55 protein-coding genes (1 of these 55 cut by a window edge) are annotated in these 55,207 nt (G+C 69.3%); 27 read left to right on the top strand and 28 right to left on the bottom strand.

The genetic code is table 11. The features are described from left to right. Together ACODT0_RS00275 and ACODT0_RS00270 are read left to right on the top strand one after the other, a co-directional pair. A protein-coding gene (locus ACODT0_RS00275; RefSeq protein ID WP_489040178.1) for a DUF6886 family protein crosses the window boundary here: on the top strand, positions 1 to 254 show its 3' portion. Its footprint begins 295 nt before the window's first position; only the last 254 of its 549 coding nucleotides appear in the window; its start codon lies off the left edge, out of view; the stop codon is at positions 252 to 254. A 75-nt stretch (positions 255 to 329) separates the two neighbouring features. After that, complete coding sequence (locus tag ACODT0_RS00270) at positions 330 to 941, top strand: CHAP domain-containing protein (RefSeq protein WP_489040177.1); 612 nt, start codon at positions 330 to 332, stop codon at positions 939 to 941. Between the two features lie 23 nt (positions 942 to 964). Here ACODT0_RS00270 and ACODT0_RS00265 read toward each other — a convergent pair whose 3' ends face one another. Then, entirely contained in the window at positions 965 to 2,536 is a 1,572-nt protein-coding gene (locus tag ACODT0_RS00265) for a PGAP1-like alpha/beta domain-containing protein (protein WP_489040176.1), read from the bottom strand. Between the two features lie 216 nt (positions 2,537 to 2,752). Between ACODT0_RS00265 and ACODT0_RS00260 the strand changes: the two genes are divergently transcribed. Continuing rightward, entirely contained in the window at positions 2,753 to 3,511 is a 759-nt protein-coding gene (locus tag ACODT0_RS00260) for a hypothetical protein (protein ID WP_489040175.1), read from the top strand. 178 nt (positions 3,512 to 3,689) lie between these two features. Here ACODT0_RS00260 and ACODT0_RS00255 read toward each other — a convergent pair whose 3' ends face one another. From ACODT0_RS00255 to ACODT0_RS00240, 4 genes are all read right to left on the bottom strand, one after another. After that, positions 3,690 to 4,067, bottom strand: a complete 378-nt coding sequence (locus ACODT0_RS00255) for a hypothetical protein (protein ID WP_422098629.1) — start codon at positions 4,065 to 4,067, stop codon at positions 3,690 to 3,692. Continuing rightward, positions 4,064 to 4,657 carry a hypothetical protein gene (locus ACODT0_RS00250; RefSeq protein WP_489040174.1) on the bottom strand — a complete coding sequence of 198 codons (594 nt, stop codon included), beginning with the start codon at positions 4,655 to 4,657 and terminating at the stop codon, positions 4,064 to 4,066. The genes ACODT0_RS00255 and ACODT0_RS00250 overlap by 4 nt, the downstream gene beginning before the upstream one ends. A gap of 120 nt (positions 4,658 to 4,777) precedes the next feature. Continuing rightward, a complete protein-coding gene (locus ACODT0_RS00245) occupies positions 4,778 to 5,803 on the bottom strand; it encodes a hypothetical protein (protein ID WP_093354888.1) in 1,026 nt (341 codons plus the stop codon). A gap of 281 nt (positions 5,804 to 6,084) precedes the next feature. Further along, positions 6,085 to 7,017: an AraC family transcriptional regulator gene (locus ACODT0_RS00240; RefSeq protein ID WP_489040173.1), complete on the bottom strand. Its 933-nt coding sequence runs from the start codon at positions 7,015 to 7,017 to the stop codon at positions 6,085 to 6,087. Between the two features lie 19 nt (positions 7,018 to 7,036). Between ACODT0_RS00240 and ACODT0_RS00235 the strand changes: the two genes are divergently transcribed. Further along, the gene (locus ACODT0_RS00235) at positions 7,037 to 7,189 is read left to right on the top strand and encodes a hypothetical protein (RefSeq protein ID WP_172705394.1); all 153 of its coding nucleotides are present in this window, start codon (positions 7,037 to 7,039) and stop codon (positions 7,187 to 7,189) included. A 119-nt stretch (positions 7,190 to 7,308) separates the two neighbouring features. Here the strand turns inward: ACODT0_RS00235 and ACODT0_RS00230 are convergent, their stop codons facing one another. From ACODT0_RS00230 to ACODT0_RS00195, 8 genes are all read right to left on the bottom strand, one after another. Next, entirely contained in the window at positions 7,309 to 10,668 is a 3,360-nt protein-coding gene (locus ACODT0_RS00230) for a glycosyltransferase (RefSeq protein WP_489040172.1), read from the bottom strand. Between the two features lie 132 nt (positions 10,669 to 10,800). Further along, on the bottom strand, positions 10,801 to 11,103 hold the full coding sequence (locus tag ACODT0_RS00225) for an I78 family peptidase inhibitor (RefSeq protein ID WP_489040171.1): 303 nt from the start codon (positions 11,101 to 11,103) through the stop codon (positions 10,801 to 10,803). A gap of 67 nt (positions 11,104 to 11,170) precedes the next feature. Further along, a complete protein-coding gene (locus ACODT0_RS00220) occupies positions 11,171 to 11,581 on the bottom strand; it encodes a hypothetical protein (RefSeq protein ID WP_489040170.1) in 411 nt (136 codons plus the stop codon). Position 11,582: 1 nt separating this feature from the next. After that, positions 11,583 to 12,338, bottom strand: coding sequence for a hypothetical protein (locus ACODT0_RS00215; RefSeq protein ID WP_296724580.1), 756 nt, complete (start codon positions 12,336 to 12,338; stop codon positions 11,583 to 11,585). A gap of 301 nt (positions 12,339 to 12,639) precedes the next feature. Then, a complete protein-coding gene (locus ACODT0_RS00210) occupies positions 12,640 to 13,626 on the bottom strand; it encodes a hypothetical protein (protein ID WP_489040169.1) in 987 nt (328 codons plus the stop codon). A 44-nt stretch (positions 13,627 to 13,670) separates the two neighbouring features. Continuing rightward, complete coding sequence (locus tag ACODT0_RS00205; protein ID WP_489040168.1) at positions 13,671 to 14,780, bottom strand: hypothetical protein; 1,110 nt, start codon at positions 14,778 to 14,780, stop codon at positions 13,671 to 13,673. A 165-nt stretch (positions 14,781 to 14,945) separates the two neighbouring features. After that, positions 14,946 to 15,086, bottom strand: coding sequence for a hypothetical protein (locus ACODT0_RS00200; RefSeq protein ID WP_261206432.1), 141 nt, complete (start codon positions 15,084 to 15,086; stop codon positions 14,946 to 14,948). A gap of 2 nt (positions 15,087 to 15,088) precedes the next feature. Then, positions 15,089 to 15,610, bottom strand: coding sequence for a helix-turn-helix domain-containing protein (locus ACODT0_RS00195; protein ID WP_261206434.1), 522 nt, complete (start codon positions 15,608 to 15,610; stop codon positions 15,089 to 15,091). Positions 15,611 to 15,708: 98 nt separating this feature from the next. On the opposite strand from ACODT0_RS00195, the gene ACODT0_RS00190 reads away from it, so the two are divergent. The 6 genes from ACODT0_RS00190 (at position 15,709) to ACODT0_RS00165 (ending at position 21,316) form a co-directional block, all read left to right on the top strand. After that, a complete protein-coding gene (locus tag ACODT0_RS00190; RefSeq protein ID WP_489040167.1) occupies positions 15,709 to 16,692 on the top strand; it encodes a Bug family tripartite tricarboxylate transporter substrate binding protein in 984 nt (327 codons plus the stop codon). After that, positions 16,692 to 17,348, top strand: a complete 657-nt coding sequence (locus ACODT0_RS00185) for a glutathione S-transferase family protein (protein WP_489040166.1) — start codon at positions 16,692 to 16,694, stop codon at positions 17,346 to 17,348. The genes ACODT0_RS00190 and ACODT0_RS00185 overlap by 1 nt, the downstream gene beginning before the upstream one ends. A 17-nt stretch (positions 17,349 to 17,365) precedes the next feature. Further along, positions 17,366 to 18,160, top strand: a complete 795-nt coding sequence (locus ACODT0_RS00180) for an aldolase (RefSeq protein ID WP_057591087.1) — start codon at positions 17,366 to 17,368, stop codon at positions 18,158 to 18,160. Between the two features lie 15 nt (positions 18,161 to 18,175). Continuing rightward, positions 18,176 to 18,868, top strand: coding sequence for a glutamine amidotransferase (locus ACODT0_RS00175; RefSeq protein ID WP_489040165.1), 693 nt, complete (start codon positions 18,176 to 18,178; stop codon positions 18,866 to 18,868). Beyond that, entirely contained in the window at positions 18,865 to 19,575 is a 711-nt protein-coding gene (locus tag ACODT0_RS00170) for an MOSC domain-containing protein (protein ID WP_489040164.1), read from the top strand. Before ACODT0_RS00175 ends, ACODT0_RS00170 begins: the two co-directional genes overlap by 4 nt. A 100-nt stretch (positions 19,576 to 19,675) precedes the next feature. Beyond that, complete coding sequence (locus tag ACODT0_RS00165) at positions 19,676 to 21,316, top strand: hypothetical protein (RefSeq protein ID WP_489040163.1); 1,641 nt, start codon at positions 19,676 to 19,678, stop codon at positions 21,314 to 21,316. 9 nt (positions 21,317 to 21,325) lie between these two features. Here ACODT0_RS00165 and ACODT0_RS00160 read toward each other — a convergent pair whose 3' ends face one another. Continuing rightward, the gene (locus ACODT0_RS00160) at positions 21,326 to 22,999 is read right to left on the bottom strand and encodes a tannase/feruloyl esterase family alpha/beta hydrolase (RefSeq protein ID WP_489040162.1); all 1,674 of its coding nucleotides are present in this window, start codon (positions 22,997 to 22,999) and stop codon (positions 21,326 to 21,328) included. Positions 23,000 to 23,258: 259 nt separating this feature from the next. After that, positions 23,259 to 23,906, bottom strand: a complete 648-nt coding sequence (locus ACODT0_RS00155; protein WP_489040161.1) for a TetR/AcrR family transcriptional regulator — start codon at positions 23,904 to 23,906, stop codon at positions 23,259 to 23,261. Between the two features lie 206 nt (positions 23,907 to 24,112). On the opposite strand from ACODT0_RS00155, the gene ACODT0_RS00150 reads away from it, so the two are divergent. Genes ACODT0_RS00150 through ACODT0_RS00125 form a run of 6 tightly spaced genes read left to right on the top strand, consistent with a single transcriptional unit; the run spans position 24,113 to position 30,680 of the window. After that, on the top strand, positions 24,113 to 25,579 hold the full coding sequence (locus tag ACODT0_RS00150) for an ABC transporter substrate-binding protein (RefSeq protein WP_489040160.1): 1,467 nt from the start codon (positions 24,113 to 24,115) through the stop codon (positions 25,577 to 25,579). Between the two features lie 5 nt (positions 25,580 to 25,584). After that, positions 25,585 to 26,550, top strand: a complete 966-nt coding sequence (locus ACODT0_RS00145; protein ID WP_489040159.1) for an ABC transporter permease — start codon at positions 25,585 to 25,587, stop codon at positions 26,548 to 26,550. A 29-nt stretch (positions 26,551 to 26,579) separates the two neighbouring features. Then, a complete protein-coding gene (locus tag ACODT0_RS00140; protein ID WP_489040158.1) occupies positions 26,580 to 27,758 on the top strand; it encodes a M20 aminoacylase family protein in 1,179 nt (392 codons plus the stop codon). Beyond that, a complete protein-coding gene (locus ACODT0_RS00135) occupies positions 27,755 to 28,666 on the top strand; it encodes an ABC transporter permease (RefSeq protein ID WP_057591078.1) in 912 nt (303 codons plus the stop codon). The genes ACODT0_RS00140 and ACODT0_RS00135 overlap by 4 nt, the downstream gene beginning before the upstream one ends. A 20-nt stretch (positions 28,667 to 28,686) precedes the next feature. Continuing rightward, complete coding sequence (locus tag ACODT0_RS00130) at positions 28,687 to 29,691, top strand: ABC transporter ATP-binding protein (protein WP_489040157.1); 1,005 nt, start codon at positions 28,687 to 28,689, stop codon at positions 29,689 to 29,691. Then, on the top strand, positions 29,688 to 30,680 hold the full coding sequence (locus ACODT0_RS00125; RefSeq protein ID WP_395347067.1) for an ABC transporter ATP-binding protein: 993 nt from the start codon (positions 29,688 to 29,690) through the stop codon (positions 30,678 to 30,680). The genes ACODT0_RS00130 and ACODT0_RS00125 overlap by 4 nt, the downstream gene beginning before the upstream one ends. Before the next feature lie 13 nt (positions 30,681 to 30,693). Here ACODT0_RS00125 and ACODT0_RS00120 read toward each other — a convergent pair whose 3' ends face one another. From ACODT0_RS00120 to ACODT0_RS00110, 3 genes are read right to left on the bottom strand one after another with little or no spacing between them, the layout of a single operon-like run. Continuing rightward, the gene (locus ACODT0_RS00120; RefSeq protein ID WP_489040156.1) at positions 30,694 to 32,643 is read right to left on the bottom strand and encodes an AMP-binding protein; all 1,950 of its coding nucleotides are present in this window, start codon (positions 32,641 to 32,643) and stop codon (positions 30,694 to 30,696) included. Between the two features lie 24 nt (positions 32,644 to 32,667). Continuing rightward, entirely contained in the window at positions 32,668 to 33,486 is an 819-nt protein-coding gene (locus tag ACODT0_RS00115) for an enoyl-CoA hydratase-related protein (protein ID WP_489040155.1), read from the bottom strand. After that, positions 33,483 to 34,829 (bottom strand): aminotransferase class III-fold pyridoxal phosphate-dependent enzyme, encoded by a 1,347-nt coding sequence (locus ACODT0_RS00110; RefSeq protein WP_489040154.1) that lies wholly within the window; start codon positions 34,827 to 34,829, stop codon positions 33,483 to 33,485. Before ACODT0_RS00110 ends, ACODT0_RS00115 begins: the two co-directional genes overlap by 4 nt. A gap of 176 nt (positions 34,830 to 35,005) precedes the next feature. Between ACODT0_RS00110 and gcvA the strand changes: the two genes are divergently transcribed. Both gcvA and ACODT0_RS00100 read left to right on the top strand, forming a co-directional pair. Continuing rightward, entirely contained in the window at positions 35,006 to 35,923 is a 918-nt protein-coding gene (gene gcvA, locus ACODT0_RS00105) for a transcriptional regulator GcvA (RefSeq protein WP_489040153.1), read from the top strand. A gap of 34 nt (positions 35,924 to 35,957) precedes the next feature. Continuing rightward, a complete protein-coding gene (locus tag ACODT0_RS00100) occupies positions 35,958 to 36,446 on the top strand; it encodes a YbaK/EbsC family protein (RefSeq protein ID WP_489040152.1) in 489 nt (162 codons plus the stop codon). A 25-nt stretch (positions 36,447 to 36,471) separates the two neighbouring features. Here ACODT0_RS00100 and ACODT0_RS00095 read toward each other — a convergent pair whose 3' ends face one another. Genes ACODT0_RS00095 through ACODT0_RS00070 form a run of 6 tightly spaced genes read right to left on the bottom strand, consistent with a single transcriptional unit; the run spans position 36,472 to position 42,452 of the window. Next, positions 36,472 to 37,749 carry a TRAP transporter large permease subunit gene (locus ACODT0_RS00095; protein WP_057597086.1) on the bottom strand — a complete coding sequence of 426 codons (1,278 nt, stop codon included), beginning with the start codon at positions 37,747 to 37,749 and terminating at the stop codon, positions 36,472 to 36,474. Between the two features lie 28 nt (positions 37,750 to 37,777). After that, positions 37,778 to 38,281, bottom strand: a complete 504-nt coding sequence (locus tag ACODT0_RS00090) for a TRAP transporter small permease (RefSeq protein ID WP_057597085.1) — start codon at positions 38,279 to 38,281, stop codon at positions 37,778 to 37,780. A gap of 41 nt (positions 38,282 to 38,322) precedes the next feature. Further along, the gene (locus ACODT0_RS00085; protein WP_489040151.1) at positions 38,323 to 39,255 is read right to left on the bottom strand and encodes an amidohydrolase family protein; all 933 of its coding nucleotides are present in this window, start codon (positions 39,253 to 39,255) and stop codon (positions 38,323 to 38,325) included. After that, positions 39,252 to 40,244 carry a TRAP transporter substrate-binding protein gene (locus ACODT0_RS00080; protein WP_093352731.1) on the bottom strand — a complete coding sequence of 331 codons (993 nt, stop codon included), beginning with the start codon at positions 40,242 to 40,244 and terminating at the stop codon, positions 39,252 to 39,254. Before ACODT0_RS00080 ends, ACODT0_RS00085 begins: the two co-directional genes overlap by 4 nt. 60 nt (positions 40,245 to 40,304) lie before the next feature. Then, on the bottom strand, positions 40,305 to 41,282 hold the full coding sequence (locus tag ACODT0_RS00075) for a Bug family tripartite tricarboxylate transporter substrate binding protein (protein ID WP_057597082.1): 978 nt from the start codon (positions 41,280 to 41,282) through the stop codon (positions 40,305 to 40,307). 30 nt (positions 41,283 to 41,312) lie between these two features. Beyond that, positions 41,313 to 42,452 (bottom strand): iron-containing alcohol dehydrogenase, encoded by a 1,140-nt coding sequence (locus tag ACODT0_RS00070; RefSeq protein ID WP_489040150.1) that lies wholly within the window; start codon positions 42,450 to 42,452, stop codon positions 41,313 to 41,315. Between the two features lie 275 nt (positions 42,453 to 42,727). Here ACODT0_RS00070 and ACODT0_RS00065 point away from each other — a divergent pair, with 275 nt between their 5' ends. Genes ACODT0_RS00065 through ACODT0_RS00050 form a run of 4 tightly spaced genes read left to right on the top strand, consistent with a single transcriptional unit; the run spans position 42,728 to position 46,742 of the window. Next, positions 42,728 to 43,507, top strand: a complete 780-nt coding sequence (locus tag ACODT0_RS00065; protein ID WP_479668634.1) for an enoyl-CoA hydratase/isomerase family protein — start codon at positions 42,728 to 42,730, stop codon at positions 43,505 to 43,507. Positions 43,508 to 43,543: 36 nt separating this feature from the next. Next, complete coding sequence (locus ACODT0_RS00060) at positions 43,544 to 44,770, top strand: CaiB/BaiF CoA transferase family protein (protein WP_489040149.1); 1,227 nt, start codon at positions 43,544 to 43,546, stop codon at positions 44,768 to 44,770. A gap of 36 nt (positions 44,771 to 44,806) precedes the next feature. After that, positions 44,807 to 45,805 (top strand): Bug family tripartite tricarboxylate transporter substrate binding protein, encoded by a 999-nt coding sequence (locus ACODT0_RS00055; RefSeq protein WP_296731216.1) that lies wholly within the window; start codon positions 44,807 to 44,809, stop codon positions 45,803 to 45,805. 28 nt (positions 45,806 to 45,833) lie between these two features. After that, positions 45,834 to 46,742, top strand: a complete 909-nt coding sequence (locus tag ACODT0_RS00050) for an amidohydrolase family protein (protein WP_489040148.1) — start codon at positions 45,834 to 45,836, stop codon at positions 46,740 to 46,742. Here the strand turns inward: ACODT0_RS00050 and ACODT0_RS00045 are convergent. Beyond that, the gene (locus ACODT0_RS00045; protein WP_203206473.1) at positions 46,730 to 47,656 is read right to left on the bottom strand and encodes a transcriptional regulator GcvA; all 927 of its coding nucleotides are present in this window, start codon (positions 47,654 to 47,656) and stop codon (positions 46,730 to 46,732) included. The genes ACODT0_RS00050 and ACODT0_RS00045 overlap by 13 nt on opposite strands. 183 nt (positions 47,657 to 47,839) lie before the next feature. On the opposite strand from ACODT0_RS00045, the gene ACODT0_RS00040 reads away from it, so the two are divergent. The 4 genes from ACODT0_RS00040 (at position 47,840) to ACODT0_RS00025 (ending at position 51,995) form a co-directional block, all read left to right on the top strand. Then, positions 47,840 to 48,250, top strand: coding sequence for a thioesterase family protein (locus ACODT0_RS00040; protein ID WP_489040147.1), 411 nt, complete (start codon positions 47,840 to 47,842; stop codon positions 48,248 to 48,250). Positions 48,251 to 48,405: 155 nt separating this feature from the next. Beyond that, a complete protein-coding gene (locus ACODT0_RS00035; protein ID WP_296728988.1) occupies positions 48,406 to 48,933 on the top strand; it encodes a PPC domain-containing DNA-binding protein in 528 nt (175 codons plus the stop codon). A 120-nt stretch (positions 48,934 to 49,053) separates the two neighbouring features. Then, positions 49,054 to 50,628, top strand: coding sequence for a metallophosphoesterase family protein (locus ACODT0_RS00030; RefSeq protein WP_489040146.1), 1,575 nt, complete (start codon positions 49,054 to 49,056; stop codon positions 50,626 to 50,628). Next, positions 50,625 to 51,995 (top strand): cytochrome-c peroxidase, encoded by a 1,371-nt coding sequence (locus ACODT0_RS00025; RefSeq protein WP_489040145.1) that lies wholly within the window; start codon positions 50,625 to 50,627, stop codon positions 51,993 to 51,995. Before ACODT0_RS00030 ends, ACODT0_RS00025 begins: the two co-directional genes overlap by 4 nt. 181 nt (positions 51,996 to 52,176) lie before the next feature. On the opposite strand, the gene ACODT0_RS00020 is transcribed toward ACODT0_RS00025, so the two are convergent. Then, the gene (locus tag ACODT0_RS00020; RefSeq protein ID WP_489040144.1) at positions 52,177 to 53,154 is read right to left on the bottom strand and encodes a DMT family transporter; all 978 of its coding nucleotides are present in this window, start codon (positions 53,152 to 53,154) and stop codon (positions 52,177 to 52,179) included. A gap of 72 nt (positions 53,155 to 53,226) precedes the next feature. Between ACODT0_RS00020 and ACODT0_RS00015 the strand changes: the two genes are divergently transcribed. Then, positions 53,227 to 53,715 carry an Lrp/AsnC family transcriptional regulator gene (locus ACODT0_RS00015; RefSeq protein ID WP_057597190.1) on the top strand — a complete coding sequence of 163 codons (489 nt, stop codon included), beginning with the start codon at positions 53,227 to 53,229 and terminating at the stop codon, positions 53,713 to 53,715. A gap of 80 nt (positions 53,716 to 53,795) precedes the next feature. Here ACODT0_RS00015 and ACODT0_RS00010 read toward each other — a convergent pair whose 3' ends face one another. After that, positions 53,796 to 54,170: a hypothetical protein gene (locus ACODT0_RS00010; protein WP_261206483.1), complete on the bottom strand. Its 375-nt coding sequence runs from the start codon at positions 54,168 to 54,170 to the stop codon at positions 53,796 to 53,798. Positions 54,171 to 54,559: 389 nt separating this feature from the next. Continuing rightward, the gene (locus tag ACODT0_RS00005; protein WP_261206484.1) at positions 54,560 to 54,928 is read right to left on the bottom strand and encodes a DUF2958 domain-containing protein; all 369 of its coding nucleotides are present in this window, start codon (positions 54,926 to 54,928) and stop codon (positions 54,560 to 54,562) included. Positions 54,929 to 55,207: the final 279 nt, after the last annotated feature.

The following is a 55,207-nucleotide window of genomic DNA, read 5'->3' as shown; positions in this document are numbered from 1 at the left end:
CGACGCCGCTGTTCCTGTACGCGCTGCCGGCCCGGTCGTTCCGCTGCGTCGATGCCAATGCCGGCTACCACGTGTCGGACCGGACGGTGCGCCCCGAGGCCGTGCACCGCCTCGCGCAGCCGCTGTCGCTGCTGGCCGAGCGCGGCGTGGCGCTGCGCGTGGTGCCACGGCTCTGGCCGCTCGCGCGCGAAGTGGTCGCGTCTTCGCTGGGCTTCTCGTGCATCCGCATGCGCAATGCACGCGCGCAGGGCTGAGGACGATGGACGAAGCCCCGCCCCGCTGCCGTTAAGCTTGCCCGCGCGTCCCGCTCCTTCCTGCCCTCGCCTTCGATGCCTCTTCGCCGCCCCGCCCTTCTGCTCGCCACTCTCGCCGGCATCGCCGCGCTGGCCGTCGCCGGCTACTGGGGCGCCACCTACTTCAACCTCAACCCCGCGCGCGAGGTCGGCGCGGTGGTCGACGAGTTCAACGGCGTGAAGGTCTACTACAACGGCGGCGTGAACAACGCCGAGGGCCGCGCGCTGTCGAGCGACGGCTACAACCTCGGCATCCAGTACCAGTGCGTGGAGTTCGTCAAGCGCTACTACTTCGAGCGCTTCGGCCACCGCATGCCCGACGCCTACGGCCACGCCAGGGACTTCTACGACGCGGCCACGCCGCAGGGCATGCCGAACACGAAGCGCGCACTGCTGCAGTACCGCAACGGCCAGGCCGAGAAGCCGCGGGTCGACGACCTGATCGTGTTCGCGCCGACGCTGCTCAACCGCTACGGCCATGTCGCGATCGTGGCGGCCGTGGGCGAGCGGGAGATCGAGATCGTGCAGCAGAACCCCGGCCCGTTCGGCGAGAGCCGCGCGCGGCTCTCGCTCGAGACGCGGGACGGCAACTGGCAGGTGGAGGGCGGCACCCTGGGCTGGTTGCGGCGCGCGCAGACGCCGTCCTGAGTCCTGAGTCGCGCGCAGGCAGCTCAACGCCAGGGCCGCATCTCCACGCGCAGGGTGCCCGTCAGGCCGGGCCGCACGTCCTGGATGATCGTCATGTCGAAGGCATAGCCGTCGGCGCCCTGCAGCGGATACAGCGTGGCCTCGATGCCGGGCTTGCCCGGATAAACGTCCTGCGCGCCATAGAAGACGCGCCACCCGTACTTGGCGGCGGCATCCGGAAAGGCCTCGACGATGATCAGGTCGCGATAGACGAAGCCGCCTTCGTAGTGGCGCTTGAGGAACAGCAGCCCGTCGATCTCGTAGTCGGGCACCAGCACCTTGATGTCGAAGGCGAAGCTCACCGAGCCCGAGGCCACCACGCTCTTGGTCGGGTCCAGGAACAGCGAGAACAGGTGCGGGCTCTTGCTGCGGTCGGGCGTGCGCGCTCCGCCCGCGGCCGGGAACAGCTCGTCGTAGCCGCGGAAGATGGCCGAGCTCTCGCGCGCCTCGCGCCGCGTGATCTGCCACTGGGCACCGCGCACGCTGGCCACCACCTCGAACTGGTAGGAGGCCTTCACGCTCTTGCCGGCGTCGAGCGCCGCCTGCACCTCCTCCGGCAGCGTGATGTCGTCGATGTCGAGGATGCCGTCGGCGCGCAGCTGACCGAACAGGAAGCGCGTGAGGTTCTGGTAGCCCTCTTCCGAGTTGACGATGCCGTAGTGCCCCGAATGACTGCGATTGACGAAGGCGCGTGGCGATCCGACGTCCGTTCCGTCGGCCGCCAGCCCGTGGGTGGTGGCGTTCTCGATGCGCACCAGGCCATCGCTGGCATCGCCCGCGGCCCATGACGAGAGGCCGCCCGCCACCGCGTAGTCGCGCGCGTTGGTGCCCACCAGGTTGAACACCCGCTCGGGCGGGAAGTTCGTCACCAGCGACACGTCGTCGCCCTTGGGAACGGCCATGTAGCCGGCCATGCGCTCGCGGTTGAAGTTGTTGACGTCGCCGAAGGACAGCCAGCCCGGCACGTTGCGCACGATGCGCATGTCGATGCCGTTGTGCGGCGTGGCATAGGTGAAGAGCTTGTCGACCGCCGCGCGCGCCGCGGCCGAGCCCAGCCTGGGGTTCTGCAGGAAGGCGCGGCAGACCAGCCCGCCCATCGAATGCGCCACCAGGTAGACCTTGAAGTCGGCTGGCGTCATCGCGTTGTTCGGGTTGGCGCACACCCGGTCGCGCAGGCGCAGGATCAGCTGGTCGAGCCCCTGGGCGAAGGTCTCGATCGCCGGTGTCTTGCCGTTGCCGAAGTCCTTCGAGGCATCGTCGTAGTAGCGGTAGATGACGATGCTGCGGTAGGGCACGGCCTGGTCGGCGCGCGAGGCGGCCATCAGGTCGTCGCCATCGACGAACACGTCCTCGTAGCGGTGGTCGCCCATCAGCCGGACCAGCGGCGACTCGAAGTAGAAGCGGCGCATGTCGCCGGTCCAGGCCATGCGCGTCTTGGTCGAGCCGATGTTGAAACCCATGTAGGGATCGGCCACGGTCTCCTCGATCTCGCCCTGAGTGGCGGCGAAGCCGCGCACGTAGATGATCGGGTGATAGGGATGCTGTGCGTTGCTCATGGCGGGGTCCCCGAAGTTGATCGAATCGGCATCGGATCCACCGTGCGGCGGATGCCGTCGTCGTTCATTGCATCCAGTCTTTCACCGTATCCGGCCCTCACCAATATCCCGCTTGCTCTACTTCCTCGGGAGGATGGTCGGTGCCGGGCGCGCGCCTTACCGTCGCGGCCATCGGCAGGTTCCCTGCGGCACGGCGGACTTCGCGTCCGGTTCCCCATGAGCGATCTTCCTTCCCAGAAATCGTGGCTGGAACGGGCCACCACCGCGGTGGGCATCGCGGGGTCGCTGGTCACCGTCGCGCTCACGGTCTGGAACGCCCAGACCAAGCAGCAGATCGATCAGCGCGAGGCGGACCTCAAGATGCAGACCGCCGCGCTCGACGCCGAACTGCGCCGGCGCAGCACCAGCGTGGAGGAATCCAAGGAGCGGGTCGAGCGCTACAAGTGGGTCTATGGCCTCGTGCCCGAACTCAGTGCGACCGACGGCTCCAAGCGCAACGCGGCACTGGCCATGGTGCGGCTCGCGCTCTCCAAGGAAGAAGCCGAGGGCCTGCTCGCCGGGCTGCAGCAGTCGCCCGATGAACAGGTCCGCAAGGCCGCGGCGCAGGGCGTGGCCACCATCGCCAACATCGAGAACGCCGAACTCGTGCGGCTGGTGTCGCAGGTGAATGCCGCCGGTTCCGACGAGCGCCGCCGCGCGACCGGTCGCCTGCAGCGCGACTTCAACGATTCGGCCGAGGCCATTTCGCTGGCGTTGAAGCTGCTCGATGCGAGCCAGGTCGACAAGCTGTCGCCGAGCGGGTTGATCAACGTCCTCTACTTCCTGTCGCGCACGGACCCACGTGCATGGACGCCGACGGAGATCGCCGCGGCCAACCGGGTGCTGCCGGGCGTGCGTGCGCGCAATGCCGGGCCGCAGACGCAGGCCGAACTGGGGCGGGTGGAGGACACGGTGAAGGCGGCGGGGCGGCCATAGCCGGGCTCGCCAATCGCTGCATCGGCGCTGCAAGCGTCCGTGGGCAATGGGTGGTGAGACGAGCGGCGGCTCATCAAGCCGTCATCGCGGGGCCTCGACAATGAACTTCACGGACACCGCACCTGCGTTGTTGACAGCCGCTGAAACAAGGACCACCGCCCCGTTGAACAACGGACTTCTACGGCCCGCCCGATCGCTTCGGCGGAAACGTGCGCCAGATGGCTCGGGCATTGAGAGATCCCGTCAGGACCAGCGCCGCGCCGAAGGCGAAACCCAGGACATTGCCCCAGACATCCAACCGCTCCACCGACATGGCCGAGAACAGGAGCGCGAAGGCACCCGCGATCACGAGGAAGCCGTTGAACACGATGGCGATGCCACCGATGGAGCGGCGGGCGCCCGGCCGCAACGCGATGGCCGCCAAGGCGGTCGGCAGGAAACCACAAGCCACGTTCCAGTGAAAGCTCCCGGTCCAGATCAACAGCCGGGCCAGGGAAAAGAACAGCGCCACGACGACGATGGCATTCGCAATCACGAGGTTCCTGTCGTATCTCATGGTCCCTCCAGCCAGGTCGCGAGTCCGGGCTCACCCGATGCCTGCGGAAGCAGCCTCAGGCCTTGCGCGTCATGGGCGAGAAGGCTGTCCGCGATGGCACCGCCCAGCGCCGCATTCGCTGGATTCACCGTGCCGGAATTGATGGCTCCCTGGGCCTGGAGCTGACCCAAGGTCAAGTCCAAAGGCGGCGCAGCCTCCGTGCCCGAAGAATCCGAGACGAGCCATAGCTTCTCGGTGGAAGCGATCATGAAGATCGCGGGCCGGTCCTCGGGCTTCAGAGGCATGAGCACGCCTCCCGTATAGCTCGCGAGGAGGCGCTTCCCATCGCTTCTCTTCTTTTCGGTATAGAAGATCCGCAGGTTGCCTGCCTCCCCCACGTACCAGATGCCGCTCGCGTTTCGACCGAGGGGTCTGTAAACCCCGGGCAAGAGCGTGATCGTCGTGGCGATTCGCAGGGTGCTGCCCGCATCCGCATGAACGTAGGCGACCTTCGGGGACTTGGCCGAATACCCCGTGCTTGGCTCCAGCGCCGAGATTTGCGTGCTGCAGTTGGCGAGCACCAGCATCATGCTCAAGAGGAGCGCGCGCAACGCGATGGAAGGCCTGGAGGAGGGTTTGCAAGGTTTCATGGACATTGGGTGAGAGTCGGGAGTCCTTCGAGGAGCCGAAGCCCTGCGGGACCTATCGCAACCGGGTCTACAAAAGCACGGTCAGCAAAGCAGCCCACGGCAATCGAATGCCGTCATGAAGACGATGTAGGGACGGCCACCATCGTCGTAGCTCCGCCAGGGCCTGGCGCCCGTCGCGCCTTCGCGGTTGAGGATGGCCATCAGCTCCGCCGCTTGCTCGATGGTGTTCGGCCTGGCCGCCGTCGTCACGTCCACCGCCTTGAACTTGAAGCTCGATGCCTGCGCCTCGTCTCGAACGTAGAGGTTCACCAGCTTCTCGGCGACGAGGGCCGATGTCACGAACACCGAACCCTTGGCACCCTGCTCGTTCTGCTCCGCGACGAAGCCGGTGCTCCCGCCGGACTTGGCGGTCACCAGTTCGAAGGCGCAGCGAGCGGTCGATGGCGTCTCCTTCACCAGGGCAAGGCCCGCGCCCCGAACCTGGGTGCCGCAATAGCCCAGCTTGCCCAGGTCGTTGAGCGGCCGGAGCAACTCCTCCGGGCTTCCGGCCATGAGAGGGACCTTGATCGCGTCCACGTACTCGTACTGGATCGCCTCACCCGTCACCTTGCTGAAGACGTTCTTCGGCGAGGTACCGCCGCTGGGCGTGAGGCGATAGCCCTCCGCGCCCTGCGCCTGGAAGTCGGCCAGCGTCAGCGGCGCGCCCGTCGAGACGAAGCGATGGTCGTAGCGGGCCGTCTGGCCCTTGCGCTGGTAGATCGCTCGCCATTGGCCGCGCGCCGAGGCATCGACGAAGACGATCCGATCCAGCAGGTAGCCGGCGAAAGCGGGACTCGTGAGTTCCGTCGTGAAGGCATCGAAGCCGCTTGCATCGACGTTCCCCAACAGGAAGGTGTAGGGCGTCGTCTGCATCGGGCGGGTGGCCGGTTGTTCCGTGGCGGGATCGGGCACGGTCGCAGGCGGGTTGCGAGCCCCCTCGATGCCCGCCAGCGCGGCCGCCGTGGCCGGCGGCAGTCCGGCATAGCCGTCGCTTCCGCCTCCACCGCACGAGGCCAGGATGGCCGAGATTCCGAGCACGGTCGGCAGCAGACGAAGCGATCTGTTCATTGATTTCTTGTCGGGGCGGGAAAGCGACTCGGCGGTGCATGCGCTTGCGGTCGCAAGGGACGCCCATGCCGCTGGCACGACCAGCGCGAGCCTGCGGGCTCCGTGCGTCGACCTCTCTCCTCGTCCCCTGTGTAGTTTTGTATGTAAACCGAATCTTACGTGGGAGACGCGCGGTCCCGGAGGGCGTCGATCGACCGGCAGAAGAATTTCTTCTTACCGTTGCACGAATCGCACGCCTCGTCCCCTGCGTGGTCCCGCACGGCAGGCGAGGTGCCGCGCCCTCAGCCCGCCTGCGACGGCCAGGTCCCGAGTTCGCGCTTGTAGGCACGCGCGAGGATCGCGCCGGTCGAGTAGCCCACCGCGTCGGCCGCCTGCTGCAGGGTCAGCCGGCGTTCGCGCAGCAGCCGCGAGGCCAGGTGGATGCGCCAGCGCGCCAGGTACTGCATCGGCGAGAGATTCATCTGCGCGCGGAATCGCGTGGCGAAGGCCGTGCGGCTCATGTGGCACAGCGCCGCGAGCGATTCCAGCGTCCATGGGTCCGCGGGCCGGGCGTGGATTGCCTCGAGCGCCGTGAGCAACCTCGCATCGGAAAGGTCGGGGCCCGAGGCACCCGCGATGGGCATGCCCGCCTCCGGCCTGCGCAACCAGGCCAGCACGGCGTGCTGCATCAGCGCACCCAACAACTCGGTCACGCCCACGCCGTTGCCGCCGGCCCTGCGGTCGGCCATCCAGCGCACCGCGTCCGCCATGGCGCGCAGCCAGGGCGCGGCGTCCGCGGCGCGCAGATGCAGCACGGGCGGCAGCGATGCCACCAGCGGATGGGCGGCCAGTTCCACCGCTCGGTAGAAGCCGCCGCTCCACACACTGTGCTCGCCACCCGCCGGCGCGTGCCGCTCGGCGCCGGCGGCGCCGGCGGAATGCGTCAGCAGTTCATCGAGGCTCGATGCGGGGAGGCCGGGGTCCGAGAAGACACGGTGCGCATCGCCGTGCGGCAGGAAGACGACGTCGCCATGCCGCAGGTGCAGCGCCGGCTCCCCGCCGACCTGCAGCCAGCAATCGCGGCCGCCGACCACGTACAGCGGCGTGCGCCGCCGGCTCTCGACGCGAACGCAGAAGCGGGGACCGAGCTCGACCTGGAAATGCAGGGCCGGCTCGAAGCGCATGCTCTGGACCAGGGACTCGGGCGCGGGCTCGATGGGTGCGTCATCGGGCACCGGGAGACGAAGCGCCTCCTTGGCCATCAAGGCCGCGAGCGCCGCCGAGTCCCCATGCCGCCAGCGCTCCGATGCCCGCTCGGGCCGACGCGATGCGGCACGCGGCGACGGCGAGGACGGGTTCTGTCCGCGCCGGCAGGAGAAGGACATCCAGAGCATGAATTCGTGGTGAAAGGATGGTGGCATGGGCCTGAGGAACCCACCCGCGATTTGTAAGCCCTTCCCCTGCCGCCGGCCCCTCCCATCCGTGAGTACGGCCCCGGTTTTCGGATCGGCCATTCGGTCTACGCCTCAGGCGCCGGGGCCGTGGGCGGCGATCGGGATCACCGATGGGCGCCATGCGCGCCGGGTGGTGCCCACGACGCGAGCCGCGGCCGGCGCGGCGGCGATACGCTGCAGGTAGGCCTTGAGCTCGGCCGCCTGCTCGTCGTAGCCGCGGATGCGCGGCAGCATCGCGTTGACGCCGCCGGCCGGCAGGCGATCGGGGCTGGCCAGCGCGTCTTCGATCGCACCCCGGAAAGCGTCGGTGTCGCCGATCTCGACCACGCGCCCGTTGACACCGTCCACGATGTCCTCGACCACCCCACCCGCCGCGGTCGCGATCACCCAGATGCCGCGGGCCAGTGCCTCGCGCACCACCAGGCCGAAGCTCTCCTTCCACAGCGAGGGCACCAGCAGCACGTCGATGTCGTCGTAGAACGCGTCCATCCCGGCCTGCTCGAAGGGCGCCACCACGCGCACCTGGCCCGACACGCGCCACTCGGTGGCGGCGACGGACGCCGCCCCGGTACGCAACGCGATGTCGGTGATGACCAGTTCGTAGCCGCCCACGCGCATGCCCTCCAGCACCTGCTGGAGCCAGAAGTAGCCCTTGTGCACCGCGCGGCCGCCGAGGTAGGCCATGCGCGGCGGCGATCCGGGCCGACGCGCCGGCCGCGGGCGCGCGGGCAGCGGCACGCCATTGCGGTTCACCGCGATCTGCTGCGGCGCGACGCCGTTCGCCACGTAGAGATCGCGCTGGAATTCGCTGGGCGCCAGCAGCAGGCTCGCACGGTCGAGCACGTCGCCGAGGAAGAACCTGCGCTTGAAGGTGAAGCCGCTGTCCGGCACGCACTTGGAACAGGCGCGCAGGTCGATCGCCTTCTGGTTGCAGTACACGCCGTTGTCCTGCACCATGAACTGGCGCTCGCACAGCCACCAGGCATCGTGCAGCGTGATGGCGTAGGGCACGCCGGCCTCCACGCAGGCATGGGCCATCGTCGCGCCGAGCCGCTGCACCGAATGGAAATGCACGACATCGGGCCGCAGCGATTTCAGCAGCCGCGCGAAGATCTCGCCCACTTGCGGATCGTCGTAGTCGAGCGCGCGCTGCGTGTCGTCGGCCACCTGCACGGCGATCACGGGCAATCCGTCGACCTCGTAGCGCATCACGCTGTACGGCTCGAGCTCCGAGCCCAGGATGGCGGTGAAGACGGTGACGTCGCAGCCGTCGGCCTGCAGCCGGCGGCACAGCTGCTCCGCGACCACGGTCGCGCCGCCGAAGCTCATCGGGGCGAACAGCACGTTCACGGCCAGCACCTTGAGGCGCGTGGCGGGCGCCGGCAGCAGCGGCCCGACCACCTGCTGCAGCTGCCGCGCGGCCACCACCTGCGGGTGATAGCGCGAGAGCACGCTGCGACGGGCTTCCTCCGCGATGCCGTGGCGCAGGCCGGCATCGAGCACCAGCCGGGTCAGGGCCGCCTCCCATTCCTCGGGCGTGTCGGCGATCAGGCCCGTGCGACCATGCTCGATGCCTTCGCGGAACGGCCCCGTGCCCGAGCAGATGCTCGGCACGCCGAGGATCGCCGCCTCGATGAACTTGATGTTGCTCTTGGCTTCGTTGAACAGGCTGTCCTCGAGCGGCGCGATGCTGATCTGCCACGAGGCGAGCGCGCGCAGGTAGTCGTCGCCCTGCAGGAACGGGATCTGGAACACCCGGTCGGCGAAACGCCGGAAAGGCGCCGGCAGCTCGAGCGGGCCATGGATGGCGAGCCGCACCTGCGGGTGGCGCTGCATCACGGCCAGCAGCGCGGATGCCACGATGCCGAAGTCGCCGTCGTGCGTGCGCGAGCCGCTGCCGTAGCCGATGGTGACGAAGCGCGGATCGGTCCTGACCGGACGCCGCTCGAGTTCCGCGGCGAGCGCGAGGATGCCCTCGTCCAGGGCATTCGGCACCACGTGCGTCTTGCCCGGAACGATCTCGCCCATGCTGCGCGCGATCGCGGCTGTGCTCCCGATGCCATGCTGGCAGTGGCTCAGCATCTGCCGGTACTGCGCCGTCGTCTCCTTCGACGATGCCATGCGATCGGACGGAGCGCCCGAAGCGAGCAGTTGCCGGCGATAGGCGTCCCAATCGAAGATCAGGTCGTCCACGTCGAAGAAGCTGGGCACGCCCAGCCGCCGGGCCTCGGTCGCCAGCAGCACCATGTGCGGCGCGGCCGGCACGCGGTAGAAGATCAGCAGGCCATGGAACGGCAGGGCGGCGCGGCAGGCCTCGGCGTCGCGCCAGCTGAGCACCGTGGTCTCGAGGCCCAGGTGCTCGAACATGTCGACCTTCTGGTCGACGCGATAGCGCTTGCAGGCCGGTATCGACAGCTCGGCGACGATGAGGATGCGCGCGCCCAGGCTCTGGCGCGACAAGGTCGTGAGCGGCGCGAGCCAGGGCCGGTGCCGCGCGGGATCGCGCGACGGCAGCGCGGCGATGGTGTCGAGCGACGGGCGGGCGCGCCCGGTCGATCGATGCGCGACCCAGCGCCGGGTCCACCGCAGCAGCTGCGCGCGGCGCCGCTCGTAGAAATCGCCGTGGCGGGTACCCGCCGGAAAGACGCGCAGCCGCATCCTTCCGTAGAACAGCACCAGCTGCAATCCAAGGCTGGCTTCGAAGCCGTCGATGCGCGCGGCCTGCGCCGCGGCATGCGCCTTCAGCGCGAGGATGCGTGCATCGCGCTCGGCAATCTCCACGTCCTTCTCGAGCGATTCGAAATGCCGGGTCTCGAGCATTTCCTCGGCCCGCTCGCGCTTGGCCGTGACTTCCGCGGCATGGCTGCGCAGCCGCTCCAGCTCCTGCACCAGGCCCTCGATCCTGCGCGCGAGCACGCCATCGAGCGGCGGCACGCGCGGCCCGAGGCACAGCACGCCGAGCCCCAGGCCCTGTTCGAATTCGAAGGACGGATGGCGTTGCCGCAGCAGCGCCCAGAGGCGGCGCAGCTTGCGGCCGGCGCGGGTTCCGTGCACCAGCACGAGCGCCCGCGGGCCGAGCTTGGCGCGCCACGGCGCGAGGTCCAGCGTGGCCAGCCGCGCCGGATCGCCGGCATCGACATGCAGCAGGTCGATGCTGCCGTCCGCGAAGGCCGCGGCCGCCTCGCGCTGGCCCGCGAGCCGCGTGTCCACCGTGTGGCAGGCCGTGCCGCGCGCGGTGGACTGCCTGAAGGTGGCAGCCGGCACGCCGCCCTCCGCGCCGAGGTCGACGACGATGGCGGGCCGCGTGTGCTCGAGCAGCAGCGCGACGAAGGGCGCATGCACGCTCCAGGCGCGCGATGCCTGGGCTTGGGACGCGGGAGAGGCCTTGGGTGCGAGGCCGCAGGCGGCGGTGAAGGTGGGGAGCGTGGACATCGGAAGGCTTTGCGCGGGCGAACTCGGAGCCCGACGATTCTTCCGACAGGCAGCGCCACGGACTACAGCCGGCAGGACTGAAATCGCAGCCCGGCGTTCAGTCGTGCGGAGCCGATGCGCGCAGCCCCTGCCCTAGCCGCAGGCGGCGCGAACGATCTTGCCGGTCGCCGGGTCCGTCTCGATCGTCACGCGCTCGCGCCGGTAGTCCATCGTCGCGGGCTGTCCGGGTTGAAGCTGGCGCACGAGGGAGGCACCGGTCGACTGCCGGGCCTCGGCATCGCCGATGCGGTTCTTGCCCGCGAGGGCGCTCGCCGCCTCCGGCCGGCAGATGCCGGAGGCGCCGTCTTCACGCGCCTGCGGCGCGCTGCAGGCGGCGATCGACAGGACGGCCAGCGCCAGGGTCGCGGCCGGTATCAGTTTCGAGGTGGAAGCCAAGGCACATCCTTTCCTGGAACACGAAGCAATGTCCGCGTATTCCACCACGGCTGCCGCGCGGCGACAGCTAAGGCATCGGGCTGACCTGCCCGGTCACGGGTTCGGGCTCGAATTTGCGTATCAGGATGCCGGTCTTGTCGAAAACGTACTCCGCCCCGTTCTTAACGATCGAGTCGTTGACCAGAAGCGGGAGGGCGCCAGGCGAAGCAGCCGCATTGCCGCAACCCACGCAAAGCCCTGTCAGCCTCGCACCGCCCTCATACATCAGGCGCGAGTTTCCGTCGGCATCCTCGATGGACTTCTGGGGCAAGCCCAGCCGTGCGATCACCTCTTTGCGGCTGGTCTTGCCGATCTCGAACTGCGCTGCCTTGAAATCGGTTTTCAGGCCGATGTTCGCCCCGGTGCATGCCACGAGAAAAAGCGCGCCGACGTACATCCACGAGCGAAGGAATACCGCCAACCGAAAGCTGCTCGACATCTCAATCTCCCCGCTGAAAACCTATCGCTTGCCCGATGCTGACCATCGGCTTTCCGTCGAAGGTTTTCGTGCGATAGCGCTGGCGGGCCAGCTTTTCGGTTTCGGACTTCAATCCGGCCAGATCGTTTTCTTCCAGGAACGACTTGCCAGTGTTCTTGGGCAAGGTCACGGTTTGCGCCACCGGAAATGCCCCCGACCACAGCGGCAGGTCCTTACGCAGGTCGTAGACCCAGAAGGAGTTGTTGATCGAGTGACGAGGTGCCAGTCCCAAAGTGGGGATGTGCATGAAGTAGCCAGACCAGCTCACCAGAATCAGATTGGCATAGCCGTGCGCTCGCAGGCTTTCCTTGAACTCGGGCGCGATGCCTGGCCCGCCTTCGGGCTTCGACCTCGACGCATGAAACGCCTTCATCAGCGACTTCTGGCGTGCGACGGCTTCCCTGGGCACATCGATACCGGCTTCGCCGTTCAGCGGCGCGACATTGAGGCCCAGCTTGGAAAACTCGTCGGCATGCACCCGGGTCAGCGCCGAGTCGCTATCCCAGATGCCCGCGTAGTCGGAGTCGGACGAGACCTGGGCAACGGCCAGCACCAGATATACGTCCTCCGAGTAATGAATGGACCCCACCGGATCGAAGAAGGCAACCGCGGTCTTCTCGCGCTTGAACTGGGTCGAGACCTCGGGCTGGATCGGCGGCTGGAGGGTCGTGCATCCCGTCAGCACGGCGACGATCAACGCAAGAAAGATGTTCCGCATGTAGCTTGGTCCTCTGCACCTTCAGGTGCGGTTTCGGTGAACGGTGGTGTTTCGCATTCGCTGTCTACGGATGCCGGAACGACGCGGCAATACGGCCCCTTGCCATCGCGGAAAGTGCTCGTTCATCGACCTCTCCTCGTCCCATCCGGGTTTGTAAGCAAATCCTACGCGGCGGACACGCTTCTTCTGGTGGGGACGGTCGCCCGCAGGCGGAATTTCTTGGGGGGTGTTGCATGCACGGCACGGCTCCCCCTACTGGGGGATATTCAGCGCCGCGATCTCGTCGCGGGCCGGCGGCCGCTCACCCGATCGCGGTGCGACGGCGCTTCCATATGACGCCGTCCACCAGGTAGTGATGGAAGTTCAGGACGAAGTGCGCAATGAGGATGGTGGGAAGCCCGAGCCACAGCAGGCTCTCGCCGATGCGGCTGGCGGCGAGGTACAGGAGGGCACCGCCGATCGCGCAGGGCAGGAAGAAGCGCATCGGCGGCATCAGGACGGCGCGCCATGGCGTTGCGCGCGCCGCCGAACTTCTCGCCATCTCGCCGCCCTCCTTGCCCGTCGTGTCGTCGCGCTGCCGTTGGCGGTAGACGAACACCAGGTACTGGATGTTGTGCCAGACGTTGACCACCAGCCAGCCGATGGTGATGTCGTCGATCCAGACATAGCCGACCAGCGAAACGATCAGGTGGGACAGCACGAGGCTGTCGAACGGTCCCGCCGCCTGCCTCATGCGCCTCGAATACACCAGGCATGCCAGCCAGCACGCGGCGCCGGCGAGGGCTGCGATTCCCGCGGCCACGGCCCACGCCTGCGGAACCGGCGGCAGCCAGATCGGGTAGCCGAGAAAGCTGTCGGTGCCCTGTGCACTGCGATGCAGATAGCCCCACGCGGGGAACAGATAGATCAGACCATAGGGCAGGCTGCGCCAGGGCACCTGGGGCCTCCGGTCGCAGCGCCTCGCGATGCCGTAGCACTGGCGGGAGACATGGAAGGACTGCGCGAGGAAATAGACGGCGAACAGTCCTGCCACTTCATAGGCGAGCGCGACGATGGTCAGCCCCGCCAGGATCAGGACCGGTGCGACGAAGACCAGCGCCTGGCGCATGCGGGGACGCGAGGCCATCGCGCCCAGGCGGGCGTAGGTCGCGACGATATGGGGATTGGCCAGCAACCAGACATCGACGTAGAGAATGGCCAGCATCATCGGCGCGGACCACGATGCCAGCGCGCCGGCCGCCAGCGCCGCGAGCAGGTTGCCGACGACCAGCCACTGCTCGCGTCGCATCGAGTCGGCTGCGACGGTCCCCGACCCGGGCCCCCCATGCGCCGTCATGTCACGGGCATCGGCATGGGCCGCGGCCGGGGCGATCCGAGGGCGGCCTGCGTGGGCGGGATCGAAAACACCGAGCCGGGTCGCAGATGGCGCTCGAGATCCGCCCGCATGGTTTCGTAGGCCGCGCTCCGGGCTGCCGTGAATCTCGAATCGAGGGTCGCGCGGCTCGCGATGCCCGACAAGCCGGCCGGCGGAAGCTGCTGGTAGGGGTCGTACTGTTCGGTGATCTCACAGGGGTGGCAGCGTCCGTCCACGTCGTACTGGCTGTCGATCCTCACCGTGTAGAGGGCACCGCCCTCCTTGGCCGGGTCCACGGGAAAATTGAAAGTCAGAAGCTGTGCGGACGCCCTGGTGCCGGCCTTGGTTTCAACGGGGATGAAGCCGGCATTCCTGTAGGCCCCAACGATGGCCTCCTTGAGACTGGACTCATCGATGCCGGTGAAAGAGTTGCCGAAGAGATTCCGCTCGCCGGCCCACTGCCGCTTGTAGTTGAAGCCTCCCCACGCGGGATCCCTGTGCTCGCGCCCGCTGGACTCGATGGTCGCGTACGCGTTGTCGATGGCCGGCACGAGCAGCGCGCTCAGCTCGTACTGCGTCATCCACGGAAGCGCCTGGAACTCGGACGCGTTCCTGATCTCGGCGAACCGCAGGAAGCAGGGATTGCACCGCTTTCTTTCGTCGAACAGCTCGTCGGCCGAAATGAAGATCGTCGGCTTCGGCTCGACCTTCGGATAGGCATCGAACCTGAACTGGAAGATCGTCGACTTGTTCTTCTGCGCGTCCACGGCGACGAGAGAGAAGCCCGACTTCTGGAAAGCCTTGCTCACCATCGACCGGAACTCCGTGACGGTGATCTTCTGATAGGCCGCGGCCGGAACGGAGGGCCTTCCGATCTTGTAGCTGAGGCCCAGAACGCCCTGCAACGGCTGCTGGGCGAAGGCAGCCAATCCGGCAAGCAGGCAGCAGCAGCCCATCAGGGCCTTGCAAAAACGGTAGATATCCATCACGCATGCTTTCTGTAAAAAGCGCGCCGCGCGCGCCGCGTCGATCGGGGTGGAAACCAGCTTCGGGGACCAGGCCGAACACGCCGTGATGGGCGCAGCCACACGGCCCTCCTCGTCCCGCGTGTGCCTGCGGGACGCATCTTAGGTGCGGGAAGAAGCGCGCCGATGACGCAGCGATCCCATGCCGACGGAATTTCGCCGCGGCGTTGCGTCCAACGCACGCCTCATCCAAGCGGGGGATATCCGGCGGGTGCGCGACTCCGGCGTTCAGTCGACGTGGTCGTAGCGCTCGACCTGGCAGGCCTCGGTCCCCGGCTGCGTCGCGCACACCGAGTACGCATGCGGCGGCGCGCTCGCGCAGCCGGCGAGCAGCAACGCGACGAACGCCAGGAGAAGCTTCGCCCGCATGCTCATTCCGCCTGCGCGATCACCAGCAGCACCGAGGCCGGCGTCTTGCCCACCGACGTGATCTTGTGCGGGATGCCCGCGTTGAAATGCGCGGTGTCGCCGGCCGACAGGGTTTCGGTGCGGCTCGCGAGCTGCAGCGTGATGCGGCCCTTTAGCACATGGAGGATCTCCTCGCCCTCGTGGTGGCTCATCGGGTGGTTGCGCACCGGCTCGTCGGTCGGGTGCAGCACGAAGGCCACCATGCGGTGGCCCGGCAGCGAGCCCGACACCAGCCGCGCTGCGCCGCCCGCGGCCGCCGGCTGCTGGCGATGGATGACCACCGGATCCTCCTCGGACGACTCGGCGAACAGCTCCTCGACCTGCACGCCCAGCGCCTTCGACAGCTTGAGCGCCGCGCCCACCGAGGGCGTGGACACGCCGCGCTCGAGCTTGGACACGTAGCTCTTGGTCAACCCGGTGGCCTGCGCCAACCCCTCCAGCGTGAGCCCCGACTGGACCCGCAACAACTTCAGCTTGATGGACATGACTTTTCTTTAGGACACTTGTGTCCTAAAATGGATTTGTTTCTCGAACCCGATCGCACACGCAACGCGGCCGATCCCGCGCCGCACAGGAGTATGGTATGTCCGCACGTTCGCCGTTTCGCCGCTGGATCGCCCCTGTCCTCGCCCTGACGCTGGCCTGCGTCGGCGCGGCGGCCCAGGCCCAGCCCTACCCCGCCAAGCCGATCCGGCTCGTGATTCCCTTCGGCGCCGGCGGCATCACCGACATGGCCGGCCGGCTCATCGGCCAGGCGCTCGGCGAGGAACTCAAGCAGCAGGTGGTGATCGACAACCGCCCCGGCGCGGGCGGCTCGATCGCGGCGCAGGCCGTGGCGCAGGCGCAGCCCGATGGCTACACGCTGCTGCTCGGCACGGTGGGCACGCAGGTGGTCAACAAGATGATCTATGCGCGGCTCGGCTACGACCCGGCGGCGCTCACGCCCGTTTCGCTGGTGAGCAACTCGCCCTACGTGCTCGCGGTCGCCGGTCTCGACGGCGTGAAGGACCTGCCCGCGCTGGCGGCCTATGCGAAGAAGAATCCGGGCACGCTGAACTTCGGCTCGGCCGGCAACGGCAGCTCGCCACACCTCGGGCTCGAGCTGTTCAAGCTCGCGACCCACAGCGACATCCTCCACGTGCCGTTCAAGAGCGGCGCCGAGGCGGTGAACGCCGCGCTCGGCGGCCAGGTCCAGATCGTGATCGATGCGATTCCCGTGATCCAGCCGCAGGCCAGGGCCGGCAAGCTGCGCATGCTCGCGATCGCCGCCGACCATCGCAACCCCGCCGTGCCCGACCTGCCCACCAGCAAGGAACAGGGCCTGGGCGAATTCCAGATCGGCTCGTGGAATGCGCTGCTGGCGCCGCCCGGCACGCCATCGGCGCAGGTCGCGCTGCTCGACGAGGCACTGGCGCGCGCGCTCAAGCGCCCTGCCCTGGTGGCGCGCCTGGCCGAGATGGGCATCGAGCCGCTGCCCACGGGCGCCGCCGCCTACGGCAAGCACCTGCGCGCCGAGACCGAGAAGTGGACCCGCGTGGTGCGCGCCGCGGGCACCAAGGTCGACTGATGCCCATGAAGCTGCACGACACCCTGCGCTCGGGCAATGCCTGGAAGGTGCGGCTGATGGCCGGCCTGCTCGGCATGCCGCTCGAGCGGCACACGCGCTCGATCGACCGCGGCGACCTGCGCCGGCCCGACTTCCTCGCGATCGCGCCGCTCGCGCAGGTGCCGGTGCTCGAGCTCGACGACGGCCACTGCATCGCCGAATCGATGGCGATCCTTCATTTCCTCGCGCAGGGCTCGCCGTGGTGGCCCGCCGAGCGGCTCGCGCAGGCGCGCGTGCTGACCTGGCTGTCCTTCGAGCAGGAGCGCCACATGAAGCCGCTCGCGAAGCTGCGCCTGCACCTGGCGCTGCACCGCGACGGCGATCCCGAGAGCGCCGAATTCCGCGCCCACCGGCACGAGGCCCTGGCCGCGCTCGCGCTGCTCGAAGCACGGCTCGAACGGCAAGGCCCCGACGGCTGGGTCGCCACCAACACGCACCCGAGCATCGCCGACGTGGCGCTGTACCCTTACACGCGGCTCGCGCCCATGGGCGGCATCGAACTGCAGGACTTCGCGGCGATCCGCGCCTGGCTCGCGCGCATCGAAGGCCTCGACGGCTACCAGCCTCTTTTTCCCGGACATCCCGAGAAGAACTTCTCGACCAGCGAAACCCCTTAGGAGACCGACCCATGGCATTGCAAGACACCTTCGAGCTCGCGAAAGAAGAGCTCATCGCCCAATCCCACGTGCAGATGGACCAGCACTTCAGCGAGAGCCGCTACACGCACCGCCAGAAGCTCGCGCTGACCTGCCGCATCCTGTTCGACAACGGACACGACTCGGGCCTCGCGGGCCAGATCACCGCGCGCACCGGCACGCCGGGCCAGTACCTCACGCAGCGGCTGGGCCTGGGCTTCGACGAGATCGCCGAGGACAACCTGCTGACCGTCGACGAGGACCTCAACGTGCTCGACGGGGCCGGCATGCCCAATCCCGCGAACCGCTTCCACTCGTGGGTGTACCGCGCGCGGCCCGACGTGAACTGCATCATCCACACCCATGCGCTGCATGCCTCGGCGCTCGGCATGCTCGAGCAGCCGCTGCAGATCAGCCACATGGACAACTGCGTGCTCTACGACGACGTGGCCTTCGTCGGCGAATGGCCCGGCGTGCCCGTGGGCAACGAGGAGGGCGAGTTCATCTCGGCCGCGCTGGGCAGCAAGCGCGCGCTGCTGCTGTCGCACCACGGCCTGCTGGTGGCGGCCACGAGCATCGAGGAGGCCTGCGTGCTGTCGATCGCCTTCGAACGCGCCGCGAAGATGCACCTGCTGGCCGCCTCCGCCGGCACCATCCGGCCGATCGACCATCGCCTCGCGACCGAGGCCCACGACTGGATCCTGCGGCCGCGCCGCAACACGGTGGCCTTCGAGTACTACGCGCGCCGTTCGCTCAAGGATCCGCGCAACGCGGACTGCCTGCGCGCGGCCTGACAGGAGCCTCCCGCCATGCGATGCATCGCGCTGCAGCACCTGGCCTTCGAGGACCTCGGCCTGTTCGCGCCGGTCCTGCGGGAGGCCGGCTGGGAGATCGAACACCGGCAGGCCGGCGTCGCGCCGCTGCGCCCCGACGAATGGCAGGACGCCGACCTCGTCGTCGTGCTCGGCGGCCCCATCGCCGCCTACGACACCGCCCTCTATCCCTTCCTGCACGACGAGATCGCGGGCCTGCGTTCGCGCCTCGCGCTGCGCCGGCCCACGCTGGGCCTGTGCCTTGGCGCGCAACTGATGGCCGGCGCGCTCGGCGCGCGCGTGTACCCATCGGGCCACAAGGAGATCGGCTGGGCACCGGTCGACCTGAGCGCGGCCGGCCAGGCGTCGTGCCTCGCGCCGCTGGCCGGCGTGCCGGTGCTGCACTGGCATGGCGATACCTTCGAGCTGCCCGAGGGGGCCGAGCTGCTCGCGAGCACGCCGCTCACGCCGCACCAGGCCTTCAGCCATGGCCGCCACGCGCTCGCCTTGCAGTTCCATCCCGAGGCCGATCCCGCGCGCATCGAGCCCTGGCTCATCGGCCATGCGTGCGAGCTCGCGCAGGCCGGCGTCGATGTTCCGGCCCTGCGCGCCCAAAGCGCGGCACAGGGCAACGCGCCGCAAACCAGCGCCTCGGCGATGCTGCGCGCCTGGCTGGGCCAGCTCGCATGACGCTGGCGCCGGTGCGCATCGACGCATTGCTCGTCGGTCCCGTCGCGCCGTTGCCCGATGGCCGCACACCCAGCGGCATCGTCAAGTCGCCGAGCGACGATGCGCTGTGGCTCTCGGCCACCGGCCTCGCGGGCGACGCGCAGGCCGACCTGCGCATCCATGGCGGCCCCGAGAAGGCGGTGCACCACTATCCGCGCGAGCACTACGGCGCCTGGTCCGCATGGAGCCGCCGCCACGACCTGCTGGCCGCGCCCGGCGCCTTCGGCGAGAACCTCTCGACCGTGGGCTGGGACGAAGCCAGCGTCTGCATCGGCGACGTGCTGCGGATCGGCGAGGCGCTGGTGCAGGTGTCGCAGGGCCGCCAGCCCTGCTGGAAGCTCGACCTGCGCTTCGGCGAACGGGGCATGGCGCGCGAGATGCAGGACAGCGGCCGCACCGGCTGGTACTACCGCGTGCTGCGGCCCGGCGCGGTGCAACGCGGCGCAGCGATCATGCTGGTCGAGCGGCCGCATCCCGAGTGGCCGCTGTCGCGCCTGATCGCCTTGCTGTTCGCGCGAGACGAACGCCATGCGCCCGAATGGGAACGCGCGGCCGAACTGCCGACGCTCGCCGAACGCTGGCGCGCCACTTTCCGGCGCCGCGCGGCCTCGCGGCAGGTCGAGGACTGGACGCCGCGCCTGTGCGTGCCGGACGCCGACCCGGCCTGATGCAAGGCGGGAATACCCGCAGCCCATGGACAGCCGACTGACAGCGCCGTCCGCGAACATGCGGGATCGACCGCGGGAGCCACCCGCGCACAGGAGACACATGCCCTTCCCGACCTTCCGGCCGGCCGCCGCCGCCATCGCCGCGTGCATCGCCCTGGCCGCCTGCACCACCGCCCCCACCTCCTCCACTTCATCCCCGCCCGTCGCGCGCGCCGTGCCGCCCACCGACTGCAAGGCCTGGGTCGGCACCGACCGCAACGCCGAGCTGCCCGGCTACACCTTGCGCCAGGCCGACGGCAGCTCGCGCTGCGTGCCCCTGCTGCTCACGGCGGCCCACGCGCCCGCCGGCTACGCGGGCGACTTCCATGTGCAGGAGTTCACCGACGCCAAGCTCAAGGAACGCTGGGCCGCGTGCAAGAGCGACGCGGCCTGCTTCAAGCGCATCAACGACCAGATGCAGCGCTGGCTGCCGCCGAACAAGGAGCGCGCGACGCGCGTCACCGGCATGGTCGATCCGGTCGGCAAGATCGATTCGGACGGGCAGGTGAACCTGCGCGACATCCGCAAGCCGGGCTTCTTCGCGAAGGCGCCCTACAACGAAGCCGTGGCCGAGGCGAACAACCGCACGCACGTGGTGGAGTTCACCGTGCCGCGCGATCCGCTCGAGCGCCTCAAGCTGAACATGCAGGGCGACATCAAGCTGCGCGGCTGGTACGTGGAGGGCGCGGGCGTCGACGACGGACGCGGCGGCCGCAAGCGCGCGCTGGTGATCATGAGCCCGGGCGGCGGCGGCCAGCTCACGGCCATCGACCATCCCGACGAGGTGTCGGTGCGCGTCGATCCCGCCACGCGCCGCGCGACGTCCGTGCGCTTCCCCAACGCGACCACCGAAGGCCCCGGCATGCGCTTCTGGCGCGACCACCTGCATGCGCTGAACCGCGCGGGCTTCGACGTGCTGGCCTACGACCGGCGTGGCGAGGGCCTGTCGGGCGGCTTCAGCGACACCAACACGCTCGAGCAGAGCGAGGACATCTTCCGCGTGCTCGAGCAGATGGACAGCGGCCGCGGCCTGCGCGTGCTGATGGCCTCGGGCCAGGAGTTCGAGGGCGCGCCGGCGGCCGGCAAGCTGATGGCCGGCATGAAGTCGCGCGAGATCCCGCTGCTGCTGCTGGGCTACTCGCGCGGCTCGATGACCACCGGCTGGGCCATGACCAAGAACTACGCCGGTGGCTGCAGCTACGACATGCCAACGGTGCAGTGCAGCGCACCCAAGGGCTACGCCAACATCAAGGGCGCGATCCTCTACGCCTCGTTCGTGAGCGGCGCGGGCTACCTGCCCGAGGCGCCGGACCTCGCCGACCGCAACCTCTTCCTCGGCGGCATGGCGGCCGACAACTACGTCGCCTTCTATCCCAACTCGGCGGTGCTCGCGAACATGCCGAAGTGGCCCGCCGTGTTCTTCGCCAAGGGCCTGTGGGACCGCGCCGAAAGCCTCGAGGGCACGGTCGCGGCCTACGACCGCGTGCGCGGGCTCAAGGACATCGTCGTCTCGCGCGGCCCGCACTCGATGGAGACCTGGCCGAAGCAGGAACTCGACCGCGTGCGCGGCCGCATGGTCGCATTCGCGACGGCCGCCGTGCAGGGCCGCACCGCGCTGCCGCAGGCTCAGCAATGGACCGACCTCAAGGGCCTCGTCGCGACCACGCCGGACGTGTGGGAGATGTCGTCGAAGCCGCGCTAGGAGCACCGGCTAGCTCGTGGCGCAGCGGTAGCTGGACGCGGCGTTCAATTCGCCGGAGCCGTTGTACTTCGGCCAGCTCGGGTAGATGCAAAGCGGCCGGGTGCGACCGGCCGTCGCGGGGTTCGCATCGGTCGCCATGAGCTCTCCCGGCGCCTTGCCGCGCTCCACCCAGGCCTCCAGTGCGTCCAGCACCGGCACACCGCCGGTCGCATTGAAGTGCCCGGTGCCGTGGCCGTATCCCGGCACCTGATAGAAGCGCAGGAACGCGTCGACCTGGGGCCGGCCCAGCTTCAGCAGCAGCGCGTTGTAGTAGTCGACCGAGCCCTGGAAGGGGATCAGCGGATCGGAGGTGCCGTGCACCAGCAGCCATTTGCCGCCACGCGCGACGAAGGGCTCGATGCTCGTGCTCGTGGCGTCCATGACCTCGGACAGCGCCTGGATGCGTGGCAGGTAGCTTCCCGGTGACGCACCATCGAGGCCGATCGACAGACCCAGAGGATCCATCAACACCGCATTACGGATGAAGGCGTCGGGCAACGCCCCCAGGCTGCCCAGCACCAGCGGATTCGGCGGAACCGGAAAGGTCGCGGTCGCCCCGAGCACCGAGGCGTAGTCCGTGGACGGCAGGAAGCCGGGATTGCTGGTCGCGCCGTTCTTGAACGCGTAGGAGAACGCGGTGCGTGATTGCAGCGTGTCGACCGTCCTGATCTGGGCATCGGACAGGCAGTCGTCTCCCGTATCCGCCCCGCCCTTGCAGCGCAGGTTCTGCGGCTTGAACGTGCATGCGGCGACGTTGCCGACAATGCCGTCGACGGCGCCATCGAGCGCATCGCAGGCCGCGAGTTCGGCCGTGCGCAGCGCCTGCAGCTTCTTCGGGTTGAGGAAGCCAACACCGCCATCGCCCCACAACGCACGCGTGGCAACCTGGATGGTCATCATCTGCGGCATGTAGGCATAGGCCGGAAAGTACGTGACCACGCCGTCGTAGTCGGAAGGCCATTTCTGCATCACCTGCATGCCTTCGTGGCCGCCCTTCGATCCGCCCATGAAATAGGTCCTGGCCGGTGCCTTCCCGTAGCGCAGGCCGATCAGCTTCATCGCCACGTCGCGCGTCTTCTTCAAGGCGTCGCCGGCGTAGTTCCGGAGCATTTCGTCGTTCGATGCAAAGGCCGTATAGAAAGGGTCGGTGGGAGGTGCCTGATGTCCCGAGTCGCCGGCGAAAGTGGCGTATCCGCGCTGCAGCGGACTCGCGCCCGATGTCAGCGGCGTGGCCACGAGATCCGGGACCACGCCGTCGAATCCGCCGCCACCGAAGTGCATCGCGTTGCCGTTCCAGTTCGTGGGGAGCACGAGGGCGAACATGATGTCCTGCGCCCCTTCGGAGACGGAAGCGATGCGGCCCTTGAGCATGCAATGCTCGCCCGTCTGCCCCGCGCTCGGCACGAGGGCCGCTTCGGTGACCGTTGCGCCCTGGGTCGGCAGTCCGATCGCGGCACTGTCCACCTTGGCACCCCGCAGTGCCGCGCATGCCGTGCCTGCCGAAGGCGGCGGTGGCGGCTGCGGCGTGGCGAGCGCCGACGGATCGATCTGGATGGCGCCGCCGCCTCCTCCACCGCCGCCGCACGCTTGAAGAAGCAGGACAGCCAGCAATGGCAAGACGCGTCTTTTCTTGAATCCCCGCATGGATCTTTGTCTCCGTTGAAGTTTTGGATGCGACCCTGGACCTCGTCGCAACCGGTGCCTCTCACTTGCAAGGCAGTTGCGAAAAGTCCGCGGATGCTACGGGGCGTTTTCGCGTCTAGCGATTGCGAAAGACCGCATCCGCATGGCAAAAACAATCATGTGGCGCGCGGTGCAAGCCGACGAGATCGGCGCACGGAGGTGCCGCCCTGCGCATGAGCGGCAACTTCGCCTCGCGAGGCGATGAAGAACACGGAGGCTGCTAGGCCCCTCGCGCAGCCTTGCCCGCGGCTTTGGGCACGAACAGCATCTGCTCGACCTGCGCGAGCAACCGCTTCGCGAAATCGGCATCGAGCTCGGCATGCTCGAACAGCAGGCGATACCAGACCGGCCCGAACAGCAGGTCGAGCACGATGTCGTGGTCGACATCGGCCGCGATCTCGCCGCGCTCCTGCGCCTTGCGCAGCAGGCGCAGGCCCGATTCGCGCCGCGGCAACACCACCTTGTCGCGCAGCAAGGTGGCGGTGGCCTGGTCGTACTGCGCCTCCGCGACGAGCGAACTGAGGATCGTGCGCCATTCACGGTCCTGCACGCGCTCCACCGTCGACACCAGGTAGCGGCGCAATTCGCTCTTGAGCGAGGCCGCGTCCTCCACGATGGCCGTGTCGGGCAGACCCTCCATGTAGAGCTCGATCAGCAGCGCTCCCTTGTTCGGCCAGCGGCGGTAGATCGAGGTCTTCGAGACGCCGGCCAGCGCCGCGACCTGCTCCATCGCGAAGCGCGCATAGCCGTGCACGCGCAGCACCTCGCGGGCCGCTTCGAGGATGGCGTCGTGCGTCTGCTGCCGGCGGCGCCGGGCGCGCGGTCCCTGCTCCACGGGCTCGGAACTCTCGGCGGGGGTGTCCTTCATGGTCATGACGCGATTCTGACATTCCGATGCCTGTTGACATACGGTACGTACCGTTCTAAAGTTTTAGATACGGTGCGTACCGTTTACTGGAGTCAATCATGCCGCCTCGGGCCCTTCGCCGCTTCGCCGGCCTTCTCGCCCTCGTGCTTTGCTGTTCCGCGCACGCCGTTGCGTTCAAGTGGGCGTCGCAGGACGACGCCGCGACCATGGACCCGGATGCCTTCAACCACGGGCCGACCATGACCGTGCTGGGCCACATCTACGAGGGACTGGTGCGGCGCGACCGCGAGCAGCGCATCGAGCCCGCGCTCGCGCAGTCGTGGACCCAGCCGGCACCGACCGTCTGGCGCTTCCGCCTGCGCGAAGGCGTGCGCTTCCACGACGGCAGCCTGCTGACCACCGAGGACGTGGTGTTCTCGCTCAAGCGCGCGATGACGCCCGAATCGGACATGAAGGTGTTCGCCGCCTCGATCGCCGACGTGAAGGCGGTGGACGCCACGACCGTCGATGTCGTCACCGAATTCCCCAACGCGGCGCTGCTGCAGTCGCTGCCCGAGCTCAAGGTGATGTCCAAGGCATGGGCCGAGAAGAACGGCGCGCTGCGCCCGGCCGACATGCGGCAGAAGAGCGAGAACTTCGCGACCCGCAACGCCAACGGCACCGGCCCCTTCAAGCTCTCGGTGCGCGAACCCGACGTGCGCACGGTGCTGGTGGCGCACACGGGCTGGTGGGACAAGCCCGGCACCAACATCACCGAGGCGACGATGGTGAAGATCTCGTCGGCGGCCACCCGCGTGGCGGCGCTGCTGTCGGGCGAGCTCGACTTCGCCTACCCGATCCCGCTGCAGGACATTCCGCGCGTCGAGGCCTCGACCGGCTACAAGGTGCTGCAGGGGCCCGAGATCCGCAACCTGTTCCTCTCGATGGACCAGGCCAGCCCCGAACTGCGCTACGCGAGCGTCAAGGGCAGGAATCCCTTCGCCGATCGCCGCGTGCGGCTGGCGATCTACCAGGCGATCGACATCGAGGCGATCCGCAAGCGCATCCTGCGCGACTCGGCGGTGCCCACCGGCATCCTCGTGCCGCGCGGCGTGAACTCGGTCGACGCCGCCATGGTGGCGCGGCCCTTTCCCTATGACCTCGCGGCCGCGAAGAAGCTGCTCGCCGAGGCCGGCTATCCAACGGGCTTCGAAGTCACGCTCGACTGCACCAACGACCGCTACGTCAACGACGAGCAGGTCTGCACCGCGATCGCGGGCATGCTCTCGCGCATCGGCGTGAAGGTGGCGGTCAACGCATTGCCGGGCGCGCGCTTCTTCACCAAGGTGGGCGCGGGCGACTCGAGCTTCAATTTCTTCGGCTACACGCCCGTCAACCTCGACGCCTACAACACCCTCAACGTGATGATGGCGGCGCGCGACGGCAAGGCCGGCCAGTGGAACGTCGGGCGCTACAGCAATCCCGAGGTCGACCGGCTGATCGGCCAGGTGCTGACCGAGATGGACCCGCAGGCCCGCACGCGGCTGGTCACGCAGGCGATGACCCTGCACCGCAACGACGTGGGCCACATCCCGCTCTACCAGCAGGGCCTGGCCTGGGGCATGCGCAAGAACGTCGACGCGGCGCTGCAGAGCGACAACCGCGTCAACCTGCGCTTCATCAGCGTCCGGTAGGCCCGATGCTCGCGTTCTTCATTCGCCGGCTGCTGGCGGCCGTCGGGGTGCTGGCCACCGTCGCGTTCATCGCCTTCGGCCTGTTCAAGCACGTGGGCGACCCGGTCACGCAGATGCTGGGGCCCGATGCGAGCGATGCCGACCGCGCGCGCGTGCGCCAGGAGCTGCGGCTGGACGACCCCTTCGTGCTGCAGTTCGCGCGCTTCTCGACGCGGCTCGCGCAAGGCGATCTCGGCGTGTCGCTGCGCCAGGGCCGGCCGGTGCGCGAACTGCTGGCCGAGCGCCTGCCGGCCACGCTCGAGCTCAGCCTGGTCGCCGCCGTGGTCTCGGTGGTGGCCGGCCTGTTCCTGGGCGTCGCGTGCGCGGTGCGCCCGCGGAGCTGGTTCGCGCGCAGCACCATGGCGCTGTCGCTGGTGGGCGCTTCGCTGCCCACCTTCCTGATCGGCATCCTGCTGATCCTGGTCTTCTCCGTCACGCTCGGGCTCCTGCCTTCCTACGGCCGCGGCGAGGTGGTGGCCATCGGCTGGTGGAAGAGCGGGCTGCTCACGCGCGACGGCTGGCTGCACCTCGCGATGCCGGCCGTCACGCTCGCGCTGTTCCAGCTCGCCCTGATCGTGCGGCTCGCGCGCGCCGAGATGATGGAGGTGCTGCGCGCCGACTACATCCGCTTCGCCCGCGCGCGCGGCATCCGCGAGCGCGCGATCCTCTACCGCCATGCGCTGCGCAATGCGCTGGTGCCGGTCGTGACGATCGTGGGGCTGCAGCTGGGCGCGGTCATCGCCTTCGCCGTGGTCACCGAAACCGTCTTCCAGTGGCCCGGCCTCGGCGCCCTGTTCGTCGATGCGATCGGCTTCGCCGACACGCCCGTCATCGCCGCATACCTGTGCTTCGTCGCGGCCATGTACGTGTGCATCAACCTGGTCGTGGACATCCTCTATGTCGCGATCGATCCCCGTCTCGAGACAGCCTGAAAGCGGCCCGCATGAATCCCACGCCTCCCATGGCGCGCACCGTAGAAGCGGTGCGCGCGTTCCACGACGACCTGGCCCGGCTGCGGCAGGACCTCCACGCGCATCCCGAGCTCGGCTTCGAGGAGGAACGCACCGCCGCGCGCATCGCCGCCTTCCTGCAGGCGCTCGGCATCGAGGTGCACCGCCACGTGGGCCGCACCGGCGTGGTCGGCGTGCTGCACGGCCGTTCCACGGCCAGCGGGCGCAGCATCGGCCTGCGTGCCGACATGGACGCACTGCCGATCCAGGAACTCGGCGATCCGGCCTACCGCTCGTGCATCCCCGGCCGCATGCACGGCTGCGGGCACGACGGGCACTGCGCGATCCTTCTGGGCGCCGCGAAGTACCTGGCGCAGACCCGCGACTTCGACGGCACCGTCTACTTCTTCTTCCAGCCGGGCGAGGAAGGACATGCCGGCGCGCGCGAGATGATCCGCGACGGCCTGTTCGAGCGCTTCCCCGCGCAGCAGGTGTTCGCGCTGCACAACTGGCCCTCGCTGCCCGCGGGCACCATCGCGCTGAACCCCGGGCCGATGATGGCGGCGATCGACCGCTTCTCGATCCGCGTGCAGGGTCGCGGCGGGCACGGCGCCCATCCGCAGCAGGCCATCGATCCGATCCTCGTGGCCTCCGGGATCGTCTCGGCGGTGCACACCATCGTGAGCCGCAACGTCAATCCGGTCGATGCGGCGGTCATCAGCTTCCAGTCCTTCCAGTCCGGCGCGCCCGAGGCCCTGTCGGTCATTCCGGACCACGCGCAGCTGTACGGCATGGTCAAGTGGTTCAAGCCCCAGGTGCAGGCCGTGCTGCGCGAACGCCTGATCGAGACCGCGCAGCGCGTGGCACTGGCCTTCGGCGCCCAAGCCGAGGTGCACTACGAGGAGCTCTACCCACCGACCGTCAACCACCCCGAGGCGGCCGAAGCGCTCGCGCGCGTCGCATGCCGGGTGGTCGGCGAGGCCCACGTGGTCCGCGACATGGAGCCCAGCATGGGATCGGAGGATTTCGCCTTCATGCTGCAGCAGCGGCCGGGCGCCTACTTCCGGCTCGGCCAAGGCATGACCGACGGCCGCTTCCTGCATCACCCGCGCTACGACTTCAACGACGCCACCATTCCGGTCGGCAGCGGCGTGTTCGCGGCACTCGCCGAGGACCTGCTCGCGCCATGAAACAGCTCTGGACCCGATGGCTCGACAGCGATGTCGGCCACAGCTTTCGCAGCTCGCCGGTCGCCATGGCGGCGGCGGTGATCGCACTCGGCTGCCTGCTGGCGGCCATCTTCGCGGGCTGGGTGTCGCCGCACGATCCCTTCGACCTGACCCGGCTCGAGCTGCTCGATGCGCGGCTGCCGCCGGCATGGGCACCGGAAGGCAGTGCCAACTACCCGCTGGGCACCGACGACCAGGGACGCGACATGCTGTCGGCCGTGATCCACGGCCTGCGCATCTCGCTGGTCGTCGGCCTGGCCTCGGTCGCGGCCTCCGCCGTGGTCGGCGTCGCGCTCGGATTGCTGGCCGGCTTCGCGGGCGGCTGGGTCGACGCGCTGCTCATGCGCGTGTGCGACGTCATGCTGTCGTTCCCGCCGATCCTCACCGCGCTGCTGATCGCCGGGGTGGCGCGCTCGCTGCTGCCGAACGCGCACGCCTCGGTGGCCTTCGCCGTGCTGGTGCTCGCGATCTCGCTGAGCGGCTGGGTGCAATACGCGCGCACCGTGCGCGGCGCCACCCTGTCCGAGCGCCACAAGGAGTACGTGCAGGCCGCGCAGGTCACGGGCGTCGCGCCCTTTCGCATCATGCGGCGCCATGTGCTGCCCAACGTGCTCGGGCCGGTGCTGGTGCTCGCGACCATCCAGGTCTCGACCGCCATCGTGACCGAGGCGACCCTGTCCTTCCTCGGCGTGGGCGCGCCGCCGACCTCGCCCTCGCTCGGCACCTTGATCCGCGTGGGCAACAACTACCTGTTCTCGGGCGAATGGTGGATCGCGCTCTTCCCCGGCCTGATGCTGATCGCGGTCGCGCTCAGCGTGAACCTGCTGGGCGACTGGCTGCGCGACGCGCTCAACCCGAGGCTGCGATGAGCACGCCAGGAACGGACTCCATGAACATCCTCGACGTCGAAGACCTGGTGGTCGACTTTCCAGGGCGCCGCGGCACCCTGCGCGCGCTCGACGCGGTCAGCTTCTCCATCGCACCGGGCGAGATCCTCGGCGTGGTCGGCGAATCGGGCGCCGGCAAGTCGCTGACGGGCGCCTCGATCATCGGCCTGCTCGAACCGCCCGGGCGCATCGCGGGCGGCCGCATCCGGCTGCAGGGCGAGCGCATCGACCAGCTCGATCACGAGGCCATGCGCCACATTCGCGGCCGGCGCATCGGCTCGATCTTCCAGGATCCGCTGACCTCGCTCAATCCGCTGTTCACCGTCGGCCAGCAACTGACCGAGGCCATTCGCACCCATCTGCGGCTCGATGCCCGGCAGGCTCGCGCCCGCGCGATCGCGCTGCTCGACGAGACCGGCATCCCGGCCGCGGCGCAGCGCATCGATCACTTTCCGCACCAGTTCTCGGGCGGCATGCGCCAGCGCGTGGTGATCGCGCTCGCGCTGGCGGCCGAGCCCGTGCTGATCGTGGCCGACGAACCGACCACCGCGCTCGACGTGTCGGTGCAGGCGCAGATCGTCGCGCTGCTGCAGCGCATCTGCCGCGAGCGCGGCGCCGCCGTGATGCTGATCACCCACGACATGGGCGTGATCGCCGAGGCCTGCGACCGCGTGGCCGTGCTCTATGCCGGCCGCGTGGCAGAGATCGGGCCGGTGCGCGACGTGGTGCGGCACGCCGCCCATCCTTACGCAGCCGGACTGATGGCCTCGATTCCCGACATGAACTCGTCGCCCGAGCGGCTCGCGCAGATCGACGGCGCGATGCCGCGCCTGAACCGGATTCCTCCCGGCTGCGCTTTCCATCCGCGCTGCGGTCAGGCCTTCGCGCGCTGCACGCAGGAACGGCCCGAACTGATCGCCGCGGGCGCGACGCATGCCGCTTGCTGGCTGCATGCGCGCACCAAGGCAAGCCCTCTCCTCCCCCACCCTTCCCTCGCCCTCCCATGACAGCCCTCGTCCAAGCCCACGACCTCGCGCGCACCTTCGACGTTTCGCCGCCCTGGCTCAACCGCGTGCTCGAGCGCAAGCCGCGCGTGCTGCTGCATGCGGTCGATGGCGTGAGCTTCTCGATCGAGCGCGGCAAGACGCTCGCGCTGGTCGGCGAATCGGGCTGCGGCAAGAGCACGGTCGCACGGCTGCTCGTGGGCCTGTACGCGCCCACGCGCGGCGGGCTGCAGTTCGACGGCCAGGACGCGCACGCGGCCTTCAAGACCGCCGAGGGCCGCAAGCTGCGCCGCCGCATCCAGATGATCTTCCAGGACCCCTACGCGAGCCTCAACCCGCGCTGGATCGTCGAGGACATCATCGGCGAGCCGCTGCGCGAACACGGCATCCTCAGCGACAAGGCCCAGCTGCGCGAGCGCGTGGGCCAACTGTTGCAGTCGGTGGGCCTGTCGCCGCTGGACATGAGCAAGTACCCGCACCAGTTCTCGGGCGGCCAGCGACAACGCATCTCGATCGCGCGCGCGCTGGCCACGCAGCCCGAGTTCCTGGTGTGCGACGAGCCCACCTCGGCGCTCGACGTGAGCGTGCAGGCGCAGGTGCTCAACATCATGAAGGACCTGCAGCGCGAGCAGGGCCTGACCTACCTGTTCATCTCGCACAACCTCGCGGTGGTGCGCCACGTGGCCGACCAGGTGGGCGTGATGTACCTGGGGCGGCTGGTGGAGGTGGCGGACAAGCAGAAGCTGTTCGCGACGCCGCAGCATCCGTACACGCGCATGCTGCTCGACGCGATCCCGCAGATGAAGCACACGGGGCGCGCGCGCACGCCGGTGCAGGGCGAGGTGCCGAACCCGCTCAATCCGCCCGCGGGCTGCGCCTTCCATCCGCGCTGCCCGCATGCCAATGCGCGCTGCTCGGCCGAGCGGCCGAAGCTCCAGAGCATCCGCGGCGTGCAGGTGGCCTGCCATGCGGTGGAAGAGGGCCGTGCCTGAACGGCCCCCGCCCTCAGGGCGTGTCGACGAGCCGCCGGATCGCCTCGACCGCGCCGGGATTCTCGAGCGCCGAGAGATCGCCCGGCGGCTGTCCCGCGAGCACGCGGCGGATGACCCGGCGCATCGCCTTGCCATTGCGCGTACGCGGCAGGTCGTCGACGCAATGCACGGTCGCGGGCCGAAAGGGCTTGCCGAGAGCGGCTTCGATGGCAGCCGCCGCGCGCGCCGCCAGGTCGTCGCCGTCCGGGGCCCCATCCCCCGCCGCCTGCGGTACCAGCACCAGCACCAGCTTCTGTCCCTTCACCGGATCGGGCAGGCCGACCGCGGCGGCGTCCTTCAGCGGGAGCGCGGCCAGCAGCACGGCCTCGACCTCGGCCGGCCCGAGCCGCTTGCCCGCGATCTTGAGCGTGTCGTCCGAGCGGCCGAGCACGAAGAAGTGGCCTTCGCCATCCTCGTAGACCAGGTCGCCATGCACCCAGCGGCCCGGCACCGCCTGCCAGTAGGCCTCGAGGTAGCGTGCATCGTCGCGCCAGAAGCCCTGCGTCATGCCCACGAAGGGCTGCGCGATCGTCAGTTCGCCGGGCACCCCGACCACCCGCGCGCCGGTGTCGTCGGCCGCGAAGGCCTGCACGCCCGGCGAGGCGCTGTTGAAGCCCGAGGCCTTGATCGGCCGCACCGGCACGTTGGCGAGGATGGCGCCCGACGCCTCCGTCCCGCCCGTGTAGTTGATGAGCGGCAGCGCGCCGCGACCGAAGCGGCGGAAGAACCACTCGAAATGCTCGGGGTCGAGCACCTCGCCGGCCGCCATCAGCATGCGCAGGCTGCGCAGGTCACCTCGCGTGGCCGCGTCCGCCTGCGCCGCCAGGCTGCGGATCAGGGTGGGCGAGGCGCCGAAATGCGTCACGCCATGCCGCTCGATCATCGACGCGAAGCGCGACCAGTCGGGGAAGTCGGGCGCCCCGTCGTAGCACAGCAGCGTGGCGCCGGCGATCAGCGCGCCGATGACCGTGATCGGCCCGACGATCCAGCCCATGTCCGAAGGCCAGCACCAGGTGTCGCCGGCCCGCAGCTCGAAATGGAATGCGCTGTCGTGCGCGATCTTGAGCGGGAAGCCGCCATGCACATGCACCGTGCCCTTGGGTGCGCCCGTGGTGCCCGAGGTGAAAACGATCATGAAGGGATCGTTGGGATCCATTGAGACGAAGTCCGCGACCGGCTCGGCGCAGGCGACCTCTTCCCATCGCCGAAGCTCGCGGCGGCCCTCGATGGCGTCGCCGTCGCCGAGCACCACCACCTGCGCCAGCAGTGGCAGACGCCCCAGCGCCTCGTTGACGGCCGCGGCCGCCGACACCCGGCGGCCGCGCCGCATGAAAGCTTCGGCCGCGATCAGCATGCGCGCCTGCGCGAGCTCGAGCCGCGAGACGATGGCCTCGGCACCGAAGCCGGTGAACAGCGGCACGCACACGGCCCCCAGCGCGGCGATGGCGAGAAAGGCGATGGCCGCTTCCGCACCCATCGGCAGCATCAGCCCGATGCGGTCGCCGCGCGCGATGCCCATCGCGCGCAGGCCGCCGGCGAAGCGGCGCACGCGCAGCGCGAGTTCCGCGTGGCTGATCCTTTCGACGCGACCGTCCTCGGCATCCGCAATCAGCGCGGGCTGCGTCGCGCGCCCGGGATCGCCGGACCAGCGCAATGCGCTGCGCACCCAGTTCAGCCGGCCGCCGTCGAACCAGCGCGGATGCGCGGCATCGGGTGCGTCGGTGCGAAAGCGTTGCCAGGGCGCATCCCAGACGATGTCGAGCTGCGCCAGCACGTGACGCCAGTAGCTCGCCGGATCGTCCACCGAGGCCCGGTGCAGTTCGTCATAGCCGGCCAGGCCCATGCGATGGGCGAGCGCGGTGAGTGGCGCCGAGGCGATGCGTTCGGCATCGGGCCGCCAGAGCGTGAGATCGGGGAATTCCATGCCTCGTCCTCCGTTCCTGCCGGCTCAGCCGCCGCGCCGGCGCGCGGCACGGAAATCGGGCTCGCGCTTCGCGAGAAAGGCTTCCACGCCTTCGCGCGATTCCGCCGTGCCGTAGTAGAGCGCCAGCGCCTCGAAGCCCAGGGCGCCGATGGCGCGGATGTTCTCGGAGTCCGCATTGAACGAGCGCTTCGCGATCGCGATGGCGGTCGGGCTCTTCGCGAGGATCTCGGCACACCAGCGCGCCACCTCCGCATCGAGTTCGTCGGGAGGAACGACGCGGTTGACCAGGCCCATGGCCAGCGCCTCGTCGGCGCCGTAGCGACGGCACAGAAACCACATCTCGCGCGCGCGCTTCTCGCCGGCCACGCGCGCGAGCAGCGCGGTGCCGAAGCCCGGATCGACCGAGCCCACCTTCGGTCCGACCTGGCCGAAGACCGCGTCGGTGCTCGCGATGGCGAGGTCGCACACCGTGACCAGCACGTTGCCGCCGCCGATCGCATAGCCCTGCACGCGCGCGATCACCGGCTTGGGGATGTCGCGGATCAGGCTTTGCAGCTCGTCCATCGGCAGGCCGATGGTGCCGCGCCCGCCATAGCCGCCTTGCCCTTCGCCATGGTCGGACTGGTCGCCTCCCGTGCAGAAGGCCTTGTCGCCGGCACCGGCGAGCACGACCGCGCCGATGTCGCGGCTCCACCCGGCGCGGCCGATCGCGTGCAGCAGCTCTTCCACCGTGCGGCCACGCAGCGCGTTGTAGCGCGCGGGGCGATCGATGGTGATGCGCGCGACGCCGTCCCTCTCTTCATAGCGGATGTCTTCGTAGTCTGCGTTCGAAACGATGCTCACAGCGCTGCCTCCACCACGGACAACGCGGCATCGAAGGCTTCCAGGCCCTGCGACAGTTCCTCGCGGGTGATCACGAACGGTGGCGACACCATCGCCACGTTGTAGCGGCCATAGGCATGGACACCGCGCTTCATCAGCTCGCCGTAGAACAGCTTCATCGGCGCCGAGCCCCCGGGATGGTGCCATTCCACCAGCGGCTCGCGCGTCTCGCGGTCCTTCACCAGTTCGAGGCCGAAATGCGCGCCGAGCCCGCGCACGTCGCCCACCACCGGGTGCCTGCGCTGCAGTTCGCCGAGCCCCTCGCGCAGCCAGCCCTCGATCTCGAGGGCACGCTCGAACAATCCCTCCTCCAGGTAGACCCGCAGCGCGGCGACGCCGCCCGCGACGGCCAGCACATGGCCCGCATGCGTGTGGCCCACGTCGAACAGCTCGGTGTCGAAGTGGCTCGCCACGCCTTCGCGCACCAGCACCCCGCCCAGCGGCGTGTACGAGGAGCTGGCGCCCTTGGCGAAGGACATGAGGTCGGGCAGCACGCCGAGCCGCGTCGCCGCGAAGGCGGCGCCGGTGCGGCCGAAGCCGGTCATCACCTCGTCGTAGACCAGCAGGATGCCGTGGCGGTCGCACAGCGCGCGCACGCCCTGCAGGTAGCCCTCGGGATAAATCACCATGCCGCTCGATCCCGTCATCGGCTCGAGCACGATGGTCGCGACGTTGTGCGCGCCCTCGTGCGACAGCACCTGCTCGAGATGCTGCAGCGCGCGCCGCGATTCCTCGGCCGGCTCGCGCGTGTGGAACGGACTGCGGTAAGGATAGGGAGTGAAGAACTTCACCATGCCCGGCAGGTTCGGCAACGGGTCGCGCCAGCGGTCCACGCCCGTCAGCGCGCTGCCGCCGATGGTGCTGCCATGGTAGGAGCGGTAGGCGGTCAGCACCTTGGGCCGCCGCGTGATGAGGCGCGCGATCTTCACCGCATCGTCGTTGGCCTCGCCACCGCCGCTCGCGAAGTGCACGCGCAGCCCCTCGCTCCACGGCGAGATGCGGTTCAGCAACTCGGCGTATTCGGCGCGCACGTCGTTGAAGTAGCTCGAAGCCACCCAGCACAGCCGTTCGGCCTGCTGCTGGATCGCGCGCACCACCTTCGCATGCCCGTGGCCCAGCGGCACCGCCACGTAGCCGCTGGTCATGTCGAGATAGGCCTTGCCGTTCGTGTCGTGGAAATGGCAGCCCTTGGCATGCGTGATGACGGGCGGGTTGAGCCCGCCCTGTACCGACCACGACACCAGCACCTGCCGGTAGGCGGCGGGCAGGCTCGCGTTGGCCTGGCCATGGATCTGAAGGTCCATCGTCTGTCCTCTGTGTTGTTGCGTGAAGAAAAGTTGAAGCGGATCGCTGCGATGAAGCATAGGAATGCAGGTCCACGCGGACAAACCAAAGCTTTGGGGCCTCAGCCGCAAAGCGATTCGCGCTCGCCATGTCTCGCCGATCGTTCTTCCCCACCCCTGAACCTGGAGAGATAGCCATGGCACGCCAGCTTCCACCCATGCTGTCGGTGCGCGTGTTCGAGGCCGCCGCGCGCCATGGCAGCTTCGCCAAGGCCGCGTCGGAACTCTTCGTCTCGGCCGGCGCGGTGGCCCATCAGGTGCGGCAGCTCGAGGACTGGCTCGGCCTGCCGCTGTTCCTGCGCACGCCCCGCTCGGTCGAACTCACCGACATCGGGCAGGCCTACCTGCGCGGCGTCGCGCCGCTGCTCGAGGAACTCGAGCGCGTATCGATGCGCTGGCGCCAGCATGCGGAAGGCGCCAGCGAAGTGACGGTGAGCGCCATGCCCTCGTTCGTGACGCGCTGGCTGATGCCGCGGCTCGGCGAGTTCCGCGCCGCGCATCCGGCGGTCGAGGTGCGCGTGCTCGCCGCGGTGGCCCCGGTGGACTTCGCGCGCGATCGCGTCGACGTGGCGATCCGGCTCGGCACCGGCCCCTATCCTGGAATGGAGGCGCAGCCGCTGCTGCACGAGGCCTTCTATCCCGTCGCGAGCCCGCGCTGGCTGGAACGGCATGGCATGCCCGCGTCGCCGCGCGATCTGCTGGGCAGCGTGCTGTTGCACGACGAGTTCGAACCGCGCATTCCCGAGCAGATCAGCTGGGAAGCGTGGTTCGCGGCCCACGGCGTGGCACCCGGTGCATCGCTGCGGCCAGCGCCCGCCTTGCGCTTCTCGCACAGCTATCTCGCGCTCGATGCCGCGGCCACGGGGCAGGGCGTGGCTCTCGCCTCCGACGTGCTGGTGCGCGATGCGCTGCTGCGCGGCGAACTGGCACGGGCCTGGCCCGGCGATCTGCCGGGCCCGTACCGCTACCACCTGCTGTGCCAGCGCGGCGCGGGCGACCGGCCCGCGGTCGCGGCGTTCACGCAATGGCTTCGCTCGGCCGCCGATGCCTTCTGAAGACAGAACGCGGGCGTTTTCGTAGCATGCGCCGATGCAAGCTCCTCACGAACCCTCGCTGAGCCCGGCCGCGCTGGCCTTCCTGCAACAGGCCGGCCTGCCCTACCGCCTGCACGCCCACGCCCCCGTCGTCTCCTTCGAGGACGCGCGCACGCTGCTGCCCTTAGACGCCGGTGCGATGGTCAAGTGCCTCGCGTTCCGCCTGCCCGACGGCCGCTACCTGCTGGCCGCGCTGCGCGGCCAGGACCGGGCCGACTACAAGCGCATCGCCGATGCCTTCGGCGTGCGCCGCGCCGACCTGCGGCTCGCCGCCGACGAGGAGCTCGCCATCGACCTGCAGATGGTGCCCGGCGGCGTGGCGCCGCTGCCGGTGGGCGGCGCGCGCGTGATCGTCGACGAGGCGGCGGCGCGCCTGGTCACGCTCTACTGCGGCACCGGCCGCAATGATTCCACGCTCGAGATCGAGACGGCCGCGCTGCTGCGCGCCACGGGCGCGGGCATCGCGCCGCTGGCCAAGCCCTGAGCTACGGCCTATCGCTCACGTCTTGTCAGCGAAGCCAGCTGGCGGGCACGGTGATGAGCTGCGGGAACAGCACGAACAGGAACATCAGCGCGGTGAGCGACAGCAGGAAGGGCCACACGCCCCGGATCACCTGGTCGAGGCTCACGCGCGAAGTACCCGCCACCACGTTGAGCACGGTGCCCACCGGCGGCGTGAGCAGGCCGATGGCGTTGTTCATGATGAACATCACGCCGAAGTACACGGGGTCGATGCCGGCCTTGTGGATCACGGGCATCAGGATCGGCGTCATGATCAGCACGGTGGGCATCAGGTCGAGCGCGGTGCCCACGATGATCACCAGCACCATGATCACGAACATCAAGAGGATCTTGTTGTCGACGAAGGGCTCGAGCAGTTCGCTCACCTGGGCCGGGATGTTGGCGATGGTGATGAGCCAGGCCGACACCAGCGCCGAGGCCACGAGGAACAGAACGGTGCTCGAGGTCTTGGCGGCGCTGAGCACCAGCTCGGGCAGGCGCGGCATCTCGAGCTCGCGGTAGACGAAGCGGCCCACCACGAAGGCATAGACCACCGCCACCACGGCGGCCTCGGTGGGCGTGAACACGCCGAACTTCATGCCACCGATGATCACCAGCGGCAGCACCAGCGCCCACACGCCGTCGAGCAGCGCGCGGCCCAGGCCGCCCGCGCTGAAGCTGCGCACCGCGACGTTCTTCTCCTTCTTCGCGCACAACCACCAGGTGGCGGTGAGCGTGAGCGCCATCATGATCCCGGGGAACAGGCCGGCGAGGAACAGCTTGGTGATCGATATCTGCGCCACCACGCCGAACACCACGATGGCAATCGAGGGCGGAATCACGGGCGCGATGATGCCGCCGGCCGCGATCAGGCCGGCCGCGCGCGGCACGTCATAGCCGGCCTTGCGCATCATCGGGATCAGGAGCGCCGCGACGGCGGCGGTGTCGGCCACGGCCGAGCCCGAGATGCTCGCGACCACGGTGGCCGCGATGATGGCCACGTAGCCCAGGCCGCCGCGCACATGGCCGACCAGCGCGTCGGCCACCTTGACGATGCGCGCCGACAGGCCGCCCGCGTTCATCAGCTCGCCCGCCAGCATGAAGAAGGGCACCGCCATCAGCGGGTAGTTGTTGACGCCCTCGAGCATGTTCTGCGCGAGGATCTGGGTGTCGAAGTTGCCCAGGTGCACCATCAGCGCGACGCCGCAGACGAGCAGCGCGAAGGCGATGGGCATGCCGAAGGCCATGGCCCCGAGCAACGAGGCGATGAAGACGAAGATGGTCATGGATGTCCCGTGTTCTTTTAGTTCGCGCTCACTCGCCCGCGCTGCCGGTGTCGTTGACCAGTTCCTCGCGCGCCATGCGGCCCGTGCAGAGGCGCCACAGCGAGCCGACCAGCATCAGCGCCATGCCCACGCTGCTGACCAGCAGGCAGGCATAGACCAGGCCGATCGGCACGCCGGTGACCGGTGCGCGGTCGTCCATGCCGATCACCACCAGCTTCCAGCTGCCGTGCGCGAGCAGCAGGCAGCAGGCCAGCGCGCCGAGGTCGGCCACGCCTCGACAGAAGCGCTGGCCGCGCTCGCCGAGCCGCGCGACGACGGTCGACATGCCCAGGTGCGCGTTGTCCTTCATCACCAGCAGCGCGCCGACCAGCGTGAGCCACATGAAGACGAAGCGCGAGGCTTCCTCCGAGAACACGATGCCGGAGTTGAAGGCGTAGCGCAGCACGACGTTGCCGAACACGAGCGCGACCATCACGGCCATCATCGCGATCATCAACACGTTGGCGCCGCGCTCGAAGAGGCGGGAAAGCATGGGGGGTCTCCTGTTGTGGTTGGTTCTTGCACCCGGCCGCTTCAGCGCCCCGGGCCGGCCGTGTCGATGCGGTAGAAGCGCAAGGCGTTGCCGCGCCAGACCGCGTCGCGCGCCGCGTCGTCGAGGCCGTCCAGCCCCTCGGCCACCGCGCGCACCACCTCGGCCATGGGCGCGCGCAGGCCCGACACCGGCAGGTTGCTCGCGAACATGCAACGCCCGGCGCCGAAGATCTCGACCGTCTCGCGCACCACGCGCGCATTGCTGTCGGCGCTCCAGGGCGCATCGGGCAGGCCGAACTCCGAGAGCTTGACCATCACCTCGGGCAGCGCCGCGAGCGCGCGCATGCCGCGCCGCCAGTGCGCGAGGCCGGCTTCGCTGCGGTCCCAGGGCAGGCCCGCATGCTCGATCGCCACGCGCAACCCCGGAAAGCGCGCGACGGCCTCGGCCGCTTCCTCCAGGTGCCAGTAGGGCACGCGCACGTCCCACAGCAGGCCGTTGTCGCGCAGGAGGCCCAGGCCCGCGCACCAGCGTTCGTCCTGCAGGGTGCCGGGCTCGCCGCGCACGCTGTGGTCGGGGCCGCGCGAGATGCGCGGCTTGCAGCGCACGCCGCGCACCAGCGGCCATTCGGCCTGCGCGCGCATCTGCGCTTCGGCATCGCTCGCGAGGAATTCGACGTTGGCCACCACGGCATTCGGAAAGCCGTGCGTCGCGTGGACGGTATGCAGCCAGCGCGTCTCGGCCAGCGACTCGGCGCGCGAGCGCTCGGCCTCCACATGCACCGTGGCCACCACCGGCAGGCCTTCGGTGGCGGCGCGGTAGTCGGCCACGCCGAAGTCGCGCCGCAGCACCGCGTAGTCGCCGAGGAAGAAGGCCCCGGCGTCGTAGCCGTCCTGCAGCCACGGGAAGTGGCCCTCGCCCAGGTGCCACAGGTGGTGGTGCGCGTCGACGATGGCGGCGGGAAGCACGGCGCTCACGGCTGCGCGTCCATCGCCTTGAGCACCGCGTCGCCGTTCTTCTCGACGTACATCCTGCGGGTCTCCTCGCGCACCACCTGGCGAATGCTCGCGACGTCGGGCGTCTCGTTGATCTGCATGCCCTTGGCGCGCAGCTGGGCGATCGCGTCCTTCTCGCCGTCGTTGTTGAGCTTGCGCTGGAAGTTCGCGGCCGCCGCGGCCTCCTCGAGCATCGCCTTCTGGAACTCGGGCTTGAGCGCATCGAAGCGCGCCTTGTTCATGATCACCACCAGCGGCGTGTAGGCATGGCGCGTGAGCGAGAGGTACTTCTGCACCTCGTACATCTTCGACGACAGCATCAGCGTGGGCGGGTTCTCCTGCCCGTCGACCGCGCCCGACTCGAGCGCGCCGAACACCTCGGCGAAGGGCATCGGCTGCGGGTTCGCGCCCAGCAGCTGGAAGGCCTTGAGGTGCGAGGGATTGGGCGTGGTGCGGATCTTCAGGCCCTTGATGTCGGCCGCGCCGTTGATCGGCCGCTTGTTGTTGCCCAGGCTGCGAAAGCCGATCTCCCAGAAGGCCAGGCCCTTGATCTGGTGCGTGCCGAGCTCGTCGAGCAGCGAGCGGCCGACCGGGCCGTCGAGCGTGCGGTAGGCCTGCTGCGCATCGGCGAACTGGTAGGGCAGATCGAGCGCATTGAGCTTGGGCGCGAGGCCGGTCACGAAGGGATTGCCGGTGGCGCCGATGTCGATGGTGCCGCTGCGCACGCCGGTCACCAGCGTCACGTCGTTGCCGAGCTGGCTGTTGGCGAAGACCTGGATCTCCACCGCGCCGCCGGTGCGCTCCTTCACGCGCTTCGCGAACTCGAGCGCGGCCTTGTGCTGCGAATCGCTCTCGGGCACGGTGTGGCTGAAGCGCAGCTTGACCGGCGCCTGCGCGGCGGCGCCGCCGGCGCCGAGGCCGAGCAGCGCGGCCAGCAGCGCGCCGGCCAGGGACCTGAAATTCCTGTGCATGGTTGTCGTCTCCTGTCGTTGAAATTCGGGGAAGGCGCGCGCCTTCCCGGGGGCCGCCGCTCAGACCGTGACCTTGGCTTCCTTGACCACCTTGGCCCACTTGTCCTTCTCGGTGCCGATGAACTCGGCGAACTTCGCGGCGCTGCCGCCGCCGTCCTCGGCGCCGTAGCTCGCGAGCTTCTCCGCCACGTCGGGCATGGCGAGCACGCGGTTGAAGTCCTCGTTCATGCGCTGCACCATCGCGGCGTTCATCTGCGCCGGCCCGACCAGGCCATACCAGGTGCTGGCATCGAAGCCCGGGTAGCCGAGCTCGGCCACGGTGGGCACCTCGGGATGCGCCTTCGAGCGCCGCGGCCGCGTCTGCGCGATCGCCACCAGCTTGCCGCTGGCCACGTGCGGCGTGGCCGAGGTCATGGTCTCGAAGCTGTAGTCGATCTGGCCGCCGATCAGGTCGGTGAGCATCGGGCCCGAGCCGCGGTAGGGCACGTGCAGCGCATCGACGCCCGCGCGCAGCTTGAAGAGCTCGATCGCCAGGTGCTGCGAGGCGCCAGCGCCCGAGGAGCCGAAGGTCACGGTGCCCGGCTTGTCGCGGCACAGCGCCACCAGGTCCTTGACCGTGCGCGCGGGCTTCGAGGGGTTGCAGATCAGCAGGTTCGGCGTGACGCCCACCAGCACCAGCGGCGTGAAGTCGCGCTCCACCACATAGCCCAGCGTGGGATAGAGCGCGGGCGCGATCGCATGGTTGCTGATGTTGGTCATCAGCAGCGTGGTGCCGTTGTTCGGCTGCTTGGCGACGTACTCGGCGGCGATCACGCCGCCCGCGCCGGCCTTGTTCTCGACCGTGACCGGCACGCCCCACAGGGTGGCGAGCTTCTGCGCCATCACGCGCGCCATCACGTCGGTGCCGCCGCCGGGCGGAAAGCCGACGACGATGCGCACGGGCGTGGTGGGCAGCGGCGCGGTCTGCGCGCGCACGGTGGCGAAAGGCAGGGCCGCGCTGGCGGCCAGTGTCGATGCGATGAAGCGGCGGCGTTGCATGGCGTTGTCTCCTTGTGTTCTTTTCGGGGCTTACATCGACTCGGCCAGCAGGGCCTGGTAGTCGGCCACGCTGGCTTCGCGCGGATTGGTCTTGTGGCAGTGGTCCTTGAGCGCGCCTTCGATCACGCGCGGGAACAGGTCGGGCGAGACGTCGAGCGCGGCCAGGCCGGTGGGCAGGCCGAGGCGCGCGCTCATGGCCGCGACGGCCGGTGCCACCTCGTCGCCGCCGCCCAGGCCCATGGCCTGCGCCATGCGCGCGAGGCGCTCGTCCTTGCGCATCGACTCGGCCTGCGCGTTGAAGCGGATCACGGCCGGCAGCAGGATCGCGTTGAGCGTGCCGTGGTGCAGGCGCGGCGCGATGCCGCCGAGCGAATGGCTGAGGCTGTGCACGCAGCCCAGCCCCTTCTGGAACGCGAGCGCGCCCTGCATCGAGGCGCTCATCATGTTCAGGCGTGCCTCGCGGTCGCCGGGCGTGGCGGTGGCGCGCTCGATATGGCGCCAGGCGCGGCGCAGGCCGTCGAGCGCGATGCCGTCGGCCGGCGGGTTGAAGGCCGGCGCCATGAAGGTCTCCATGCAGTGCGCGATCGCGTCCATGCCGGTGGCGGCGGTCAGCATCGGCGGCAGGCCCAGCGTGAGTTCGGGATCGCACAGCGCGACGCGCGGCACCAGGTGCGGCGAGAGCACGCCGACCTTGCGGCCGTCGTCGAGGATCAGCACCGCGCCGCGGCCCACCTCGCTGCCGGTGCCGGCCGTGGTGGGCACGGCGATCACCGGCGCGGTGACCGCGGTGATGCGCGCCACGCCGCCCTCGATGGCCGCGAAGGACTTCAGCGGCCCTTCGTGCGTGGCGCAGACGGCCACGCCCTTGGCGAGGTCGATCGGCGAGCCGCCGCCGACCGCGACGATGCCGTCGCAGCGGTGCTCCGCGTAGAGCGCCACGGCCGCGCGCATCGCGCGCTCGGTGGGGTTGGAGGGCGTGCCGTCGAACACGACGAACTCGCGGCCTGCGCCGAGCTGCGCGGTCACGCGTTCGAGCACGCCCGCGGCGCGCACGCCGGCGTCGGTCACGACCAGCGCTCGGCGGATGCCGAGGCGGTCGCACTCCTGCGCCAGCAGCTGCACGGCGCCGAAATCGATCTGGATCTGGGTGATGTAGTTGATGAGCGCCATGCGCTGGTTCCTTGTCTCGGCGGTGGTCCGTGGTGCCGGCGTGCCGCTCGAAGCGGTGCCGGTCGTCGTGGGCCGCGAGTCTAGGAACGGGTGCCGGGGGCGGCAACGTGGATTTACTTGAAGTCCGGGCGAGAAAAATTCACAAGCCGCGGGGCCCTGCCGGGCGCGAGTTTTTCTTGAAGACCTCCCCAGTTTTTTTCGTTTGGCCGCGCGCGGACCGCTCCCTAGACTTCGGCCCGTTCGCAACCCGCCCCCTACGAAAGAGACAAGCCGACATGACCTCGCTCATCCTGGTCGAGCGCGACGACCGCATCGCGACCGTGACCCTCAACAAGCCCGACAAGATGAACGCCATGGACCAGGTCATGTGGCAGGGCCTGGCCGATGCCTTCGCCGAGCTCTCGGCCGACGACGCGCTGCGCTGCGTGGTGCTGCGCGGCGCCGGCGGCAAGGCCTTCTCGGCCGGCGCCGACATCGAGGAGTTCCAGCGCAGCCGCGCCAACGCGGCGCAGGCCGCCGCCTATGCCGAGGTCACGCACCGCGCGATGCATGCGATCGCCACCAGCAAGCACCCCACGCTCGCGGTGATCGAGGGCGCCTGCGTGGGCGGCGGGCTCGAGATCGCCACCGTCTGCGACATGCGCATCTGCGGCAGCTCGAGCCGCTTCGGCGTGCCGGTCAACAAGCTCGGCCTGGTGATGTCGTACGGCGAGCTCGGCGGTCTGGTCGACCTGGTCGGCGGCGCGACCGCGCTCGAGATCGTGCTCGAGGGCCGCGTGTTCGATGCCAGGGAGGCCTTCGAGAAGCGCCTGGTGAACCGCGTGGTCGACGACGCCGCGGTGCTCGAGCAGGGCTACGCGACCGCGCGGCGCATCGCCAACGGCGCGCCGCTGGTGGCGCGCTGGCACAAGAAGTTCGTGCGCCGGCTCGCGCAGCCCGCGCCGCTGTCGGCCGAGGAGAACGCCGAAGCCTACGCCTGCTTCGACACCGAGGACTTCCGCATCGGCTTCCAGGCCTTCCTGGCCAAGGGCAAGCCGGTCTTCACGGGCCGCTGAGCCCGCCACCCTCCTTTCCAGATCCGGAGCCCCCGCGTGACCCTTCCCCTTTCCCGCATCAAGGTCCTCGACGTCAGCCAGATCATGGCCGGCCCCTTCTGCTGCATGCTGCTCGGCGACATGGGCGCTGACGTCATCAAGGTCGAGACGCCCGGCATCGGCGACCAGACCCGCCGCTCGATGGGCTTTCGCCTCAAGGGCGCCGACAGCGGCGGCTTCCTCGCGCTCAACCGCAACAAGCGCAGCATCGAGATCGACCTCAAGAACCCGGCCGGCCTCGAGGCCTTCTACGCCCTCGTGAAGGAGGCCGACGTGCTGGTCGAGAACAACCGCCCCGGCGTGGCCGCGCGGCTGAAGATCGACTACGAGACCCTGCGCCAGCTCAACCCGCGGCTAGTGTACGCGAGCATCTCGGGCTTCGGCCAGACCGGCCCCTGGGCCAAACGCCCGGGCCTGGACCTGATCGCGCAGGCCATGACCGGCGTGATGAGCGTGATGGGCCATCCGGGCGAGCCGCCGGTGAAGTCGGCGATACCGCTGGCCGACCTGGGCGCGGGCCTGTTCGCGGCCTACGGCATCCTCAGCGCGGTGATCGGCCGCGGCCTCACGGGCGAGGGCCAGTTCGTCGATGCCTCGCTGTTCGAGACCGCGCTGGGCCTGTCGGTGTGGGAGTCGGCCGAGTACTGGGGCACGGGCCAGGTGCCCACGCCGATCGGCAGCGCCAACCGCATGAGCGCGCCCTACCAGGCGGTGCGCGCCTCCGACCGGCCCTTCGTCATCGGCGCGGCCAACCCCAAGCTCTGGACCGCGCTGTGCGGCGTGATCGGGCGCGAGGACCTGGTGCGCGACGCGCGCTTCACCGACAACGTGCTGCGCATCCGCAACCGCGTGGTGCTGATCGAGGAACTGGAGCGCGAGTTCGCGCGGCGCACCGCCACCGAATGGGTCGATGCGCTGCTGGCCGCGGGCGTGCCGGCCGCGCCGATTTACGACTACGCCGAAGCGCTGGCAAGCGAACAGGCGGTGGCGCGCAACATGGTGCTGAAGATCCAGCATCCTGTGGAGGGCGAGACACGCGCCCTGGGCTTTCCGGTCAAACTCGGCGGCACGCCGCAGCAGGTGCGGCATCCGGCGCCGCTGCTGGGCCAGCACACCGAGCAGGTGCTCGGCGAGATCGGCATGACGGCCGAGCACATCGCCGTGCTGCGAAGCAGCGGCGCGTTCGGCGCGGCGCATGCCGCGGCCGACGCGACGGCGGACTGAGACACGCAAGAAACACAACGAGACGGAGACAAGACCATGCAAACGAGCACCATCGACCTCTCGCGCCGCCGCTGGCTCGGCGCCATCCCCGCGCTCTCGGGTGCGCTGCTGTTCGCGCCGGGCTTCGCACGGGCGCAGGGCGGCGCCTATCCGCACAAGCCGATCGAGCTGGTCGTGCCCTGGCAGGCCGGCGGCGGCGCCGACGTGGTGGGCCGGGCCTTCGGCGCGGCGGTCGCCAAGTACCTGCCGCAGCCGGTGGTCGTCATCAACAAGCCCGGCGCCAGCGGCGTGCTCGGGCTGGGCGACGTGGTCAACGCCAAGCCCGACGGCTACCGCATCGTGCTGTCGTCGACCGAGCTGACCTTTCTCAACCACCTGGGCCTGGCGAAGTTCTCGTACAAGGACCTGCGCCCGATCGCGCGGCTCAATGCCGACCCGGCCGCGGTGGTGGTGCGCGCCGATGCGCCCTACGCCACGCTCGAGCAGTTCCTCGAGGCCGCGCGCAAGGGCGACGCGAACATCCGCGTGGGCAACGCGGGCCATGGCTCGACCTGGCACATGGCGGCCGCCGCGCTGGCCGAGAAGACCGGCGCGAAGTTCAACCACATTCCCTATGCCGGTGGCGCGCCCGCGGTGCTGGCGCTGCTCGGCGGCCACATCGACGCGGTGACGGTGAGCACGGCCGAGGTGTCGAGCTACGTGGCCGCGGGCAAGCTCAAGGCGCTGGCCGTGATGGCCGACCGGCGCGTGGCCGACGGCTTCGAGAAGATCCCGACGCTCAAGGAACGCAACATCGACCTGTCGATCGGCATCTGGCGCGGCCTGTCGGCGCCGCGCGGCACGCCCGACGACGTGATCGCGGTGCTCAAGGGCGCGGTCGCGAAGGCCGTGAAGGAGCCCGCCTGGCTCGAGGCGCTGGCCAAGCTGCACTTCAGCACCGACACCTATGCCGACGACGCGGCGCTCGAGGCGGTGATGGCCAGGGAGAGCGAGTTCTTCAAGGCGCTCGCGGGCAAGATCAACCTGTCGAGCTGAGGCCGGGCGCACGGCCGAGAATCGCGCGATGGCTTTCGAATTCAGCGAACCCTTCGTCGACGCGCACCAGCATTTCTGGCACCTCGATGCGCATCCCTATCCCTGGCTGCAGGGCGAGACGGTGCCGAACTTCCGCTACGGCGACTACTCGGCGCTGAAGCGCAACTACCTGCCGGCCGATCTCGCGCGCGACACGCGCGGCTTCGCGCCGGCGCGCACGGTGCACATCGAGGCCGAGTGGGAACGCGCCGATCCCGTGGCCGAAACCCGTTGGCTCACCGGCCTCGCGGCCACCGAGGGCCGGCCCTCGGCGATCGTCGCGCATGCGGCGCTCGATCGTGGCGACGCGGCCGAGGTGCTCGCGGCGCAGGCCGCGTTCGCGCTGGTGCGCGGCATCCGCCACAAGCCGGTGACGGCCGCGTCGGCCGCCGAGGCCGCACGCGGCGTGGCGGGCTCGATGGACGATGCGCGCTGGCGCGCCGGTTATGCGCTGCTAGAAACGCATGGGCTCTCCTTCGACCTGCAGGCCCCCTGGTGGAACCTCGACCAGGCCGCGCAGCTCGCGCGCGACTTTCCGCGCACGCTGCTGATCCTCAACCACAGCGGCCTGCCCGCTGACCGTAGCGCCGAGGGCCTCGCGGGCTGGCGCCGCGCGCTCGAGCGTCTGGCCGATGCGCCCAACACCGCGATCAAGATCTCGGGCCTGGGCCAACGCGGCCTGCCATGGACCGAGGAGGCCAACGTGCCGCTGATCCGCGACGCGATCGCGATCTTCGGCGCGTCGCGCTGCATGTTCGCGAGCAACTTCCCGGTCGACAGCCTCGTGGCCAGCTACGAAACCATTCTGCGCGGCTTCCTCGCGGCCATCGCCGGGCACTCCGAGGCCGAACGCCGGCAGCTGTTGCACGACAACGCCGTGCGGCTCTACAGGCTCTGAGCGGCCGCCTCGTCCTTCGCGCGTTCCTCGTGCACCCATGACACGAAGGCCGCGATGCGCGCATCGGCGGCGCGGTCCTGCGGATAGACCATGAAGTAGGAGAACTCCACCGGCAACGTGACGTCGAAGGGCCGCACCAGCAGGCCGTCGGCCAGGTCCTTCATCACCCAGTTCTTCTTCACCAGCGCCACGCCGAGCCCGTCGACCGCCGCGGCGATCACCAGGTGGCTGGGCCAGAACGAGGGGCCGCGCGTCACGTCCACGTCGCTCACGCCCGCATGCTCGAGCCACATGCCCCAGTCGGGGTTGCTCACGTCGCTGTAGGTGCTGTTGTCGTGCAGCAGCACATGGTGCCTGAGGTCGGCCGGCGTGCGCAGCGGATGCTCGCCCTGCATCAGCGCGGGGCTGCAGACCGGGAACACCTCGACCGGCAGGCACAGCTCGGAGTGCAGGCCCGGGTAGATGCCGCGGCCGTAGCGCACCGCCATGTCGAAGTCCTCGCGCGTGAAGTCGACCATGTGCTTGGAGGTCGATATCTCGAGGTCGATGTCGGGGTAGGCCTGCATGAAGCGGCGCATGCGCGGGATCAGCCACTTGACTGCGAAGGTCGGCGGCAGGTTGATCTTGAGCGAGGGCGTGCCCTGCGACTGGCGCAGCTGCTGCGTCGCATACATCACCTGCTTGAAGGCTTCCTGGATGCCCGGCAGGTAGGCCTTGCCGGCGGCGGTGAGCGCGAGCGACTTGGTGTCGCGCACGAACAGCGCGATGCCGAGGTTCTCCTCGAGCGTCTTGATCTGGTGGCTCACGGCCGAGGGCGTGACGAAGAGCTCGTCGGCCGCGCGCGTGAAGCTCAGGTGCCGCGCCGCGACCTCGAAGGCACGCAGCGGATTGAGCGGGGGAATGGGGCGCGACATGGTGGACGTATTCCTTCGGGAGCGGGCACGGGGCGGGGGCGCGGGCCTTCAATATTTTCTACGCAATGCTTCGAGAAAAACTCGTTTGCCGCTCGGCGCCGCGATTCCTAGACTGCCCTTCGCGCCGACGCACAGCCAGTCGGGACAACGTCAATTGACGCTCAACGCTTTCGGACGAACCCCATGAATTCAGAACTGCGCGCAGGCGCCCTCACCCGCCGCGAACTCGTGATCGACCGGCCGCGCACGGTCGACTTCCTCGGCGAGGACCTGCGCATCTATGCCACGCCCGAGCTCGTGCGCGACGTCGAGCAGACCTGCCTCGACTTCCTGCTCGATCACGTGGGCGCGGGCGAATCCTCGGTCGGCACCGCGATCGCGCTCAAGCACGTGGGCGCCACGTTGCTGGGCCAGCCGGTGCGCATCGAGGCGCGGGTGCGCGCGGTCGACGGCCGCGGCGTGGACTTCGAGTTCACGGTGCACGAAGGCGACAAGGAAGTCGCGAGCGGCACCCACAGCCGCTTCGTCGTCGACGTCGCGCGGCTGCGCGCCAAGGTGCACGCGGCCGTCGCCCAGGGCACGAGCGCCCCGTGAGTTCCTGATCTTCCGCGGGCCACGGCCCGCGGCTCCCCGTGCCGGACAGCGGCGCGCCAGCACTTTCGGTGCTGGCGTGCGGCCGTTCCTCACCCGTGCGGCGCAAGCCGAATCCGCAACCTGGTTGCATCTTCAAAAAGAAACGAGACAGACCGATGTTCAAGACCCTCGCATCCGCCCTCTTCGCACTGGCCACCGCCTGTGCCTCGCTCGCCTTCAGCGCCTCGGCCGGCGCTCAGGACCTGACCGGCAAGGTCACGCGCACGCCCACCGGCTACCTGATGGTGCTGCGCAACGGCGACGACGTGCTCGCCCACCTCGAGCGCCTCGCCGTGGTCGAGCAGATACCGAGCGCCAGCATCGTGGGCATCGGCTTCATGCGCGAGGCCACCTTCGGCTTCTACGACTTCTCGAGGAAGGTCTTCGACCCGAAGACCTTCAAGAACGTGGAACTCGCCAACCTCACGGGCTCGATCGCCTGGAAGGAGGGCAAGCCCTCGATCCATGCGCACGGCATCGTGACCGACGGCAGCTTCATCGGCGCGGGCGGCCACCTGCTGGGCCTGACGGTGGGCACGGGCTCGTGCGAGATCACGGTGATCCTGCATCCGCAGCGGCTCGAGCGCTTCGTCGATCCGGCCATCGGGGCGAATGTGCTGGGGTTGCATCCGGGCGCGAAGTGAGCGGAATGCAGGCGTGAAGGGGCTGGCGCGCGCCGCTGACACGGCGCTGTAACACGGCTTGCATGTTCGCTTCGTATCGTCCGGGGGCCCACGACAACAACCCACAACAGAGGGATCCCCATGCACGCCACTCCCACGACGCCGCGCGCGCGGCTCGACGCACGCCGCCTGCGCTGGCTCGCCGCCTTCGCCGCGCTCGCTTCCATCGCCGCCCTGCAAGCCTGCAACGGCGGCGGCTCCTCGAGCAGCTTCGTGCCGGTGCCCGGCGCGCCCGCCGCGCCGCTGGCTTCGGCGCCGCCGCCCGCCCCGGCGCCCGACGCGGCCACGGCCGACGCCAACCTGCAGGCCGCCTGGGTCGAGGTCGGCGACGGCAACGCGGCCTTCGCGCGCGTCATCACCAGCTACGCCGCGCCGGCCGCCGACACGGCGGCCGATGCGAACGCCACCTGCCCGCAGATCACGGTCGACGGCAAGGCCAGCCGCATGAGCCTGCGCATCGGCGCGGGCTCGATGCCGCTGCGCACCACCGCCAGCGATCCCGCCGATTCGAAGCCGTCCGAATTCCCGGTGTCGACCTGCGAGGCCACCCTTCCCTCGGGCGCGAAGCAGGTCGCCGTCGGCAGCCGCTCGCTGCCGCTGCCCAAGGCCGAGCCGCAGCGCATCCTGGTGCTGGCCGACACCGGCTGCCGCCTGAAGAAGGCCGACAACGCCTACCAGCCCTGCAACGACAGCAGCGTGTGGCCGTTCGCGCCGCTGGCCGCCACCGCCGCCGGCTTCGATCCCGACCTGGTGCTGCACATTGGCGACTACCACTACCGCGAGAACGCCTGCCCGGCCGACGTGGCCGGCTGCAAGGACAGCCCCTGGGGCTACGGCTGGGACACCTGGCAGGCCGACTTCTTCAGGCCCGCCGCGCCTCTGCTCGCGAAAGCCCCCTGGGTACTGGTGCGCGGCAACCACGAGGAGTGCGCGCGCGGCGGCCAGGGCTGGTACCGCTTCCTCGACACGCGCGCCTATGCCGACAAGCGCTCGTGCAACGACCCGGCCAACGACAGCACGGGCAACTATGCCGAGCCCTATGCCGTGTCGCTGGGTGGCGGCTCGCAGGTCATCGTGTTCGACTCGGCCAAGGCCGGCAAGGCGGCGCTGAAGACCGACGACCCGCAGTTCATCGCCTACCAGAAGCAGTTCCAGGCCGTGGCGGCGCTGGCGGCGAAGCCGGGCATGAGCACCACCATCTTCACCAACCACCACCCGATCCTGGCCTTCGCGCCGGTGGCGGGCGCGACGCCCGCGCCGGGCAACCTCGCGCTGCAGTCGGTGATGAACAACCTCTATGCGAAGGCCTACTACCCGAGCGGCGTGCACATCGCGCTGCATGGCCACGTGCACGACTTCCAGGCGCTGAACTTCGCCACCGACCATCCGGCCACCGTGGTGACGGGCAACGGCGGCGACAACCTCGACGTGGCGCTGCCCGACCCACTGCCCGCCGGCACCACGCCCGCGCCGGGCGTGACCATCGACCGCATCACGCACCACAACACCTTCGGCTTCATGCTGATGGAGCGCAAGAAGTCGCCCGACGTGGGCTGGACCTTCAAGGCCTACACCGTGGCCGGCAAGCTGCTCGCCACCTGCGGGCAGACCGGTCGGGCGCTGAGCTGCGACAAGACCGGCTTCCTGACGCCGTGACGCGGCGCTCGACGCGCTTCCCCCCGCTCGCGGGCGCCGCGCTCGCCCTGGGCGCGGCCTGCCTCGGATGGATCGTGGGTGCCGCGGGCGCCGCCCCGGGATCGATGCAGGTCATCGGCCCGGGCGGCCCGGCGAGCCAGGTGATCGAGCACATCGGCGCCACGCCGAAGCTGGCCGCGCGCGTCGATCCCACGGCGGCCGTGTTCCGGCCCGATCCCGCGCTGGCGGCGCTGGGCAAGCGCCTCTTCTTCGACACCCGGCTGTCGCAGCCGCAAGGCCTGTCGTGCGCCGGTTGCCACGACCCGCTGCGCGCCTTCACCTCGACGCTGAATGCGCCCTCGCTCGCGGGGCCGCGCACGCCGCAAGGCAGCCGCGCGGGCCGCTTCAGCGCGCGCACCGCGCCCTCGCTGCTGTACGTGCGCTACGTGCCGCGGCGCCACTTCTACCAGGACGACGACGCACCCTATGCCTCGCCGTTCGGCGGCCTGTTCGCCGACGGCCGCGCCGACACGCTGGCCGAGCAGGTCCGCGGCCCGCTGTTCGATCCCGACGAGATGAACAACGCCTCGCCGCGCAGCCTGTTGCGCAAGGTGCGCGCCACCGAACTCGCGCCGGCGCTGTCGCAGGCGCTGGGGCCCGAGGTGCTGCGCGATCCGCAGCGCATGGTCCAGGGCATCGGCCTGGCGCTGCAGGCCTACCTGCAGAGCGACGAGATGGCGCCCTTCAGCTCGCGCTTCGACGACTACCTGCGCCTGCGCACGCCGCTGAGCCCGCAGGAGATGCGCGGCCTGGCGCTGTTCAAGAATCCGGGCAAGGGCAACTGCATGTCCTGCCACACGCTCTCGGACACCGCGAGCCGGCCCGAGCGCTCGCTGTTCACCGATTTCGGCTACGACGCGATCGCCGTGCCGCGCAACCTGGCGCTGCCCGCGAACCGCGACGCGCGCCACTTCGACAACGGCCTGTGCCGCACGGCCTCGCAGTTGCGCTGGCCCGATCCCGGCCAGTGGTGCGGCTACTTCCGCACCCCGGGCCTGCGCAACGTCGCGGTGCGCCAGAGCTTCATGCACAACGGCACCTTCGCCACGCTGCGCGAGGCGGTGGCCTTCTACGCCACGCGTTCGACCGATCCGGCCAAGTGGTACCACGGCCGCTCCACCTTCGACGACGTGCCCGCCGCGCACCGCGCGAACATCAACGTGAACTCGACGCCGATGAACCGCCGCCCGGGCAGCACGCCAGGGCTCAGCGACGAGGAGATCGACGCGATCAGCGCGTTTCTCGGCACGCTGACCGATGCGCGCTACGAGGCGGCCATGCGCGCGCCCGGCGTGGCCGCGGTGGCGAACGCGCCCGCGGCCCAATAAAAGCGAGGCGCCCACCGCTGGAAACCAGGTTTCCACGCTCATGTGAGCGCCCGACCTCGCCAGCGGCGAGCCCCTCGCCCCCTCTTCGACCGGTGTTCGGCATGCCGAACACCCGCGATCAGGTTGACCGGGGGTGAAGGCGCCAGTCAGCGCCGTGCAATCGCCTTGCCCGAGCGTCCGCTCAAGCGAGCTCTCTTTTCTCGGGCAAGCTGCGATGCGCGGCGAGGCAAGCCAGCACGCTCGAGACCACGAAGACGAGCGCGAGCGTCTCGAACACGCTCGGCAGCCTGCGCTCCCATGCAAGGCCATAGACGAGCGCGAAAACGGTCTCAAAAAGAATCATCTGTCCGACCACCGTGAGGGGAAGCAGGCGACTCATCCGGTTCCACAACGCATTGCCTGCGATGGAAGCCACCAGAGCCAGGGCCAGCGACACCGAGGCGAATCGCACCCACTGATGCGCGTCGTGCTGCGTCGTCGCCAGGAGCAGGGCCAGCGGCAGCAAGAGCAGACTCTGCGCGCCCGTGACGATCCCCGTCAACAGGCTCCAGTCGTGTCCAGAGACGACGTGCATCCGCTTCAGGGCACGCGCATTGCCCACCGCAAACGCTGTCCAGGACGCCAGCGCGCCAACGGCACACACAAGCCCGAGCCCGCTCGACCCCGGCGCCGCCGCATTCGAAGCGGCCAAGGCCTCCCACCCAATGCAAAGCGCGCCGGCGCCACTCAGCAGAAGCGACGGCACGAGCGCCTTGAAGGGCGCCGCGCCGGTGTCGCGACTGCCGATGACGGTCACAGCCACCGGAAGGAACCCGATCACCAGTGAGGTCATGGCGATGCCTCCCAACTGCACCGCACTCGACAACAAGATGTAGTAAACGATGTTCCCAGTCAGGGCGAGCCAGGACAAGGTGAACCAGTGCGATCGCGACAAGCTCGTCGCCACCTGCCGCCAGCGCGGCGCAAGCATCAGCGCGGCAAGGAGGCCGTAGCACAGGTATCGACCGATGCTCAGTTGCAACGGGTCGAAGTCCTTGACCAGCGCCGGCGCCAGAAAAACCAGCCCCCAAAGGGCCCCGGCACCCGCGCCGCAGGCCACCCCCAGGAGGGGGTGGGAGGGGACCGCGCCGACAGGCCGTGTGTTGGAAACTGAGGTCATCCGCGCACTTTATATTCGCCGCCTTGATTAAATCACCCGAAAATCGCCACCCGGACGCACTTTTCACTCGACATGGCACCCAAGCCCCCGGCCACCGAATTCGCGCTCGATCGCCAGGACCGCGAGATCCTTCGCATCCTGCAACGTGACAACAAGACACCACAGCGGGTGATCGCCGAGGAGGTCCATCTGTCCGCGGCAGCCGTTCAACGGCGCATCGCGGCCATGGAGGCGGCGGGCGTGATCATGAAAAACGTGGCGATCGTCGACCCGGAGGCGGTGTCGGCCACCATCACCTCCATCGTCGAGGTACAACTCGTCGACGAGCGAGCGTCGACGGTGGATCGCGCCAAAGCGCTTTTTCGGGACACGCCCGAAGTCCAACAATGCTTTTACGTGACGGGTGGCGTCAGTTGCGTGCTCATCATCGTCGCGCCCAACATGCGCAGTTACGAAGGTCTCACGCGGCGCTTGTTCGCGCAGAACGAGGCCGTCAAGAGTTTTCGCTCGCTCGTGGCACTCGATCGCGTGAAGACCGACACATCGATCGTGATTCCCTGAGCAAAAAGAGACCGCATACGATCGCATGGCCCCGCCGCCGCCGCCAGCCAATGACAAGGGCGGCCGCGTCGGCGAGACAGCTACCCCAGCTCCGCCAGGAGCGCGCGGGCACGCGCCAAGCACCCATCTTGCGCACGGGACGCGGGCACGTCGGCGCCACCAGATGCGACGATCTCCTGCAACAGCGTGCGCATGCGCGGCGCCGCACACATCAGACGCACGACTTGCTCGAAGGTGAGAAGCCGGCCATCAGGCCCCGCGGCCAGGGCGGGACGGTGAACTTCCCCAAGATTGCGCCCCTGCGCATCGAAAACCAGGGCCCAGCGACGATCAACGCTGAGGGCATAGCGCCACACGATCGAAGCCTGTGGTTCGCGCGGACCGCAGGCACCAGGCGCGCCGCCTGCGACGGCGGGGGGTGGGAAGAATGGCGTACGAGGATCGGAGCTGTCCATGGGGAGTCTGCCTTTCTGTGAGGTGACGGGCCGGCTCCCGCGGAGCCGCCTCGACGCCATGACGGCGAGGACCGCGCGGGCGCCAGGGCCCGCCCGCAAGCCGCAGCCCGCAGCAAAGCGCAGGGACCGGGTGAGGCCGGGGGCGCAGCCGCACCCTGGCGGCCGCAAGGCCCGCAGCCAGGCGTCGGAAAGAGGCGGTCCCGGGAACGGCCTGACCACAAGGCAGCGACCCGAAGGCGACGCCGGACACCCCTGTGAGCACACCCCAGACCGTCCTTCCAAAGACGCAAGAGGCAGCGCCCCTCACAACGAGAGAAGGAAAAAGAACAAAAGAAGGAAAGAAGCACAAACAAATGCCGGCAGCGCAGCTGCCGGCACAGGCCGACCGCTCAGGCCTCGATCCGGCCCGCCAGGCGCGCAGCGACTGCATAGGCACTGAGCGGTCGCGTCGCCTGGAATCCCACGTCCTGCTCGATCGGCAAGCGCAACGGCCCCCTCAGGCAAGCCAGCGTGTCAAGACTCACGCATCCCAACTCGGGATAGCCCTGCCCCAAATCGCACAGACCGAAGGCGATCGTCGGATCGTCGGGATCGATCTCGCTCAGCAACCACGTCGCGCCGGCATCCGGCGTGAAGAGCTTGACCACCGGTGACGGATCGAAGAGTTCGTCGCGCGCATCAAATTCGCGCGATGCGCGGCCATTCGCGACAAGTCGCTGAACCTGTTCGTCGCTCAAAAAGAAGTACGAGAAAGTCATGTGACGCTCCAAGAAAAGGGCGGGATTGCCCAGGACCGTCACGGTCACGCCGAAGCGCAGCGGTCAAGGCTCGAAGACGGCCGCAGGCCGCCAGCGCGCCGAGCGCGCGCAGGCCTTGACAGCGAGAACGGCGTGGCACGCTCACGGTCACGCGAGCCAACCCCGCCACGTCACCACGCCCCTGCCAGCACGAGGCGAAGCGAGTCGTGCGCTCCACACAACACGACCCGCGGGCCCAAGCCCGCGCTGACCAGCAACCCGCGCACAGCGCGCTGGCCA

The sequence above is a fragment of the Variovorax sp. FG153 genome, assembly GCF_057809595.1.
This window is presented reverse-complemented; position numbering and strand designations above follow the sequence as displayed.

Bases quoted from the DNA above. Each gene is read 5' to 3' on its own strand.
- ACODT0_RS00270 (WP_489040177.1), top strand. From the start codon at position 330: ATGCCTCTTCGCCGCCCCGCCCTTCTGCTCGCCACTCTCGCCGGCATC.
- ACODT0_RS00265 (WP_489040176.1), bottom strand. From the start codon at position 2,536: ATGAGCAACGCACAGCATCCCTATCACCCGATCATCTACGTGCGCGGC.
- ACODT0_RS00260 (WP_489040175.1), top strand. From the start codon at position 2,753: ATGAGCGATCTTCCTTCCCAGAAATCGTGGCTGGAACGGGCCACCACC.
- ACODT0_RS00255 (WP_422098629.1), bottom strand. From the start codon at position 4,067: ATGAGATACGACAGGAACCTCGTGATTGCGAATGCCATCGTCGTCGTG.
- ACODT0_RS00245 (WP_093354888.1), bottom strand. From the start codon at position 5,803: ATGAACAGATCGCTTCGTCTGCTGCCGACCGTGCTCGGAATCTCGGCC.
- ACODT0_RS00230 (WP_489040172.1), bottom strand. From the start codon at position 10,668: ATGTCCACGCTCCCCACCTTCACCGCCGCCTGCGGCCTCGCACCCAAG.
- ACODT0_RS00220 (WP_489040170.1), bottom strand. From the start codon at position 11,581: ATGTCGAGCAGCTTTCGGTTGGCGGTATTCCTTCGCTCGTGGATGTAC.
- ACODT0_RS00215 (WP_296724580.1), bottom strand. From the start codon at position 12,338: ATGCGGAACATCTTTCTTGCGTTGATCGTCGCCGTGCTGACGGGATGC.
- ACODT0_RS00210 (WP_489040169.1), bottom strand. From the start codon at position 13,626: ATGCGACGCGAGCAGTGGCTGGTCGTCGGCAACCTGCTCGCGGCGCTG.
- ACODT0_RS00200 (WP_261206432.1), bottom strand. From the start codon at position 15,086: ATGCGGGCGAAGCTTCTCCTGGCGTTCGTCGCGTTGCTGCTCGCCGGC.
- ACODT0_RS00195 (WP_261206434.1), bottom strand. From the start codon at position 15,610: ATGTCCATCAAGCTGAAGTTGTTGCGGGTCCAGTCGGGGCTCACGCTG.
- ACODT0_RS00190 (WP_489040167.1), top strand. From the start codon at position 15,709: ATGTCCGCACGTTCGCCGTTTCGCCGCTGGATCGCCCCTGTCCTCGCC.
- ACODT0_RS00185 (WP_489040166.1), top strand. From the start codon at position 16,692: ATGCCCATGAAGCTGCACGACACCCTGCGCTCGGGCAATGCCTGGAAG.
- ACODT0_RS00175 (WP_489040165.1), top strand. From the start codon at position 18,176: ATGCGATGCATCGCGCTGCAGCACCTGGCCTTCGAGGACCTCGGCCTG.
- ACODT0_RS00170 (WP_489040164.1), top strand. From the start codon at position 18,865: ATGACGCTGGCGCCGGTGCGCATCGACGCATTGCTCGTCGGTCCCGTC.
- ACODT0_RS00165 (WP_489040163.1), top strand. From the start codon at position 19,676: ATGCCCTTCCCGACCTTCCGGCCGGCCGCCGCCGCCATCGCCGCGTGC.
- ACODT0_RS00160 (WP_489040162.1), bottom strand. From the start codon at position 22,999: ATGCGGGGATTCAAGAAAAGACGCGTCTTGCCATTGCTGGCTGTCCTG.
- ACODT0_RS00155 (WP_489040161.1), bottom strand. From the start codon at position 23,906: ATGAAGGACACCCCCGCCGAGAGTTCCGAGCCCGTGGAGCAGGGACCG.
- ACODT0_RS00150 (WP_489040160.1), top strand. From the start codon at position 24,113: ATGGACCCGGATGCCTTCAACCACGGGCCGACCATGACCGTGCTGGGC.
- ACODT0_RS00145 (WP_489040159.1), top strand. From the start codon at position 25,585: ATGCTCGCGTTCTTCATTCGCCGGCTGCTGGCGGCCGTCGGGGTGCTG.
- ACODT0_RS00140 (WP_489040158.1), top strand. From the start codon at position 26,580: ATGGCGCGCACCGTAGAAGCGGTGCGCGCGTTCCACGACGACCTGGCC.
- ACODT0_RS00135 (WP_057591078.1), top strand. From the start codon at position 27,755: ATGAAACAGCTCTGGACCCGATGGCTCGACAGCGATGTCGGCCACAGC.
- ACODT0_RS00130 (WP_489040157.1), top strand. From the start codon at position 28,687: ATGAACATCCTCGACGTCGAAGACCTGGTGGTCGACTTTCCAGGGCGC.
- ACODT0_RS00125 (WP_395347067.1), top strand. From the start codon at position 29,688: ATGACAGCCCTCGTCCAAGCCCACGACCTCGCGCGCACCTTCGACGTT.
- ACODT0_RS00120 (WP_489040156.1), bottom strand. From the start codon at position 32,643: ATGGAATTCCCCGATCTCACGCTCTGGCGGCCCGATGCCGAACGCATC.
- ACODT0_RS00110 (WP_489040154.1), bottom strand. From the start codon at position 34,829: ATGGACCTTCAGATCCATGGCCAGGCCAACGCGAGCCTGCCCGCCGCC.
- gcvA (WP_489040153.1), top strand. From the start codon at position 35,006: ATGGCACGCCAGCTTCCACCCATGCTGTCGGTGCGCGTGTTCGAGGCC.
- ACODT0_RS00100 (WP_489040152.1), top strand. From the start codon at position 35,958: ATGCAAGCTCCTCACGAACCCTCGCTGAGCCCGGCCGCGCTGGCCTTC.
- ACODT0_RS00095 (WP_057597086.1), bottom strand. From the start codon at position 37,749: ATGACCATCTTCGTCTTCATCGCCTCGTTGCTCGGGGCCATGGCCTTC.
- ACODT0_RS00090 (WP_057597085.1), bottom strand. From the start codon at position 38,281: ATGCTTTCCCGCCTCTTCGAGCGCGGCGCCAACGTGTTGATGATCGCG.
- ACODT0_RS00080 (WP_093352731.1), bottom strand. From the start codon at position 40,244: ATGCACAGGAATTTCAGGTCCCTGGCCGGCGCGCTGCTGGCCGCGCTG.
- ACODT0_RS00075 (WP_057597082.1), bottom strand. From the start codon at position 41,282: ATGCAACGCCGCCGCTTCATCGCATCGACACTGGCCGCCAGCGCGGCC.
- ACODT0_RS00070 (WP_489040150.1), bottom strand. From the start codon at position 42,452: ATGGCGCTCATCAACTACATCACCCAGATCCAGATCGATTTCGGCGCC.
- ACODT0_RS00065 (WP_479668634.1), top strand. From the start codon at position 42,728: ATGACCTCGCTCATCCTGGTCGAGCGCGACGACCGCATCGCGACCGTG.
- ACODT0_RS00055 (WP_296731216.1), top strand. From the start codon at position 44,807: ATGCAAACGAGCACCATCGACCTCTCGCGCCGCCGCTGGCTCGGCGCC.
- ACODT0_RS00050 (WP_489040148.1), top strand. From the start codon at position 45,834: ATGGCTTTCGAATTCAGCGAACCCTTCGTCGACGCGCACCAGCATTTC.
- ACODT0_RS00045 (WP_203206473.1), bottom strand. From the start codon at position 47,656: ATGTCGCGCCCCATTCCCCCGCTCAATCCGCTGCGTGCCTTCGAGGTC.
- ACODT0_RS00040 (WP_489040147.1), top strand. From the start codon at position 47,840: ATGAATTCAGAACTGCGCGCAGGCGCCCTCACCCGCCGCGAACTCGTG.
- ACODT0_RS00035 (WP_296728988.1), top strand. From the start codon at position 48,406: ATGTTCAAGACCCTCGCATCCGCCCTCTTCGCACTGGCCACCGCCTGT.
- ACODT0_RS00030 (WP_489040146.1), top strand. From the start codon at position 49,054: ATGCACGCCACTCCCACGACGCCGCGCGCGCGGCTCGACGCACGCCGC.
- ACODT0_RS00020 (WP_489040144.1), bottom strand. From the start codon at position 53,154: ATGACCTCAGTTTCCAACACACGGCCTGTCGGCGCGGTCCCCTCCCAC.
- ACODT0_RS00015 (WP_057597190.1), top strand. From the start codon at position 53,227: ATGGCACCCAAGCCCCCGGCCACCGAATTCGCGCTCGATCGCCAGGAC.
- ACODT0_RS00010 (WP_261206483.1), bottom strand. From the start codon at position 54,170: ATGGACAGCTCCGATCCTCGTACGCCATTCTTCCCACCCCCCGCCGTC.
- ACODT0_RS00005 (WP_261206484.1), bottom strand. From the start codon at position 54,928: ATGACTTTCTCGTACTTCTTTTTGAGCGACGAACAGGTTCAGCGACTT.